Source organism: Butyricicoccus faecihominis (assembly GCF_024462775.1).
GTDB classification, from domain to species: domain Bacteria; phylum Bacillota; class Clostridia; order Oscillospirales; family Butyricicoccaceae; genus Agathobaculum; species Agathobaculum faecihominis_A.
Genome location: NZ_JANGCE010000014.1, coordinates 1 through 56,606, shown reverse-complemented (window position 1 = coordinate 56,606; position 56,606 = coordinate 1). Strand labels below are relative to the sequence as shown.

Sequence of the window (56,606 nt, the reverse complement as noted above, 5' to 3'; positions counted from 1 at the left end):
ATTCTCCTCCGTTCGGGCTATTGTATGCGGCGGGGACATGAAACTTGCCAGACCCGCGTAGGATAGAAGCAAAAACGAGGTGAGCCTTATGCGTAATACCGGTGCGGCGCTTTTGACGGCGGCGCTCTTTTTTGCTTTTCTCCTGTGCCCCGCCGCCTGCGCCGACGGCGTGCGCGACGGCTTGCGGCTGGCCGCCGGTCAGGCGCTGCCCGCGCTGTTCCCCTTTTTCGTGGCCAGCGGCCTGCTGATCCGCACCGGCGCGGGCGCCGCCGCCGCCCGCCTTTTACGCCGCCCGCTCGGCGCGCTGTACGGGCTGCCCCCCGCGGCGGCCCCGGCAGTCGCTCTCGGCCTAATAGGCGGCTATCCGGTCGGCGCGGCCACGGTCGCCGACCTGCTCGGGCGCGGCGCACTGACAAGGGACGAGGCCGAGCGCGCCGTATCCTTCTGCAACTGCGCCAGCCCCGCCTTTTGCATCGGTCTGGCAGGGCTGGCGCTCACCGGCAGCGCGCAGACCGGGGCGGCGCTGTACCTGATCCATCTGGCCGCCGCCCTTCTGGCCGGATTGGTCGCGGCGCACGGCGGCGCGCCGCGCGAAACCGGCGGCGCCCTTCGCCCCACCGCGCCGGAAGCCTTTGCCCCCGCCTTTTGCGGCGCGGTGCAGAGCGCCGCGCAGACCGCGCTGACCGTCACCGCGTTTTTGGTCGTTTTCTCCATTTTGCTGCGGCTATTGCTGCCGGTGCGCGCGCTTTTATCCGGCGTTCCCGGCGTAGAGGGTATTCTGGAATTGACCTGCGGCCTTGACCGGTTGGCGGGCTGCGGCATCCCCGCGGGGGTGCTGCTGCCGCTCACCTCGTTCCTTTTGGGCTTTGGGGGGCTCAGCGTGCACTTTCAGGTGCGCGCGCTGTTGGACCCGTTCGACCTGCGCCTGCGCCGCTTTACGCTTGGCAAAACGCTGCACGGCGTGTTTGCAGCGGCCATCACCACGCTTGTTTGGCGGCTCTTCCCCGCGTCGCTCGCGGTGTTCGCGCCCGTACCGGGAGCGCTCACGCCCTCTGCCGCGTACTGGGCCGCGCCCGCGCTTGCCGTACTTTTTGTCGTTTTGTTTCCGTTTAGGGGTGGTAAAAAAGAGCGCGATACAGTATAATGGGTATATTCACACATTTTAAGGAGTGACCCGCATGTCGCTGAAAAAGCTGATGCGTAAGGATATCGAACCACGCTGTACATACTGCCAATACGGCACGCCGCTTTCGGGCGGCGACAAGCTCACCTGCCGCCGCCATGGCGTGGTCGCGGCTGATTTTCACTGCCGCTCGTTCCGCTATGACCCTTTGCGCCGCACGCCGCCGCGCCCCGCGGCCATTCGCGGCCATTTCACCCACGCTGATTTTTCTCTGGGAGACGACTCATGAACCGTAATTTGTTGAAACGCGCGGGCGCTTTTCTGCTGCTCGCCTTGTTGCTTTGCGCCTATTTACCGCCCGCCTTCGCCGCGCCGGACGACGAGGACGAATTCGCCCCCGTATCCGACACCTCGGACAGCGGCGAAGAGGGCGATACGGCTCCCGTTTCCGGCTCGACGGACGACGGAGAAAATGAGCCGGACGCGGTTCTGGAAGACCCCAAGATCGACGCGACCGCGGCCCTTCTGGTCAACCCGAACACCGGCATGGTGCTGTACGAAAAAAACGCGGATGAGAAGCGTTACCCCGCTTCCACCACCAAGATTATGACCGCGCTGCTCGTTTTGGAAAACGCGAAGCTGGACGATGTGGTCACGGCGGAAAAAGTCGATTTTGAAAACGTGTCGTGGGACGCCTCCAACGCCGATATCAAAGAGGGCGAGCAGGTAAAGGTGCTCGATCTGCTGTATTGCCTGATGCTGCCCTCCGCGAACGAGGCCGCGAATATGCTGGCCCGCCATGTCGGCGGCTCGATCGAGGGCTTTGCCGACATGATGAACGCCAAAGCGGAGGAGCTCGGCTGCACGGGCACGCACTTTGTCAATCCCAACGGCCTGCACGATCCCAACCACTACACCACCGCGCGCGACCTGTACACCATCGCGCACGCCGCCATGCAGGACGAGACCTTTGCAGAGATCGCCAAGACCGCGGTAAAGACCATCTCCAAAACCAACATGCACGATTCACGCAAGGTCTTTACCACCAACCAGCTGATCTTCAGTTCCTATCAGCCCTGGTTCTATGGCTGGTGCAACGGCATCAAGACCGGCCACACCGCCGAAGCGGGCAACTGTCTGGTCGCTTACGCGGACCAGCGCGACAGCGAGCTTTACTCCGTCGTCCTCGGCTGCGCCGACGCGCCGGACAGTTCCACGGTAGCCAAAAGCTTTACCGAGACCAAGCGGCTGTTCGAGTGGGGCTATGATAACTTTAAAAGCAAAACGCTCGCCAAGCAGGGCAACAGCATCACCTCTACCAAGGTGCGCCTTTCCACCGACACGGACGAGCTGGTGCTCACCGCCAAGCGGGATCTGGTCGCTTCGGTGCCGAAGAACCTAGACGTGGAGGACATGGAGGCTACGCCAACCGTGCCGAAAAGCGTGGACGCGCCGATCAAGGCGGGCGACGTGATCGGCAGCATGACCTACTCCTACGCCGGTACGGTTTACGGCACCGTGGAACTGATCGCTCTGCACGATGTGGAGCTTTCCAAGGTACTTTACTATGCGGACAAGCTTGAAAATTTCTTCAAAGGCTCGGTCTTTAAAATTTTGCTTGTCGTTTTGCTGGTTTTCGTTATCCTTTATATCCTATTTAACCTTACCTTCGGCCGGATGCGCCGCCGCAAACAGCGACGCATGATGCGTTCGCGCGGCTCGCGTTACAACAGAAGACGATAACGACTTTTTAGGGCGGACAGCTTTGGGCTGTCCGCCCTATTTCTTCTTACAGTTTTGTAAGCTTGCGCACGAATGCATGACGGGAACGCGCGCAACTGATATAATAAAGCAAAACCATGCTGCCGGGGAGGCGCTGAAATGAACCGAATTTTACTGCTCGAAGATGATATCAGTTTGGTGGAGGGCTTACAGTATTTGCTCGAAACCAACGGGTTTGCGGTCGCCGTCGTCCGGACCGTGCAAGCGGCCTTCGCCGCGCTTGCCGAAAACCGGTTCGATCTGCTGCTGCTCGACGTGACGCTGCCGGATGGCACCGGCTTTTCGGTATGCCAAAGGCTGCGCGAACAAGGCGATACGACGCCCATCATCTTTTTGACCGCTTCGGATGAAGAGGTAAACGTGATCCGCGGACTGGACAGCGGCGGGGACGACTATATCACAAAGCCCTTTAAGATCGGCGAGCTGCTCTCCCGCATCCGCGCGCTGTTACGCCGCGCGGGACGACCGGGCCGCGATCCGGCCGTGATCCGCTGCGGCGATACCGCCATCGATCTGCTGCAAAGCCAGATTGTTTTGCGCGGCAAGCCGCTCGAACTGACCATCGGCGAATATAAGCTGCTCTGTCTGTTGGTGCGCAACGCGGGCCGCGTGGTCACCCGCGCGCGCATTTTGGAAGCCCTGTGGGATCAAAACGGCAGCTTTGTCGATGATAACACGCTATCCGTCTATATCCGCCGGCTGCGTGAAAAGGTAGAGGACGATCCCTCCGCCCCGACGCACCTGACCACGGTGCGCGGCTTTGGCTATCAATGGAACGAGGTGCCGCTATGAATATTTGGCGCGACCGGGACAACCGGCGCTATTTGCTGCTGCTTTTCTTGCTCTGCGTTATGCTGGCGGCCACCGCTTTGCTTTTCTGCCGGGTACAGACGCAGCGCATGCAGGCGCAGCTGGTTTTTCATGATCAGGCCGTGGCCGGCGCGCTGCTGGAACGGAATGTGCCGCCCGAAACGGTGGCTGCCGCGCTTACCGGCGAAGGGGACGCGGGACAGGGCCGCGCTTTGCTGCGGCAGCTGGGTCTTAGCGAAAAAACGCCGCCTTGGCTGCTTGCGCCGGTACGGGATTTTTCCGCGGGGCTATACCGTACCGCCCTGACCGGCACGCTGCTTGCCGCGGCGGCGCTTTGGTCGCTCGCGCTGCTGTTTTTGCGGCGGCAAGCGCGCTCGCTTCACAACGCGACCCGCGTCGTGCGGCACTTTTCCCATGGCGATTTTGATACGCACCTGCCCCGCAGCGATGAAGGGGCGCTTTCACGGCTTTACGCCGCGGTCGATCAGTTGGCGACAGCCTTGCAGGCGCAGAACACCCGCGCGCACCAGTCCAAGGAGTTTTTAAAGGATACGATCTCCGATATCTCGCACCAGTTAAAAACACCGCTGGCGGCGCTCTGCATGTACAACGAGATCATTGCGGGCGAACCCGGCAACATCGCGGCCGTAGAGACCTTTTCCGGCAAGTCCGCGCTGGCGCTTGGCCGCATTGAGCAGCTGATCGACGCGCTTTTGAAGATTACCCGGCTGGACGCGGGCAGCATTGTCTTTGAAAAAGCGCCGCACACGGCGCTTTCGCTATACCGGCTTGCCACGGAGGAGCTGACCACGAGGGCCGCGCTTGAGCAAAAAGAACTCACATGGCAGGGCGATCCTGAGCAGCCGATCTGCTGCGACCTGATCTGGACGGCCGAAGCCCTTGGCAATCTGATCAAAAACGCGTTGGATCACACGGCGGCGGGCGGCCATATTCGCGTTGCGTGGGAGCGCTCGACCCTGATGCTGCGCCTTTCCGTCGCGGACGACGGCGGCGGCGTCGCCCCCGAGGACCTGCACCATATTTTCAAGCGGTTTTACCGCAGCGCGCATGCGTCGGACCGGCCGGGCGTGGGCCTCGGCCTGCCGCTGGCCAAAACAATTTTTGAGCGGCAGGGCGGCGTTCTTTCCGTTCACAGCACGCCCGGCGAGGGAACGGTCTTTTCCGTTTCGTTTCTTACGGAACCGTAAGCCGCCATTCATCTGTTTGTAAGCTGCACCTGTTATGCTTTTCCCAGAAAAGGAGGCTAACGAGCCTATGAATACCTTACAAGTTGAAAACCTATGCAAAACCTACGGCAAAGGAGAAGCAAGGGTGGATGCCCTGCAAAACGTTACCTTTTCCTTAGAGAAGGGTGAGTTCGCCACGGTGATCGGCGAATCCGGTTCCGGCAAAAGCACGCTGCTCAACTGTATCGGCGGGCTGGACACGCCGACCTCCGGCACGATCCGATTGGACGGCGAAGAGCTGTTCGCCATGAAAGAGCAGGAACGAACGATCTTCCGGCGGCGCAATATCGGCTTTGTCTTTCAGTCCTTCCAGCTGGTCAGCGAGCTGACCGTGGAGCAGAACATCGCCTTTCCGCTGTTGCTGGACTACCAAAAGCCGGATCAGGATCGGATCGACGAGCTTTTGCAGGTTCTGGGGCTGACCGACCGGCGGCGGCATTTGCCAAGCCAGCTTTCCGGCGGCCAACAGCAGCGGGTAGCCATCGGCCGCGCGCTGGTGATGCAGCCCATGCTGATCCTCGCGGACGAGCCAACCGGCAATCTGGACAGCAAAAACAGTCAGGATGTGATCGAGCTGCTCGTGCAGGCTTCGCGCCGCTACCAGCAAACCATTTTGATGATCACGCACAACGTGGGGCTGACCTCGTCCGCCGACCGGGTGCTGCGGGTGACGGACGGCGTGCTGACCGATCTCGGCGGGGTGCGGGCATGAAAAGCTATCTATCTCTGGTGCCCATTGCCGCAAAGGTGCACCAGAAAGCGAACCGCATGTCGCTTCTGTGTATCGCGCTGGCGGTGCTGCTCGTCACGGCCATTTTTGGCATGGCCGACATGTTCCTGCGCAGCCAGCTCATTCAGACCCGCCAAAGCGACGGCAACTGGCATGTGGCGTTTAAAAACCTGAACGACGAGCAGGCCGCCATCATTGCCGCGCGGCCCGACGTCGCGAGCAGCTCGTGGTACGATATTCTGAATTATCAGGCGGAAACAGATTATTCGATCGGCGGCAAGGCTGCCGCCATCTGCGGGCTGGACGAAAGTTTTTTGACCGATCTTTACCCGGACGCGAGCATCATCGAAGGGCGATTCCCCTCGGACGACGCGGAGGCGGTGCTGACCCAAAACGCGAAAAAAGCGCTGCGCCTGCAAATCGGGGATACGGTGCGCGTACAAACGCCGAACGGCCCGCTTTTGCTCACCGTCTCCGGCTTCGCGGACGATACCGCCATGATGCTGCGATACGACGCCTACGGCGTGTTTGTTTCCACAGCGCAGTTCCGCGCGATCCGCCCGGCGGCGGACACCGGCGAAGGGCTGTTTTACGTGCAGCTTTCGGGCCGGTGCAATATGCAAAAGGCCATTGCCGATATTCAAGCGCAGCTGAGCATTCCCGATGCGGACGCGCCGCAAAACACCCGGCTGCTCGGCCTGCTCGGCCAAAGCAGCGATCCCTTTATGCTGCAAATTTACCTGACGGCCGCGGCGCTTTTCGTCTTGGTGCTGATCGCGGGCGTGATGATGATCGCGAGCAGCCTGAACAGCAACGTGGCGCAGCGCACCCAGTTTTTCGGCATGCTGCGCTGCGTCGGCGCGACGCCGAAGCAGGTGATCCGTCTGGTGCGCGCAGAAGCGCTCGCTTGGTGCCGGCTGGCCATACCCGCCGGCATTGCCACCGGCGTGGTCCTCATTTGGCTTCTGTGCGCGCTTTTGCGCGGGCTCAGTCCCTACTTTTTCGCGGGCATGCCGGTCTTTGCCGTAAGCCTGCCCAGCATCTTGGCGGGCATCGTGGTCGGACTGCTGACGGTTTTGCTGGCCGCCCGCTCACCGGCCAAACGCGCGGCGCGCGTGTCCCCGCTGACGGCGGTCTCCGGCAACGCCGACACGGCCGCGCCCGTTCGCAAGGCCGCGGGCACCCGGCGGCTCCGCGTGGATATGGCGCTGGGCGTGCACCATGCCGGGTCCAATCGAAAAAACTTCATCCTCATGGGCGGGTCCTTCGCGCTCAGCATCATTTTGTTCCTGTCGTTTTCAGTTTTGATCGCGTTTATGAACCACGCCGTCACGCCGCTTGCTCCCTCCACGCCCGACCTCTCCATCGTCAGCCGAGATCAGACCCGCGCGGTGAGCGAAACGGTTTTGACAAAACTGTCGCAAAATCCCGCGGTGGAGCGCGTGTATGGCCGCATGTTTGCTTTTGACCTGCCCGCGACCGTGGGCGGGACCGACAGTACCATCGACCTGATCTCCTACGAGCAGCACCAGTTCCAATGGGCGGAGGACGTGCTGCTGGAAGGCTCCGTGCGGCAAGCGGTGGAACGGCGTGACGCCGCGCTGACGGTATATACCCCGACCAATCCGCTCCGGGTGGGCGATGTGCTCACAGTGGAGAGCGGCGGCCGGACCCGAACGCTCGAGATCACCGGCGTGCTGTCCACCAGCCCCTTTAACGGCGCAGGAGGCTTTGGCAGTGTGCTCTGTTCCGAACAGACCTTTCAGGAACTGATCGGCGGGTCAGGCTACACGGTGATCGATATGCAGCTTGCCAAGAACGCGCAAGAGGGCGACGTCGCCGCTATCCGCGCCCTCGCGGGGGATGATCTTATGTTTTCCGACCGGCGCGCGAACAACGCGGAGGTAAAGGGCGCTTATTATGCCTTCGCCCTTTTTGTGTTCGGTTTTCTCGCGCTGATCGCGCTTATCACCGTTTTGCACATCGTCAACAGCGTTTCCATGAGCGTTTCGGCGCGGATGAAGCAGTACGGCGCCATGCGCGCCATCGGTATGGACGCCCGGCAGTTGGTGCGCATGGTTGCCGCCGAAGCCGCGACCTATGCCCTGTTCGGTATCACCGCCGGCTGCATCATCGGGCTACCGGTGCACAAGCTGCTGTTCGAGCGGCTGGTCAGCTTCCGCTGGGGCGACGTCTGGCAGCTGCCGCTCGGCACGCTGGGTATCATCGCAGCGATCGTCCTTTTCACTTCGCTGCTCGCGGTGCGCGGACCGGCTAAGCGCATTCGTCAAATGTCCATCGTCGACACGATCAGCGCGTTATAAAGTCGCTATCCCTTGGTTTGATCCGCATGGCAATCAGGCAGCATGAAAACCCAAACCACCTTAACGACTGACACACGCAATAAAAAAACGGGCGTATCGTCTCACGACGATGCGCCCGTTTTGTCACGCGGCAGCGCAGTGTTTGAAAGCTCCTGCAGGCCGCGTCAATAAGAAGGTTTTGCCCCCTATTCCCGTGAACCAAGTGTATCAGTTTTCATTGCCAGACGGCAAACTTTGCATCAGGGCAAAGAAATGCTTTGGCTCGCCGGTACGAAAGTATGCGTACCAAGCCTCTAAAGTTTCCGCTCCAAAAACACCCAAACGCTCAATTATTTGTTTCGCCCACAGCAAAGCTCCGGTGGAACTTGCAGTAATCAGGTTGCCATCCGCTACGGACGGCTCGTCTATATAAAAACTTTGCCCTTGGTAACCGGGAGAAACCATTTCGAGAAAACCCGGCCCATTACTGGTATGCGGGCGATGATCCAGTAGGCCAATGTTCGCAAGTGCAGCGGTAGCCCCGCAGATTGCACACACCGTAGCGCCTAGCGATAGAAATTCGCTCGCTTTTTGAATGATCGCGCCATGCTTTGGGGCGTTCCATGTGTTCGCGCCCGGCAACAGCAACACGCTTGTTTCACGCACAACCATATCGTCGATTAGGCAGTCGGGCACGATTGTCAGGCCGCCCATGGTTTGAATCGGCTTTTTTGAGTCACCGACCGTTTTAAGCGATACACACGGCGCGCCCTCTTTGAAAAACCGACCGGAATTCAGCTCGGCCATAACATACCCGAGCTCCCAGTCGGCTAAGGTATCAAGAACATAAACATAGATTGTAAACATTTAACTTCCTCCATTTTCATTGTTTCATTGATTTGTTTGCATTTTTATAGTACCATGTAATCGTTGACAACAGCATGGCAACAATTAAAAAGAATATTGAAAGGAGGCGGTCGGATGAAAGTGAACAGGCTTGTTAGCATGATTATGATACTACTTGACAAGGAGCGCATTAGCGCGCAGGAATTAGCCGATCTGTTTGAAGTTTCACCCCGCACAATCTACCGCGACATCGACGCTATTAACATGGCGGGAATTCCTATTCGTTCCATATCGGGCGTGGGCGGCGGCTTTGAGATCATGCAGCAATACAAAATTGATCAAAAGGTTTTTTCGACTGCCGACCTTTCCGCTATCATGATGGGGCTTTCCAGCCTTGCGGGCATGGTACGAGGTGATGAGCTGGTACACGCCCTTGCGAAAGTAAAGAGTTTTATCCCTGCCGAAAGAGCGAAGGACATTGCACTGAAAGCGAATCAAATTAACATAGATTTAAGCTCGTGGATGGGCAATGGGAACATACAGCCTTACTTAGAAATGATCAAAACAGCTTTACAGCAAAGCAAGCTGCTTTCGTTTGAATATATCGCCCACCATGGGAAAAAAACCGCGAGGACCGCCGAGCCGTATCAGCTTGTATTAAAAAGTAATCATTGGTATTTGCAAGGGTATTGCCATAAAAGAAATGACTTCCGCTTATTCAGACTGTCTCGCATGTCCAATCTACAAATACAAGAAGAGACTTTTACACCACGAGATTATCCAAAACCGACTTTAGACAGTGCGGATATTTTTGAAACGATGCAAACTAAAATCAAAATCCGTATTCATCAATCCGTGTTGGATCGGGTGCTTGATTTTTGCTCTTATGAAGATCTTTCGCCAGACGGCGATGCGTATTATATCGTTCGTTTTCCTTTCATAGAGAACGAATACCACTATGATATTCTTCTTGGTTTTGGGGATAAATGCGAGTGCTTGGAGCCGTTACATATCCGTGCGGAAATGAAGCGCAAAATCCATGCAATCGCGGCCCTATACGAAGCCTAAACGCAAAAGGCAGAAGCGCATTGCAAAAAAGACGGGACAGCCCTATTCAGTGGCTGCCCCGTCTTTTACAATTTTTTTGACCGTGAACGCTTCACTGGAGCATTCCGTCCCTTTCAGCAAGCGGCCATTTCCGCGCTCACCGTGTCCTCGCATGCGCGCATGGCGTCCAGCGTGACGGCAAGCAGCTCGTCCAGCGTCATGCCGCACGTTTCCGCGCCGCGCTCGATCACGTCGCGCGAGCAGCCGGCGGCAAATTTCTTATCCTTAAATTTCTTTTTCAGACTTTTCAGCTCCATGTCCTTCGTGCTTTTGGAGGGACGCATGAGCGCCGCCGCGCCGATCAGGCCGGTCAGCTCGTCCGAAGCAAAAAGCAGCTTTTCCATTTCGTGCGTGGGCTCGACATCGCAGCAAAGCCCCCAGCCGTGGCTGCACACCGCATGGATAAGCGCTTCATCCGCCCCGCCCTCGCGCAGCAGCTCGGGGGCCTTTTTACAGTGCTCATCGGGCCACTGCTCAAAATCAATATCGTGCAAAAGACCTACAACGCCCCAAAAATCCACGTCTTCGCCCTTCTGCCCGGCAAAATAACGCATCACGCCCTCCACCGTCAGCGCGTGCTGCAGGTGAAACGGTTCCTTGTTATACTGCCGCAGCAGTTCCCAAGCTTTGCTTCTTTCCATTTTGAAAAAACCTCCTTGCAAGTCTATACAAAACAAGTGATTACGGAAAAGCCTTTACTGTAGCCAGCTTGGCTTTTCCCGCATACGCACGCCCGCCGCAATGCCGAGCGCCGCATACATCGTCATGACCGAGGTGCCGCCGTAAGAAAAGAACGGCAGCGTCAGGCCCATGACCGGCAGTAGGCCAAGCACCATGAACAGGTTCATGAACGTTTGGAACATAAACATGCCCGCGATACCCACCGCCATGAGTGAGGAAAAACCTGTGCTGCCGCGAAAACTGACGTAAAACAAGCGCAGGATCAGCAGAAACAGCAGTGCGACGATCAACATGGAACCGATAAAACCGAGTTCCTCCCCCGCGACCGAGAAGATCAAATCGGTCCGGCTTTCGGGCACCAGTCCCATCTGGGTCATAGCGCCGTTGGTCAATCCCTGCCCGGAAAACTGACCGGCGCCGATCGCGGTCATGCCGCGCGTAGTCTGCATGGCGGTATCCGGGTCGATTGATGGATCGAACAGCACGAGGATACGGTTTTTTTGATAATCCTCCATCACAAAATTCCACAGGATGGGGATGCTTGCCACGCCAAGGCCAAGGCCAAGGCCGAGCCACTTAAAGCTCAGGCCCGCCGCGAACATCATGACCAGCGCGATCATAAAATATTGGATCGCCATGCCGGTATCCTTGGAGCTTAAAACGATCGCGCCCATCAGGATCAGCGTGTGCAGCGCCAGTATGATAATGCCGCGCCATTCGTTGATGTGTTCGCGTATCTCGGATAAATTCGCCGCAAAGGTGAAAATGAACAACAGCTTGCCGAGCTCCGCCGGTTGTAGGCTCATGGGTCCAAAATTGATCCAGCTGCGCTGGCCGTTTGCTTCGGTGCCAAAGGGGATCAGCGTCAACTGTAAAATAACGTTGAGCACCACGAATATCTTCCACCAGTTGCTCATGGCCTCCAGATCGATCAGCGACATGATCACAAAAGCCGCAAGGCCGATCATGGTCGCGATAAACTGGATGCCCACATAGCGCATCGACCCGGAACCCCGTGTGGCGCTGTAAATCAGCACCATGCCGTACGCCGAACAAATCAGCGCAAGGAACATCAGATACAGGTCGGTATTTTTTAAATAATGCTTGACCGCCTTGAGCGCGTCCATCCATGTACCTCCATATTATCTCTGAAAATATATCTGCCTTTCATCATACCACAGTTGCCGCCCGTTGGCGAGGAGCAATTTCAGCAAATTTTTTGCTTTTCCTTTTGGAAACCTGTGCATTCTGCGCCACTTTCCGGATCAGATCGCACTTTCCAAGCGCGTGCCCCTGTGTTATAATAAAAAACGTGAAAGCGGCGCGCATTTTCCGCATACCTGTTTCGCCGCTTGATAATCCATATAAAGAAGGGTGTTTTCCTATGTTATCCGATATCGAGATCGCGCAGTCCTGCACGATGAAACCGATCACCGAGGTGGCCGAGGCCGCCGGACTCAACGCGGACGATCTGGAGCTGTACGGCAAGTACAAGGCCAAGCTTGGCGCAAACGTGTGGAAAAAGCTTCAGGATAAAAAACCGGGCAAGCTTGTGCTCGTCACCGCAATCAACCCCACGCCCGCGGGCGAAGGTAAGACCACCACGACCGTCGGTCTGGGGCAAGCGCTCGCAAAGCTGGGCAAAAACGCGGTGATCGCGCTGCGCGAGCCTTCGCTCGGCCCGGTGTTCGGCGTAAAGGGCGGCGCGGCGGGCGGCGGCTACGCGCAGGTCGTCCCGATGGAGGATATCAACCTCCACTTTACCGGCGATATGCACGCCATCACCGCGGCCAACAACCTGCTTTGCGCCATGATCGACAACCACATGCAGCAGGGCAACCTCTTAAACATCGATCCCCGCCGCGTGATCTTCACTCGCGTGATGGATATGAACGACCGCAGCCTGCGCAATATCACCATCGGCCTTGGCGGCAAGTTAAACGGCGTGCCGCGCGAGGATCACTTTATGATCACGGTCGCGAGCGAGATCATGGCGATTCTTTGCCTTGCCTCCGACCTTGCCGATCTGAAGGAGCGCTTCGGCAACATTCTGGTGGCCTACAGCTACGCGGGCAAGCCGATCTACGCCAAGGATTTGCGCGCCGAGGGCGCGATGGCCGCGCTGATGCGCGACGCGATTAAGCCCAATCTGGTACAGACGCTCGAAGGCACGCCCTGCCTGATGCACGGCGGCCCCTTTGCCAACATCGCGCATGGCTGCAACAGCGTGCAGGCGACGGGGCTTGCCCTTCGCCTTGCCGATATCGCGGTGACCGAAGCCGGCTTCGGCGCCGACCTTGGCGCGGAAAAGTTTATGGATATCAAGTGCCGCAAGGCGGGCCTCGCGCCGGACTGCATTGTGATCGTCGCGACCGTGCGCGCCCTCAAGTACAACGGCGGCGTGCCCAAGGCCGAGCTAAACGCCCCGAATCCTGCGGCGCTCGAACGCGGCATTTGCAACCTTGACGCACACCTTGATAACATGCAGAAATTCGGCGTGCCGGTCGTCGTCGCGGTCAACGCTTTCCCGACCGATACCGAGGAAGAAATGGACTTTATTCGCGATCACTGCGCGGGTCGGGGCGTGCGCGTGGCCCTTTCCGAAGTATTTGCAAAGGGCGGCGAGGGCGGCCGCGAGCTCGCGGAGCAGGTGCTTGCCGTGTTGGACGAGGGCAAGGCCGATTTCCATATGCTTTACGAGGATTCGCTCCCGCTCGAAGACAAGATCCGCAAGATTGCCAAGGAGATTTACGGCGCGCTCGGCGTGACCATCGCGCCCGCCGCGCATAAGGAACTGCAAAACATCACCGAGATGGGCTACGGCGATCTGCCCGTGTGCATCGCCAAGACTCAGTATTCGCTCTCGGACGACCCCGCCCTGCTTGGCCGTCCCAGCGAATTCGTGGTCAATGTTCGCGCGGTTCGCCTTGCCGCGGGCGCGGGCTTCGTCGTCGTCGAGACCGGCGCGATCATGACCATGCCCGGCCTGCCCAAAATTCCCGCCGCAGAAAAGATCGACGTTTGCGCGGACGGCAAGATCACGGGACTGTTTTAAAAAACGATATAGACATAGAAAAATGCGCGTTGCTTTATTCGGCAACGCGCATTTTTCTATGTCTTCACGCGGCGATGACCTCGGCCGCCATTTGGAAAAAATCGTCCTTCGTCAGGTCGTCGGGCTGGTAGGTATAGATCGCGTAGCTGTTACCATCCTGCACCCACGACACACGGTAAAAGGTCGATTCTTCACGCGCCGTGTCCTCTGCGTCCCAGCCAATATTGATCTCACCGCTGTCAAATAAGGCCTGCTCCTCTTCCGTCGGCTTCGTACCGGACGGCAGCGTGATCGATCGCATGGCGCGGTACCCAACCGGTATCCCATCAATTTCGCGCGTTTCTTCAAACGGATTTTCTCCATACTGCATATCCGCCTGTACAGGGTCTACATCAAAAGAGACTTTGACCCCCGCATCATTTTGATAGCCCAAAATGATGCCCGGATAGGATTCCAGCGTCTGATCCGCCTCATCCCGCTTGTCCGTCCAGTTTTCCCAGCCTTTATAAAAGGTAAAGCCTGTGGAAAACGATTCGACGTATTTCATGCCCGGTACATTGCTCTCCGCGTATTGCTCGGTCTTATCAAAATCTGTCCACGAGGCATTCCAGCGCAAGCTGCTGGCCAAATACGCCACCTTGCCGCTCCCGATCACGCCCGCCACCGCGCCGGTGACGGCGATTGCCAGCACCGCGCAAAGCACGATAGCCGTGCGCCGCCATGTCCGCGCGCGGCCGTGACCCGCCGTTCGGGCGCGCACCGTGCTTTTCATCGTTTCGTCAAACGTTACGCCTTCCAGCGCGCCGTCGCACTCTTTTTTAAACCGGTTCATCATAATACCACTCCTTCAGCATCAGTCCCAGCTGTTCCCGCGCACGCGCCAACTGGCTCACCACGGTGTTCGTGCGCATATGCAGCAGTTCCGCGATCTCGCGCGCTTTGTAGCCCTCGTAATAGTGCAGCAGGATCACCGCGCGGTACTTGGGCGCAAGGGATAAGACCGCGCGAATCAGCGTGTCGTCCGTTCCATCCGGCGTATCGGCAAGCAGCGTGTCGAGCGCCGCCGCGTCCACGCGGCGTTTGTGCCACGGCGCGGCCAGATAGCTTTTGCATACGTTGATCGCAATGCGCGTCAGCCATGTTTTTTCCGACGCTTCGCCCCGGAAACCGCCCGCGCGCCATGCGCGGAAGAACGCTTCCTGCACCGCGTCCTCGGCCAGCGCGCGGTCGCCGAGATAGAGCGTGCACAGCCGTAAAAGCGCCGTGCCGTGCTCGTCCATCGCCCGGTCCAGATCGAACGCGCCGTCCCGCGCGGCGGCCATTGTCATTTCCTGCATCCGTTCCCCTCCTTTCTGCCTATTAGACCAATGCAAAAGGTTTTTTATTGCAGCCTCCATGTCAAAATATAAAAAAAGGGCTGTAAAAAAACTGTTGCAAAATAGAAGAGTACCCAAATGTCATTCTGAACGAAGTGAAGAATCTCGCGCAAGTGCGCGTTCCCAGCGTAAATTCCGCGCGTTCGCGCGAGATTCGTCGCTTCGCTCCTCAGAATGACAGAATTGGTAGCATTCTTCGCTTTGCAACAGTTTTCTATCCTCTTGTGAGAACTTATTTTACAGCCCCTTTTTTGCTTATGCCGTATACGGCAGCGCGGTATCCAGCCCGACCGCGCCGGTCTCCTTGTCATAGGTCACGGCGCAGTCCAGCGCCCCGGCAAGGTCGCGCAGTTTTACGTAGTTCGCACCCTCGATTTCGTAGGCGGTCAGCGTAAGCGCCGCGCCGTCCAGCGTCAAAATCTGGCTGCTTGTTTTGGCCTGCATGGCGGCCACGTCGGCGGGGCCGGCGAGCTCGCCGCCAATTGGCGTATACGCCGTCCCGCTCGTCAGCGTCACGGTTTCAGCCGCCTTGTCATAGTCTACGGAAAACTGCTTGTCCGTGCCGCTCAGCGCCTGCGCGGCGTCGCGCAGCTTCACATAGTTGTTCCCGCCGATCAGGTACGCGCGAAAAGCGGCGGGCGTATCGTCCACCGTGAAAGACGCGCTTCCCGGCACGGCGGTAACCGTCGGATTCGGCAGGCCGGGCAGCGCGGAAAGGGCGGCAAATTCATACCCTTCGGCCTTCCATTTGCCGATCAGCTCGTCCAGCACATCCGCGTCGGTTTTGGAAATAACGTGCAGCAGCACGATCGCGCCGTTATGCACGCGCGTGGAAAGGGTCTGCATGGCGTCGCCGTAGGCGGGCTGGTTGTTTTCGTCCCAATCGTGATAGGCGACGCTCCACAAAATCGTGTGATAACCGAGCGACTGCGCCCATGAAAGGCTGTTATAATTGTACGATCCCTCCGGCGGGCGGAAAAACGGATCGAGCCGCCGTCCGGTCACGGCTTGATACTGGGTCTCCAGATCGCGCAGTTCCTTCACCATGCGTTCCTGCGATACCTTCGTCATGTTCGGATGGTTGACCGAGTGGTTGCCGACCAGATGGCCCTCGTCCCCCATGCGGCGGGCGAGCGTGGGCTCGGCGTCCAAATAATGGCCCACCACAAAGAAGGTGGCCGGCACATGCCGTCGCTTTAAGGTATCCAAAATGCGGCCGGTATTGCCGTTTTCATAACCGCAGTCAAAGGTGAGATAGATGGTTTTCCGGTCCGCGTCGCCCATGTAATACGCGCCGTACTGGCGCAGCTTATCGGCGGTGTCCTCGCCATAGGGCGGCCGGTTCGCGCCGTCCCGATAGGAAAGGCCCCAGTCGGTCGCGCCCGCCGGATACAGCGTAAGCCCCAGCGCCAGCGCCGCGCCAAGCAGGCGTTTTCCCAAATCACGTGTCATGATCGTTCCCTCCCGTTTCTTTTCTTTCAGTATACTGCATGGAAACAAGCTTGACAACCTTTGACGGGTACGCTATACTGTGCTTATTCAAAATGATTTGAGGTGGAAAGATGAAGTAAGCATTCTTGTGAGGTTGTTTGGCGGGCAAACCGTTTGGTTTGTCATGCCTACCTGCAAGAAAGCTTCTTTCATCCGCCCACTGCTTCAGCGCTTCCATGCGCCGGACAGGGCTTTGCTTTCTTGCACCCGTTTGGTAATTGGAGGTGCATTTTTTATGTCTATGATTCAAATATCCGACCTGACCTTTGGCTATGAAGGCAGCGCGGAAACCATTTTCGACCATGTTTCACTCCGTCTCGACTCGGACTGGCGACTCGGCCTGATCGGCCGCAACGGCCGCGGCAAAACCACGTTTTTGAACCTTTTGCGCGGCCAATTTGAATATCAGGGATGCATTACCGCGTCTGTTTCGTTTGAGTACTTCCCGTTTCCCATCGCGAGTCCCGAACGGCCCGCGCGCGAAGCCGTGCTGCCCCTGTGCCCGGAGGAGGAAAGCTGGCGGCTTGCCCTCGAGATGAACCGGCTGGCGCTGTCCGAAGAACTGCTGGGCCGCCCCTTTTCCACGCTTTCCGGCGGGGAACAGGTGCGGCTGCTGCTTGCCGCCCTGTTCTGCCGGGAAGACCGTTTTCTGCTCATTGACGAACCGACCAACCACCTCGATCAGGCGGGCCGCGCGCTGGTGGCGGATTATTTACGCGGTAAATCCGGCTTTCTGCTGGTCTCGCACGACCGCACTTTTCTGGACGGCTGCATCGACCATGTGCTGTCCATCAACCGGGCGAACATCGAACTGACGCAGGGCGACTTTTCCACGTGGTGGGAAAACAAGCGGCGGCGGGATGAATGGGAACAAGCGGAAAACGAACGGCTGAAGGGCGATATCCGCCGCCTTGACGCGGCCGCGCGACGCGCTTCGCAATGGTCGGATAAGACTGAAAAGGAAAAGCATGTGCGGAATTCCGGCCTGCGGCCCGATCGCGGCTATATCGGCCACAAGGCGGCCAAAATGATGCAGCGCTCCAAATCCATAGAAGCGCGCAAGCACGCCGCGGCGGAGGAAAAGGCGGGACTGCTGCACAACATTGAAAGCGCCGACGCCTTGAAGCTTTCTCCCCTTTCCTACCGCGCCGAACGGCTGGCCGAGCTGCGGCAGGTAGCCGTTCGCTTTGGGGAAAAAACCGTTTGCAGCGATATCACATTTTCGGTTACGCGCGGCGCGCGCATAGCCCTTATGGGGGCCAACGGTTCGGGCAAATCCTGCCTTTTAAAGCTGCTTTGCGGCGAGGATATCCCGCACGCCGGCGTTTGCAGCCGAGGCAGCGGTCTTACGATCTCCTACGTGCCGCAGGACGCTTCCTTCCTCTCCGGCGGCTTGACCGAATACGCCGCGCGCTGCGGCGTCGACCGGACGCTGTTTCTCGCGATCCTGCGCAAGCTGGATTTTTCCCGCGCGCAGTTTGAAACGGATATGGCGCTTTACAGCGAGGGGCAGAAAAAGAAGGTGCTGCTCGCACGCAGCCTGTGCGAACGCGCCCACCTTTATATCTGGGATGAGCCTCTCAATTATATCGACCTTTTCTCCCGCATTCAGTTGGAAGAGCTGATCGCCGCGTACCGGCCCACGCTGCTTTTTGTCGAGCACGACCGCAGCTTCTGCGACCACATCGCGACCGCAAACGTACAGCTGTGAATACTTGTCTTTTTATGCGACTCGTGATATGATAAGGGAAGAAATTTTGTCAAGACTTCGGAAAGGTTCCCGTTTATGGAATATCATACGCATTCGCCCGAGCAAACAGAGCAGTTGGGCGCGGATTTTGCAAAAACGCTGTCCCCCGGCGACATCGTCGCCTTTTCCGGCGATTTGGGCGCGGGCAAGACCGCTTTTTCGCGCGGTGTGCTGCGCGGCCTTGGCTACGAAGGACGCGTCACCAGCCCCACCTTCGCTATTGCAAACGAATACCAAACGCCCGGCGGGCCGGTCGTCCATCTGGACCTGTACCGCCTGACTGATCCCGATTCCCTGTACGAGATCGGCTTTGACGAGTATCTGGACGGCAGCCGTATCGTGCTGATCGAGTGGAGCGAAAACGCAGGCGATTCACTGCCAGATTTCTACAAAACCGTGCATATTTCGTATGGAAACGACAATAATGAACGCACAGTCACGATTGGAGAGCACACCGCATGAAGCTGCTTAGTTTTGAATCCTCCGCAAAATCCGCTTCGGTTGCCTTGACGGAGGGCGGCCGCCTGATCGCGCAGGTCTTCCAGAATTGCGGGCTGACGCACTCGCGCACGCTTCTGCCGATGGCGGAAAACCTGCTGGCCGGATGCGGCGTGGCCTTAAGCGAAATAGACGGCTTCGCGGTCGCCGCCGGTCCCGGCTCTTTCACCGGCATCCGCATCGGCGTGGCGACGGTGAAGGGACTTGCCTTTGGGTTGGACCGGCCCTGCGTCGGCGTGTCCACGCTGGAAGCGATGGCCCACGGCGCACGTGCGCTTTGCGGCGATCTGTGCTGCGTGATGGACGCGCGCGCCGGGCAAGTGTACAACGCGCTTTTCCGGTGCGAAAACGGCGCGCTCACGCGTCTTTGCGACGACCGCGCGGTAAAGCTTTCCGCGCTTGCGGAAGAAATCGCTTCCTCCCCGCAAATTCTGGTTGGAGATGGCGCGGAAATGTGTTATAATACTCTCAAAGAACAGTGCGCGGGCTTGGCCCTCGCACCGGAAGAACTGCGCTGGCCGCGCGGTACCGGCGTGGCCGCCGCCGCCCTGCCCTACTTTGAAAGGGGCGAAATCCTCTCGGCCCAGCAGCTGGACGCTGTCTATCTGCGCCGTCCCCAAGCCGAACGCGAACGTTTGGCAAGGCTCGGCGCGGCACAATCGAAATAAAGGAGAGAACCGATATGGCAACCGTTCATGAAATGGATCATCCGCTCATCATGCATAAGCTCAGCCTGATGCGCGACAAAACCACCGGCGTTAAGGAATTCCGCGAGGCGACCGCTGAGATCGCCATGCTCATGTGCTATGAGGCGACGCGCGACCTCCCCCTCAAGGAAATCACGATCGAGACCCCGCTGAGCGAAGCCCGCGTCAAAGTCATTTCGGGCAAGAAAATCGCGCTGGTGCCCATCCTGCGCGCCGGTCTCGGCATGGTCGAGGGTATGCTCGAACTGATTCCCGCCGCCAAGGTCGGCCACATCGGCCTGTACCGCGACCCGCAGACCCTGCACCCGGTGGAATATTACTGCAAGCTCCCGAACGACATTCAGGATCGCGACGTACTGCTGCTCGATCCCATGCTGGCCACCGGCGGCTCCGCTGTTGCCGCGATTGACGGCCTCAAGCGCCGCGGCGTGCAGCACATCAAGCTTCTCAACCTGATTGCCGCGCCGGAAGGCGTTGCAGCGGTACAGAAGGCCCATCCGGACGTTGAAATCTTTGTCGGCGCAATCGATGAAAAGCTCAACGATCACGGTTATATTCTGCCCGGTCTGGGCGACGCGGGCGACCGCATTTTCGGCACCAAGTAAGTTTCGATTCAACACGCAAACGGTGCGGCCAAAAGCCGCACCGTTTTTATGGAGAAAACCGCTATGGAAGATATACCGCACTGGATCATGCAAACCGAGCGCCTGCGCTTTCGCCGCCTGCGGGCGGACGATTTCGCGCTGATCGCGCCGATCTTGCAGGATGAACAAATCATGTACGCATGGGAGCACGGCTTTGATTACAACGAGGTATGCGACTGGCTCGCGGACGAGCTGCGCCGCTACCGAGAGGACGGCTGCGGCCACTGCGCCGGCTTCGACCGCCAAACGGGCGAGTTGGTCGCCCTCGCGGGCGCGTTGGTAGAGCAGCTTCCCGAAGGCCCGGCATACGGCGTCGCCTATATCGTCGACCGCCGCCATTGGGGCAAGGGGTACGGCGTCGAGTGTGCGACAGCCTCGCTCCGCCGCGCCTTTTTGGAGCTTGGCGCCGATCGCGCCGTCGCGGTCATACGGCCGGAAAACCGCCCCTCCCGCCGCGTGGCCGAAGCCTGCGGCATGAAGCCCGCCGGGGAATTCATCCGCCACTATCGCGGCAAGGACATGCCGCATATCATCTACGAACTGCGTAGGCCGGAGTAAGCGGCACACGCCACCCCCCGCGTGGATCACCGAAAAAGTAGGGCCGAGTGACCTCACTCGGCCGACCAAAGACACCCAAAAGGGGCTGTAAAATAAGTTCTCACAAATGAATAGAAAACTGTTGCAAAGCGAAGAATGCTACCAATTTTGTCATTCTGAGAAGCGAAGCGACGAGACCGTAGTCTGCTATCCTTAATCTGCCGCTTAGCGGCATTTTAATGAGCGCGAATCTCGCGCGAATGCGCGGAATTTACGCTGGGAACGCGCGTTCGCGCGAGATTCTTCACTTCGTTCAGAATGACATTTGGGTACTCTTCTATTTTGCAACAGTTTTTTTACAGCCCTATTTTACGTTTGAAGAATGGCATTAAATGGTTAGAACTGGCAGGCTTGACAGCCGGAGGGAAATGTGATATATTAATATTAGAATAGTACTTCATAAGGAGCATTGTATATGAGCGGCAGGCGACAGCAAAATAGAATGGATGTATACCAATATTTGAAGGACGCGATCCAGTACTTCGACCTGATGCCGGGCGCGGTCATCCGCGAGACCGAGTTGGCCGAGCAGCTGGATGTCAGCCGCACGCCGATTCGTGAAGCGCTGATCCGGCTTTCCAACGAGTATCTGGTCAATATCTATCCGCAGCGGGGCACCTATGTGGCGCGGATCGATTTTCAAATGGCGCGCGAGATCGCGTATATGCGCCATTTGCTGGATACGGAGATCTGCCTTGATCTGTGCCGCCGCAGGCAGTCGGTTCAGGCGGAGACCGAGCAGGCAATTTACTTCATGACGCAGGCGGTCAAAAAGCATCTTCCGGTGGAGTATATCAAAAATGACAACGCGTTCCACCGCGCGATCTTCGAGCGGGCCGGGCATGAGCAGATCTGGGATATTATTTCAAATTCCCGCGCGCATTATAACCGTGTGCTGGTGCTAGATATGCAGCGCCCGGGTATTTTGGAAAAGTCGCTGGAGGAGCATCTGAATATCATGCGCTGCATCGAAGACGGCGATGAAGCCGCGCTTACCAGAATTCTCGATGTGCACCACGACCATAAGAACGATCAAACGTGGGAAATCCTCATCCGCGAGCAGTTCCCCCAGTACTTCGTGGAAACGTAATAAAAAATACCGATCGATTCCGCATTGGCGCATACGCGCTGATGCGGAATTTTTTGTCAGCTGAGCGGCTTGGTCCGCCGCCCAAGCGGCAGCTCATGCAGCACCACGGTGCCCAGCACGACCACGCCGCCCATCAGCGCGAGCGGGCCGGGCCGCTCGCCGGTGGAAAGGAATACCCATACGGGATTCATGATCGGCTCCAACACCGTGATTAGCGTGATCTCCAGCGCGGTCACGCCGTGGATGGCCTTGGAATACAGCAGATAGGGCAGGGCAAGCTGGAACGCGCCCATCAGTACGATTAGGGTGAGGTTTGTTGGCGTCCATACCGGTTTGCCGATCAGCGGCAGCATGATCAAAACAGCCAGCAGGTTGCCCCAGAACACATTGTCGAGCGGGCGGCCGCTCGGGTCCTTGCGCATGAATACGCCCATCAACCCATAGAACACGCCCGAAAGCAGCGCGATCAGATTGCCCGACATCGCGCCGCCCGCCAGCCCGTCGGAAAGAAACAGCGCCATGCCCAAAAACAGCGCGCCGATAGAAACGATATCGCGCCGCCGGATACGCTCGCGCAGCAGCAGGTGACCGGCCAGCAGCGAATAAATAGGCGCGGTATATTGCAGCAAAATTGCGTTTGCGGCGGTTGTCCGCTTGGTTGCCATGATACAGGTGCAGATCAGGCCGGTGTAGCATAGCATGGCTAAAACGCCGTACCAGCTGCGCGGCAGACGGGGACGGCCGACAAACGGAAGCAGCACGATCAGCGCGACAAGACTGCGAAAGCACGTGATCGCATAGCTGTTCCAGCCGATCGACTTAACGAACAGCCCGCCAAAGCTCCATAAAATAGAGGTGACGACGAGCAGAAGCACAGAGCGGCGATGAGACACGGCATAGGCCCCCTTCTAAAGGCATTATTAACATATTAATATATAAGTTATCGTTTGTCAAGAGTGGATTGCCGGATATAAATGAACGAAAGGGGGATTGACAACAAGCATCTTATGAATTAATATATTAGTATGCATAAGGAAGCGAACAAATACCATAGAGAGAGGTGTGCCCGCAACCAATACCACGAAGCAAGGGCGCGTTGCAAAATAAAAGGATCTCCGTATGTCATTCTGAACGAAGTGAAGAATCTCGCGCGAACGCGCGGAATAAACGTGGAAACCACGCGTTCGCGCGAGATTCTGCGTCGCTTCGCTCCTCAGAATGACAAGAATTTGGAACATTTTTTTGTTTTGCAACGCGCCCTTGCTGTATAGGTACGAAAAATCCAAAAGACGGTTTGATCGATGCAGGATCACTCTCTTTCCTCAAATACCATCCACTTTTCATTCATATAAATTTCAATTTGGCCTTCTCCGGTATATTGGTACCCATAGCCGGTGCCAAAGTTGGACTGATCGTCTGTTGCCGGGATTTCGGAGGCGCTCACAGCCGAGGTGATCTCGCCGTCCATCACGCCGCAGCGGCCGTCTATGGTGCTTTCCTCGCCTGTATCGTAGTAGAGCGCGCCGTCTACCATGACCATGGGGGCAAGATCGGATTGCCCGGCCGCCGCGTCGTCGGCAAAGGCTATCGCAAAGGCGGAGTCGATCCCGGCGGGATAGGTTTCCGTGATACCGCCATGATAGCCGATGCGGATCGTGTCGCCGGGCCGCAAGGCCGCTAAGGTTCCGACCGAGCTTTCTTCGCTGATACTGTCCGTGCCAACGCTGATCTGGTCGGCGGTGTTTCCCTCCTCCGCGCCTTCGAGCGGCTCGACCAAAACGGAATGCTCCCGCACCTCTAAAACAGTGGCGTCAAAATACAGTTTAGGGTCGGTGACCTCGCTGGTTTTATCGCCGGGCGCGCTGCCGCAGCCCGATAGTGCCAGCGCGGCTAGCGCGGCGGCGATCCTTGCGACCATTCGTTTCATAGCCATTCCTCCCACGATCGTTTGTTTGATATCTTAATAGACGAAACCGCCGCCCAAAAGTTTCCTGATTTCACGCGGCGGGTAAAAAATACCGGGCCGCAGAGAAGCAGCGTGTGCTTTTCTCTGCGGCCCGGCTGCCGTTTCCGGCTGGGAGGGTGGAAGCTTGATCAGGCGGTCTGCGCGGCTGCTTCATTTTTTGCGGCAGCGGCGACAGACCATTGACGTTCGAGAAGGGACCAATCGCGCGCGGGCTGCATGGCGGTCCAAGTTTCGTAGGCCGTCGGGTTTTCGCGTTCATAATCGTGGCCGTTGGTGGCTTCCTGCACCGCTTCGTAGTACCAAGCGTCCGGCGCGTTATCCGGCCAGTGGTTCATCTCATTCAGCATATTCTCCGCATGGGTGCGTCGGCCCAAAACGGCGTTGATCAGCGTCATGGCTTCCGCGCGGGTGATCGGCTGGTCGGGGCGGAAGGTACCGTCCGGATAGCCGTTGACCCAGCCCTTCTGGGCCGCGCGGTCGATATATTCCGCCGCCCAGTGGCCGCCGATATCGGAAAATTGATGTTCGCCAACGTAAAGCGAGGAATCGAAGCGGGCCGCGATCGCGGCGAACTCGGCGCGGGTGATCGCCTGTTCAGGGCGGAAGGTGCCGTCCTCATAGCCGTTCAGAATGCCCGCGTTCGTCATGGTCGAAATCGCGTTGTTCGACCAGCGGGACGCCGCCACATCGGGGAAAGAATTGGTTTGCGACCAGTTTTCTATGCGGGAGTCCGAAGTCAGCAGGCGGAAGAAGATGGTCGCCACCTCCTGCCGATCGATGTTTTGCTCGGGCCGGACGGGCCACAGGGTCTTATCCTCTGTTTTCTCGCCGGTGCGATAGTCCACCGGGTAACCGATGATGTATGCAAAGTGATCGTCCGAATCGAGCGCCGCGGCGAGCGGGGTTTGTTCGTCTTCAATGTTTACGGTGTTGTTATTATTGTTACCATGGTTGCTGTTGTTACCGCCGCCATTACCGCCGCCGTTACCGCCGCCGTTGCTGCCGCCGGTGGCGGTGTTTACAACGGTCAGCGTGGGCGCGCCGTCCTCGCCAAAGGAGACCGCGCCATAGCGCACCTGCACGGCGTAGCTCGCTTCGCTGCGGTCGTAGCCCGCCGGGGCGGCGGTCTCGGTCAGCGTATAGGAATAGCCCGAAGGGAGCTTTTCAAATTTGACCGCGCCGGTCTCATCCGATACGGCGGTGCGGGTCTTGCCACCGGCATCGGTCAGAGCAAAGGTCGCGCCAGAGAGCGGCGCGCCGGTACCTGTCGCTTTTTGAATGGTCACATCCGCGAGATAGCCCTGCACCCGCGGGATATCGAAACGGGCCGTGCGCTTTTCATAGTCGTTTACCGCGCCGTCGGTCATGCTGGTCACGGTGTAGGTCAGTACGGTCTCGCCGTTGGTATCGAGAGCCGCGCGGCTGACAAAGCCGTCCGCGCGGTTATCAAGCGCGATGAAATAGGTGAGCCGGTAGTGCGAGAGGGTACGGCTGCCGTTCTCGATCTCCATTTCGGTCGTATCAACCGGCGTGCACTGGGTTAAATCCCAGACAAGCGCGCCGTTTTTCTCCGTGACCGCGCGCTGCGGTACGCCGTCCTGCTCCGGCGCGCCGGTAAATTCAATATACTCGCCCATGGGATCGCTGACCGACCACGGATAAGCGATCGACTCGATGGAAGCCAGCTCGCGGAAAATGCCGCTCATGCCAAGCTGGGACAGGTCTTCATCCTCAGTGCCCTGAAAGGAATCCGCAAAACGCTCGGGATCGTCCTTATAAATGGAATTGCCCAGCGTTGCTTCGCCGTACCAAACAACGTCCAGCGAAAAATCGTCGCTTTGGGCGATCTCAGCCATGGACTCCAACTGGTCCTCGGCATAAGCCTGCCCGTAGGTGGTTTTATCTCCCTTGATCTTGCCGGTGTCCGACCAGTCGCTGTTCGCCGCATCTCTTGCATCGGCCGAGCAGCTCCAGCTCGGCTCGCCGTCGGAAACAATGATTACGTGGCGGTTTGCCGCGGGCACATTGGCGCTTGCCAGCTCGCCGCTTTGTTCGTTAAACGCTTTGTACATCATATTACGGGCCAGCAGGTAAGCGGCTTCAAGGTTGCTGCCGCTGCCCCTTGTATAGGTCAGGGGGGAGGGATCGTTTTGAAAATTCTTCTGCGTATTCGTGTTCCACGGCTCTTCGTTCTTGGTATAGTCGGTCACGGTGGTATAGAGGCTGTCGTCGTCCTGCCAATCGGAATCGACCTTCTGCCAATCCGCTTTTACCGAAGCGTCCTGATGAAAAACGCCAAGCGCAAAATAACGGTCCGCAGAATCATCCGCTGTATATTCATCCAAAAAGTCGATTACCGCTTTGCGCTCGAACCAAGCGCGGCGATGGTAGCAGTTGTAAACCGCTTGCTTGACCGCGGACAAATGAAGAGAAGTATCGGCGCGCACCGCGTATTCATCAGTAGGATCGGTCTCTTCGGATGCGAAATTGGCGTTCAACATATCATCCACATCGGTGAGAGCGCCGGTTTCTTTGGCATAGTCCGTACGGGCAGGGAAATCCTCCGCGCTTACCGACAGATCAAATTGCGCTACAACGTCGCGCAGCTCCTCCAAATCAGGGATGATCTCTGAACTGCCGTTCAGGCTCGACGATTTATCCACCAGAACAAATACCGCCGCGTTTGCAGGCAGCTCCATTTGCCGCAGATCCTCGGCCGTGGTTACATCCAACTGGATCTGAAACCGGTTTTCCTCTTCTGTGGCAAGAACCTGCTTATTGATGGAGAGCAGGCCGTTTTCCAGCGTTTCTTCCGCGGTCTGCGCGGCGCTGCTCTTAACAATCTGGCCGTTGGTCAAAGTCTCTTCGGCCGCCAGCGCATAAGCCGGCGCAAATGCCAGAAGCATTTGAAGAGATAGCAGCCCTGCCAGTAAACGATTTTGTTTCATGGTATGCCCCCCACCCTCGATGAGATGTCGCCGATACGGCGCCGAGATTTCCTTTATCATAAAATCATCTTACACCGGGGCGGTTACATATCGGTTTCTTTTTAGGCGACGCGCGTAACTTTTGTAATGAATTAGAAAAAATTCGGAGATATATAAGGGAAGCGTGCAAAAGAACCCTTCGCGCCGCTTCCCTTATATATGGTTATGGTGTGTTTATTTAAGCATGGCCTCCACGCTGGCGCGGGGACGCGCGCCCACGGCGGAGGATACGACCTCGCCGTCCTTTAGGTAGAACAGGGCGGGGATGCCCATCACGCCGAACCGGGCGGCGAGCGCGGGCTCTTCATCCACGTTCACCTTGCCCACCTTGACTTCGGGATGCGTCTGGGCGATTTCCTCCACCACGGGGCCGAGCATGCGGCAGGGTCCGCACCACGGCGCCCAGAAATCGAGCAGCACGGGCTGACCGGCACGTAATACCTCGGCTTCAAAATTACCTTCATGAACAGAAAAAACAGACATCTTGTTTCGCTCCTTTATCGCATTTGTTTTTGTTGAGATAAGGATACCGCAAAACGCCCGCCCTTTCCGTGACTTAGTCACAGTTCAGCGCAGACTGTCCGCCGCCAGCGCCGCAAGGCGCGCGCGATCGAGTATTTCGATCGTGCCCCGGGTCAGCCGGACAAGCCCTTCGCCTTGCAGGTATTTCAGCACCCGCGTCACGACTTCGCGCGCGCTGCCGAGATGATGCGCGAGCTGTTCGTGGGTGATGTGCAGCGCGTCGCTCCCGGCGAGCGCTTGCTCCTCGATCAGCAGGGCGGATAAGCGGGAATCCAGTTTTTTGTTCATCACCTGATCCATCAGCCACATCACATCGGAAAAGCGCGAAGCCATGAGTTCGTTGGTGTAAGCCGCTACGGCGAGCGATTGGTCCATCAGCCGCTTATAGGTTTCCGGCGGGATATGCCAGACCACGGTGTCGCGCTCGGCCTCCACCGTGATGTCAAAATCGATACCGCGCAGCATACACGAGGCGGAAAGCAGGCATATATCCCGCTCAAACAGGCGGTAAAGCGTCAGCTCCTTGCCGTCCTCGCTGAGCAGGTAGGCGCGCAGTTGTCCGCTCGTTACCAAGAGAAAGCCGATGCAGTCCGCCGATCCGTTGTGCAGGACCGCGCGCGCGGGGTAACGCTCCTCCCGCGCGGCGTTTTGCAGCAAACGCTGCTGCGCCTCTGTAAGCCGGTTCCAAAACGGCAAATAAGTATCAAGCGCCATGGTATCCCTCCTTGGTTTCAGAAGTGCTCCTATTCTACACCCATTGTTTACGCCGCGCAAGCGCCTTAGGCGAGGGAGAACAAACGAGATCATGCATCACGATCCCTGCATCGCGCGGAACAGATGCAAAAGCGTATGGAAACACATGGAAAAGATGAGGGTAAAAGTGCACAGAAAACCGGCCCCTAAATTGTGTTTTTCAAACAGAGTGCTTACAAATGATAATGAAATCGGCCCCATTTGTACGCATTTTTACATATGTTCAGCACTGAAACTATTGCAAAAAAGATGCATGGGTACTATACTCAAATCAGATCAAGGGAAAACGGAAAAGAACACCAAAAAGTGATAAAAAGAGGGGGATACCATGAGAAAAGTAGTCGATGATCCCCGTTTAATTTACAAATGCTGCAAGCTGTATTATGAGGAGCATATCGGGCAGCAGGAAATCGCCGACCGGCTTGGGATATCCCGCGTTTCGGTTTCCCGGATGCTGGCGGCGGGCCGGGAAATGGGCATGGTCGTGGTGCAGGTGCTCAGTCCGAACAGCCTGGAGTACAGCCGCCTCGAACAGGAGCTGGAACAGCTTTACGGCCTGAAGGAGGCCGTGGTCGTTGAAAACAGCCCGCTATCCACCCGGTTCGATCATATGACGGAGCTTGGCTCCGCCACCATCCGGCTGCTTGAAACCTACCTGCGCGACGGCGACGTCGTCGGCGTGTCCATGGGCATGACGCTGCACAACGTATGCTGTAGCCCGCGCCAATCGGCGGACAGCATCGCCTGCACCTTTGTGCCGATCCTAGGCGGTATCAGCTCGGGCCGCAGTTCGACGGTCAACATCCATTCCAACCAGATCGCGCTCGAATTTGCCCAGCTGTTCGGCGCTGAATATGTGGAATTTTTCGCGCCCGCGGTTTTTTCCGATCAAAAGATCCTAAAGGGCTTTATGAAGGAAAAAGCGATGCAGCGCATCATCCAGTATTATAAGGAGATCAAAACGGTCATCATGGGCATCGGCATCCCCAACCGCGCGGGCTCTACGATGATCAAGGCGGGCTATATCACCGCCGAACAGATCAACCAGCTGGTCGAGGAGGGCATCGTCGGCGACCTGTCGCTCCAATTCTACGACCGCAACGGTGAAACGGAACAATATCAGGCGTTTAACGACCGCGTCGCGGGCATGCCGCTTTCGCAGCTGCGCACGGTGGAAAACAAAATCGGCATCGGCAGCGGCCTGCACAAGGCCGAAGCCGTATACGGCGCGCTGCAAGGCGGTTATATCAATATATTGGTAACCGATGAGGAATGCGCGCAGCGCCTCGTCGAATTGGGAAAGGAGAAGCACCATGTCGAATGAACTGAAACTGATCTTTCTGGTGGCGCTCGCATTGTTTGTGATGCAGGCGGTCGGCGGCTGGTTCCAGATTCAAAATTATAAGAAAGCCATACGGCGCATGCACAAGCTCGGCAACGTAGGCGTCGGCCAGACCAAGGGCCGGTTTTTATCCGGCAATCTGGTGCTCGTCGCCTGCGATTCGGCAGGCGTGATCACCGGCGTCGAAGTGATGGAAGGCTTGACCTTTCTGACCCATTTCAAACCCCGGAAGGACTTTCTCGGCCATCCCTTTGTGGGCGCGAGCATCGATTCCTTTTTAGCGCTGTTTGAGACCTTTGATAAAAAACAGCGCAAGCGCCATAAGGGCTACATACAAGCGATCGAAGCGCTGGAACTGCGCCTGAAAAAGCCCGAACTGCTCGAGACCGAGCCTGTGGGCGCGGTCGAACCGGAACCCGCCCCCAGCGTTTGATATAGGAAGCGGCCGGGCTAAGTCCCGCCGCCGTCGGATATGGGGCCCCGCTCCGACGGCGGCAGGACAACGCGTGGTTACGTGTGAAAGGGTATCTCCCGCTGCCCCAAAACGCGGCCAAAGCGCCCGGACCGATTCTATATAGAATCCCGCATAGATACCAGATATAAAGAGGATGATTTTAGAAAGGGGTAACAACATGCAATTTATCACTTGGCTCGCCAACGGCTTTATGTCGTTGTTCCAAGCCGGCGGAGAGACGTTTATGGGATGGGTCACCGGTATCATTCCGATGGTCATCTGCCTGATGACGGCTGTCAACTCTATCATTAAGCTGATCGGCGAGGAGCGCGTCGAGCGCTTCGTCAAGAAGATCACGAACGTCATGGTCCTGCGCTATACACTGCTCCCGATCCTCGCGGTACTGTTCCTCGGCAACCCGATGTGCTATACCTTCGGCCGTTTCGTCGACCAGAAGTATAAGCCCGCTTATTACGATTCTTGCGTATCCTTCCTGCACCCGGTCACCGGCCTGTTCCCGCACGCCAACGCGGGCGAGTTGTTTGTGTACATGGGCATTGCCGCCGGTATCACGACGCTGGGCCTGTCGCTGGGCGATCTGGCTGTGCGCTATTTCATCGTGGGCGTGATCGTCATTTTGATTCGCGGTATCCTGACGGAGAAGATTTACCTGAACATGATCAAAAAGGCCGGACGCGGAGGTGACAACTAATGAAAGCTGTAACGATTCGTCACGGACAAGGCGGCTGGGGCGGCCCGATCACGGCGGTGCCCACCGAGAAGAAAAATAAGATCCTGTGCCTGACCATCGGCGGTATCCACCCGGTCGCGATCAAGCTGGCTGAAATGACCGGCGGCACCGTTGTGGACGGCTTCAAGGGCGGCGCGCCCGACGACGAGGTTCTGATCGCGGTCATCGACTGCGGCGGCACCGCGCGCTGCGGCGTTTACCCTAAGAAAAAAATCCTGACCGTCAACCTCATGCCCTCCGGCGCGACCGGCCCTCTGGCCAAGTTTATCACCGAGGAACTGTATGTGTCCGATGTAAAAGAAACCGACATCAGCTACGCGGACGAAGGCGCGGTCGCGGCCGCTTCCTCGGCTGCCCCCGCCGCTCCCGCCGCGCCCAAGGCCGGCGAGCCCAAGAGCAAGGATCAGGCTAAGGCTGAGATCGCCGCGATGCGCGAGCAGAAGAAGCCCGGCATCATCACCCGGATCGGCATCGGCGTCGGCAAGGTGGTCGGCAAGCTGTTTCAGGCGGGCCGCGATTCGATCGATATGGTCATTCGCAACATCCTGCCGTTCATGGCCTTCACCTCGATGCTGCTCGGCATCATTCAGGCCTCCGGTCTGGGCGATGTGATCGCCAACACCATTTCGCCCCTGTGCTCCACGCTGCCCGGCATGCTCGTGATTTCGCTGATCTGCGCGCTGCCCTTCCTCAGCCCGGTGCTTGGCCCCGGCGCGGTCATCGCGCAGGTCGTCGGCACGCTGCTCGGCGCGGAGATCGGCCTTGGCAATATCCCGGCGCAGTTCGCCCTGCCCGCACTGTTCGCGATCAACGCGCAGGTCGGCGGCGACTTCGTACCGGTGGGCCTGTCCCTCGGCGAAGCGGATGAAGAGACCATCGAACTCGGCGTGCCCGCCGTTCTGTACTCCCGCGTCATCACCGGCCCGCTGTCCGTTATCATCGCGTTCGTATTCAGCATCGGCTTGTACGCTGCATAACAATTTCCTTATCATTCAGCCGCGCCGCGGCGCATCATTACGAAGGAGGCAATCCGCATGAAGTACTGTTCCACCATCACCGGTTGGGGACCGGACGCGCTCGGCTTTCTCGAAGACGAAGAGTGCAACTTCCTCATTCTCTTTAACGAAAACGCTCCCGAGGAGCTGGCCGAGATCGCCGTTCTGCATACGGAGGCCGAATTGCACACCGATCCCGCGCCCGGCGATACCCTGATGATCTGCGGCAAGGTGTACGATGTGACCGCGGTAGGCGACGAAGCCAAGGAGACCCTGCGCGCGCTGGGCCACTGCACGCTCAGCTTTAAGGGCGGGGCGGAGCCCGAGCGCCCCGGCTGCATCATGCTGGAGGGCGAAAAGCTCACGGCGGCCGATCTTGCGGTCGGCGGTACCATCGAGATCTATTGATCCCACTGCGGCACGCCTCCAAAAGACGTACCGGTAAAAAGAAAATAGCCTGATTCGCTTGTGACGGCGCGTTTTGCCGCGCCGCCAGTAGGGGGGTACGGCTTTTTTCACCAACGAAAGCTATTTAATTACATAAATGGAGGAAATAACTATGCTTAACATGAACAACAAACTCATCAAGCGTGAGCAGGAAGGCAAAACGATCCGCACCGGTATTGTCGGCGCAGGCCAGATGGGCCGCGGCATGGTCACCCAGATGGTGCTGATGCACGGTATCACCCCGGCGATCGTATCCGATATTCAGGTACAGAACGCGGTAAACGCGTTCAAGTATGCCGGCGTGGACGACAGCGACATCGTGGTAGCCAAGACCATCGAAGAGGCCAACCGCTATATGGAAGCCGGCAAGTATATTGCCTGTGAGGACGCAAACTTCATTTCGCAGGCCAATCTGGTCGAGTGCGCGATCGACGCGACCGGCGTGCCCGACGTCGGCGCCCGCGTGGCGACCGAGTCGATCAAGAACGGCAAGCACGTGGTCATGCTCAACGTTGAGACCGACGTTGTCATTGGGCCTTACCTGAAAAAACTGGCCGAGGACAACGGCGTGCTGTATACCGGTTCCGCCGGCGACGAGCCGGGCGCCGTTATGGAGCTGTACTGCTTCGCCAAGGCCATGGGTATGGACGTTAAGGTCATGGGCAAGGGCAAGAACAACCGTCTGGCCCGCGACTGCAACCCGGATACCGTGCTGGAAGAGGCCACCCGCCGCAAGATGAGCCCCAAGATGCTCTGCGCGTTCAAGGACGGCACCAAGACCATGGTGGAAATGACCGCCATGTCCAACGCGACCGGTCTGGTACCCGATGTGATCGGCGGCCACGGCATTGCGTGCGACGTGAAGGGCCTGAACGATATGTACCGCCTCAAGGAAGACGGCGGCATCCTGAACAAGCACGGCGTCGTTGAGTTTGTCAACGGTATCGCCCCCGGCGTGTTCGTCACCATCTCCACCGACAACGAAGAGATCGCTTACCAGATGCAGTACCACTCCATGGGCCCCGGCCCGCTGTGGACGCTGTACCGCCCGTACCACCTGTGCAACCTCGAGACCCCGCTGACCGTTGCCAAGTGCGTGATCGACGGCGAGACCACCATCGTGCCCAAGGCCGGTCTGGTATCCGAGTGCATCACGGTCGCCAAGACCGATCTGAAGGCGGGCCAGACGATCGACGGCATCGGCGGCTACACCACCTATGGCTCGATCGCGACCAAGGAAGAATCCGACGCCAAGGGCTATGTGCCTTACGGCCTTGTGACCAAGGGCGCCAAGATGCTCAAGGACGCCAAGAAGGGCCAGCTGCTCACGCTCGATATGCTCGAGCTGGACACCTCCACCCTCATCTATAAGCTCCGCAAGGAACAGGATGCCATGACATTCTAAATCCCTTTCTAGTTTTGCCCACACATCAATTTCCACTCTCTCTGCGGGGCCGCGGCCGGGTGCGCTTTGCCCGGCGCGGCCCCGCGCCCTATCGATATGAAAGGCGGCGGTTTTTGCATGAACGAAAAGCAGGCGATCCGGGCGGTGTTCGTCGATCTGGACGGCACGCTGTTGCAGGGCGTCGATACGGTAACGCCCCGCACGGTGGCGGCGTTCGATAAGCTGCGCGCGTCGGGCGTTACCCCGGTCGTCGCGACCGGACGGCTGGCCTATGAGGCGGATTTCGCCATGCGCGCCATCGAGGCGGACGGCTATATGATCGCCATGAACGGCCTCGCGGTATATGATGATTACCGCACCGGCCACTTGCTGTACGAGGCGTATATGAGCGACAAGGCGGTCTCGTTCATCTTAGAGCGTCTTATGCGCGAAAAGGTATTCTTTCAGGCGTACGCGGGCAACCGCGCCTACTGTCAGGAGGACCGCGCGGGGCTGATATGCTCCTGCGGGATGGATGAAGAGCATGTCCGTTTCTTTTCCGGCACGCAAAAGACCGTTGCCGATCTGCGCGCCTATCTCTCCGCGCACCGGCTGAAGGTGAACAAGTTTTTCGTCAGCGTGGGGGATGTGTCGCAGATCCCGTTTCTGCGCGTCGCCCTGAACGCGATCGAAGGCGTGGTCACGCTGTCCTCGGGCGAGCACTATATCGAGGTCATCCCGGAAGGGGCGGACAAGCGCCGCGCGGTGCGCGCCGTGCGCGAAGCCATGGGCCTTGCCCCGGAAGAGATCATGGTCATCGGCGACAGCGAAAACGACCTTGGCATGTTCGATGAAGCGGTCACCCGCGTGGCGATGGGAAACGCCTGCGACGCGCTTAAGGCCAAGGCGAACTATATCGCGCCCAGCAACCAAAAAGACGGCGTGGCGTGGGCGCTGGAAACCCTGCTGCTCGGCGAGCAGCCCAGCCGGTTCTCCGGCCGTATCGAGATTTTGCGCGCGGAGGAGATCGAGGCTTCGCTCGAATTCAGCACCAGACAGTATCTGGCGGGTGATCTGCGGCTGCCCCAGCACCTGAATTTCCTACTCGATAAAAACGTGGAGATCGGCATCAGCGATTACGACCATTACCACTGGGAACAAGCGCATTACCACACGATCACAAGTGAATACTGCTACCTGCTGTCCGGCGAAACCAAGTATATCGATCTGTCGGACGGAACCGAGTACCATTTCTCCGCCGGGGATTTTTACATCCTCCGGCAGGATACGCCATATGTGCAAAAGTGCCGGGAAGGCTGCCGGCTGCTTTTTGCCAAGGTGCCCGGTCTGAACGACAAGGTGACCATCCGCATGGCGGAGCCGCTCCAGCAGTGGTGCGCGGACTGGGAGGCCGCGTGGTCGCCCGAACAGCAGGCGCAGCAGGACGCATTACAACAGGAGGAATGAATATGACAACACTACGCTATACCGTGACCGATCCGCTGGGGCTGCACGCGCGCCCGGCGGGCATGCTGGTCAAAAAGGCCAAGGAGTTTGGTTGCAAGGTGATGCTTGCCAAGGGTGAAAAAACAGCGGACGCGGCTAAAATGTTCGCCGTTATGGGGCTGTCCGTCAAGGGCGGCGACGAGATCGTCTTTACGCTGGAGGGCGATAACGAAGCAGAGGCCGCGCAAACGCTGGAAGCGTTTTTGAAGGAAAACCTATAATTCATGCATACACCGACGGGTGGGCCGAATTGGTCCGCCCGCCGCTTTTTTTACAAAAAAGCTTGACAAGAGGGCCGTATGCGCGGAGGATATAAGGGTAGGGAACTTTCCCGGCATGAGAAGACTGGAAAGGATGGGAACACAATGATTATTGGATTGGTCAAAGAAATCAAGAACAACGAATTTCGCGTGGGCATGACGCCGGACTGCGTCAGGGCCTATGTGGAGGCCGGCCACTCGGTGGTGGCGGAGCGCGGCGCGGGCCTTGGCTCGGGCTATACGGATGAGGAATATGAGCGGGCGGGCGCTTCGTTCCGCGCGGACGCCGCCGCCGTTTGGCACGAAGCCGGCATGATCGTTAAGGTCAAGGAGCCGATCGAAAGCGAATACCGGTATTTAAGGGAAGGGCAGCTTCTTTATACATATCTGCATCTGGCGGCTGACCGGCCGCTGACCGACGCGCTGCTGAAGGCGGGCACAACGGCGGTCGCCTACGAGACCATCACGGATGCGCGCGGCGGCCTGCCGTGCCTGATTCCGATGAGCGAGATCGCGGGCCGCATGGCGGTGCAGGAAGGCGCGAAGTATCTGGAAACGCCGTTCGGCGGGCGGGGCATCCTGCTTTCCGGCGTGCCGGGCGTGCAAAAGGCGGAGGTCGTCATCATCGGCGGCGGCGGCGTTGGCACCAACGCCTGCAAGATCGCCACCGGCATGGGCGCGAACGTCACCATTCTGGACGTCAGCGCGGCGCGTCTGGCCGAGCTGGACGATCAGTTCAGCGGCCGCGTGCAGACGCTGTACAGCAGCCGCGCCAATATCCTCGCTTCAATCGAGAAGGCCGATCTGGTGATCGGCGCGGTGCTGCTGCCGGGCCGCCGCACGCCCAAGCTGGTGCTGCGCGAGGATCTAAAGCGCATGAAGCCGGGCGCGGTCATCGTCGATGTTGCGGTCGATCAGGGCGGCTGTATCGAGACCACGCACCCCACCACCCATCAGGACCCCGTGTTCACGGTGGACGGCGTGGTGCATTACTGCGTGGCCAATATGCCGGGCGCGGTAAGCCGCACCTCGACCATCGCGCTGACGAACACCACGCTCGGACACGGTCTGGCGCTCGCCACCAAGGGCTTTGCGCAGGCGGTCCGCGACGACGCCGGGCTTGCAAACGGCGTTAACTGTTTTAAGGGCCGCTGCACCTGCCCCGGCGCCGCCGAAGCGTTCGGCCTGACGTGCAGCAATATCATGGAATTGATATAAAATGGTAAGTCGCCGCAGCGCAAAGTTGCGGCGACTTTTTTGCACATCTTTTTAAGGATAAAACCTCCAATTCGTCTTTTTATAGCTTGTGTAGTTTGTATAAAAATGTCTCACATATACACCTGTGGATTGACATGAAAGTGCAAAAACGATACACTAAAAACAATTCAAGGTATCGGAATACCGGAACGGAAAGGGGGTTGCGCGCGCCGGTCGAAAATGACGGCATATGTTCCGCCTGCTGCTGTGAAAATAAATCAGTCCCGTATAAAAAGAGAAGGGACGATAGGAGGAATTTCATATGAAAAACTCCAAATGGCGCGCTTGGGCTATGTGCCTAGCGCTTTTTTGTGGCCTTGCCGCGCCGGCCTCCGCCGGCGCTGTCGGCACGGGCGAGACCGGTACGCCGGATAACCTGCTGCATATCGCCGCGGTCAGCGGTTCGAGCGGGCAACGCAAAGATACCGGTCCGGACAAGGCGGTGGACGGAGACCGCTCCACTTACTTTTTTGCAAACGCAGATGATGCGGAGCGCTATTTATTGCTTGATTTAGGAAAGATCGTTTCGATCGAGCAGTTGGCGCTCTTCTTTTTTCGTGAATCGCCCGCGTACAGCATCCTGCTCTCAGAGGACGGCACGCATTTTGAGGAAGCGGTGACCGTATCGGATGGCAATGGCAGCAAAAAAGCGGAACGCTTCTTTTCTCTTGCCTCTCTTCCGTCCGCGCGCTATGTGAAGTTGCTTGAGCGGCAAGGCTATCAGGTCAACAGCAAGCCTTACAGCTTTGCGATCTATGAATTGGAAGTATACGGCGCGGATTCCACCACGGCGGAGGCGGTATTGGAGCGGCTCGGCGCCCCGTCCCTGTCGGATGACGGAACGATGCTGCGCCTTCCGGACTCGCCCGACCCGCGCTATCAGGTGACGCTGTACGGCTGCGAGCCCCGTCAGTTGATCGCGGCGGACGGCACGGTCAGTCAGCCGCTCCGCGATACCGAGGTGAGCGTGTTGTATCAGGTGAGCAGCCTTGCCGACCCGTCCGATACGGCCAAATCGACGCGGGCCCATACCGTGACGGTGCCCGGCGCTTATGCGCCTGGCGGCAATCAGCAGCCGAACGTGGTGCCCGGCTTGCGGGAGTGGCAAGGGGGCGAAGGCGATTTCTGCCTGAACGGCAATAGCGCTTTGGTGCTGTCCCCACAGGATGCCGTGGCGCTTGACGGCACCGCGGGGCAAATCGCGTCCTTTTTCTCGGATATGCTGAATCGTCCCATTGCCACACGCGTGGGATCGCCCGCGCCGGGCGATGTGCTGCTTCGGCTCGATCCTTCGCTTTCGCCGCTCGGTGAGGAAGGCTACACGCTGAACAGCGGCGATGTCTTTACCATATCGGCCGCCGCGCCGCAGGGCGTATTATACGGCGGCGTTTCGCTCGTACAGGTGCTGTGGCAGGATGCGGCGCATACCCGGTTCCCGCGCGGGCAGGCGCGTGATTATCCGCGTTACGACGTGCGCGGCGGCCTGCTCGATATCGCGTCGGCCTATCTTACGCCGAACGAGCTGGCGCAGCTTTCCCGCTATATGGCGTGGTTCAAGCTTAACGAGCTGCACCTTCACATCAACGACAGCAGCGCCGCTTCCGGAAAATCCGCCTTTCGGCTGGCCTGTGAGGACTTTCCCTTGCTGCCCGCTGCGGACGGCTTCTACACCGAGGAAACCTATCAGGCGTTGCAGACACAGGCCAAAGCCTATGGAATCGAAGTGGTGACCGAAATCGTCGGCCCCGCACGCGGCGCGTGCTTTGCAAACGCCGCCGAACTTCCCTTGGATGAGACCGGCGCGTTCGATATATCTTTTCCCGAAGCCTTTGATCTGACCGCCTGCTTCTTACAGCGATTGACCGATGCGTATCTGACCGGAGACGACCCGTTTTTGCAGGGCGCGTATTACGACGTCGGCGCGGGGATCTACGGCGAAGCGAACGGACCGGCGCTGGCACAGCTTGCGGATGCGCTGGCAGACCGTGCGGGGGCAGCCGGGAAGCAAGCGCGAGTCTGGTATATGAACGGAATCAAAGATATGCGGTCCGCCGCGGATATCCTGTTGTGGCCGGACGACCCGGCGGCGGCGCGAACCGCGTTTCAAACCGGCCGGGGCGTTATCGACGTTCGCCGCTCCCTGACCCAGCTTTCGACCGGCGGAAGAAACGGTTTGCCGGATCATTTCGACCTTGCCGCGCAGGTTGACCGGTATGCGGTCGAAGACCTTGCCGTGTCCGCCGGTATCTCGCCCGCCGATCCGCAAACGCGGGGCGCGATTTTCTGCCTTTGGAACGAACAGGCCTCTTTTGGCGGCGGCTATGCAGCCGTCGACCTATTTGACCGGATGAAAAACGCCGTGGCGCTGATCGCGGAAAAAACATGGTGCGGCGATGGGGACAAACAGACGGGCGCGCGGTTCGCCAGCCGCTTTGAAAAAGTCGGCGCGCGGGCGGGCAACGCCGATCCGGGCCGTTTTGTCGCCTCTCAAACAGATATGCTGGTTGATCTGGACTTTGCATCGAACGGCGCCGACCGCACGGAGAACGGCCGCGACGGCGTGGCCGAGGGGGGCGCGACGTTTGACACGCTGGAAGGTAGGCCCGCCCTCTGTCTCGATGGAACCGGCGCGTTAACGCTCCCGGTCGCTGCGATCGGTTATCCCTATACCGCCCGCATCGATATATTTTGTGATACGGAAATGTCGCCCGACACCCTGCTTTACACAGGCGCGGACGGCTCTTTTTATTGGAATGTGGAAGAGACGGGCTGTCCCGGCTATCGGCGCGGCGACTACACCTTTTGCTTTGACGGCGCCCACCTGCCCGCCGGTCGCTGGTGCACACTGGTGCTGACCGGCGACCGGAACGGTACGGCCCTTTACATAGACGGCAAAAAGCAGGGCGGCCCCATGCTGTATGACACGTCCATGCCGGGCGTGATGCGCCTGCCGGATTGTTCCACCTTTCTATTGCCAACCGCCTATCTTGGGAAAGGCATGACCGGCGGTATCGGCGCGCTTACCTTATATAATAGAGTTTTGACGGAGCAAGAGATCGCGGCGCTCACCCCAGCCTTGCCGCCGACCAACGTACCGGATACGCCGACCGAGCCCGAGCAACCGGAGCCGCCCGGCCCATCCGAACCTCCGGCCGATCCGAGCCGACCGGGCGGCGGTTCTGGCGGAGGAACCGGCGGCGGCACCGGGAACGGCCCGTCCGGCGGTATCGGCGCGGCGGCCCAAGAAACGCCGCCGGCCGAGCATACCGTGACGCTGCAAAACGGTACCAAGCGAACCGAAACCACTGAAACGGACGGCACCCGGCGCATCAGCGACCTTACGCCCTCCGGCGTGCGTATCGATACGCTGATCTCGCCCGAAGGGGCGACGAGCGCGGCCGTTACCGTGCCGGACGGCGCGCCGCCGCTTACCGTGACCATCCCGGTCGATTCGCCGCGTTCCGGGTTGGTGCCGCTGGCGCATCTGCCGGACGGCGGCGAGCGCGTGATTCCAAAATCCGCCGTATCGGAGGAAGGCGTGGCTTTTTTGTGCCACGCGACCTGCTCGCTGCGCATTGTCGATCAAGACAAAACGTTCAGCGATATGGACGGCCGAAGCTGGGCGAAGGACGCGGTCACCTTTGTCGCGGCGCGCGGCCTGTTCGGCGGCATGACGGAAACCACCTTTTGGCCGGACGGCGGAATGAGCCGGGGCATGCTTGCAACCGTGCTGCACCGATTGGAAAGCTGCCCCGCCGCCCAAGGAGACGGCGGATTTGACGATCTGGCTGCAAACCGCTATTATTCCGAGGCCGCCGCATGGGCGGCCGAAAACGAACTGATCCGCGGGATCGGTCCGGATTTTGCGGCAGACCGACCGGTATCGCGCGAACAGCTCGTCACCATCTTGCACCGCTACGCCGGAAGCCCAAGTGTGGCGGGCCAATCCTTCCTTCCCAGTAACGCGGAACCCTCTGATTGGGCGCTTCCCGCGGTGCGGTGGGCGCGGGAGAAGGGGCTGTTCACCGGGCGGCCCGACGGCTCGCTCGATCTAAAAAGCCCGGTTACCCGCGCCGAAGCAGCCGTGATGCTGGAACGGCTGGTCGTCCAGCTGCTCGCCGCGTAAAATTCCCAAAAGTATACTTTTTACGGTATGATTCGGCAGCGTTCGCGCGCGGCGGCCGTTCAGTATTTATTCACAAATCGACCGTTACACTTCACCACAATTTACCCATTGTGCGCAAATTTTTTTTGCATTGAGGCAAGTTTTTTGAGTTTCGGGGTTGCTTATTGGGGGTAAACAACAGTATAATCTACTATGTAAGGCTGTGTGAAGGCGCTGCCTAACCATATCGTTTGAAGATGGAGCCGAAGGGGCTCCCTTCGGTTCTTCTTGCGCAAAAAAATAGAGAGGTGAAAAACATGGTGTATTCGTTCCGTGGCGGCATTCATCCCGGTACCCACAGCGATCCGGGATACAAGGCCGCGACAAACACCAAGCCGATCGAGAAGCTGGCGTTGCCTGAGAAGGTAATACTTCCGGTTTCTATGCACATCGGCGCTCCGGCGAAGCCGATCGTTTCGGTCGGCGACATCGTGGATCTGGGCCAGACGGTCGCCGAGGCGGGCGGTTTTGTCTCGGCGCCGATCCACGCGACCGTGTCCGGCAAGGTCACGGCAGTAGCTCCCATGCTGCATCCAAGCGGCAACAAGATCCTTTCCATCGTGATCGAAAACGACGGCGAGGACCGGCTCCACGAATCTGTGCATCCGTATGACTTTACGGCAATGACGAACGAGGAGCGCATCGAACATATCCGCAAGAGCGGCATCGTCGGCCACGGCGGCGCGACGTTCCCGACTCACGTCAAAATCCAATCCGGCATCGGCAAGTGCGATACCATCATCGTAAACGGCGCCGAATGCGAACCCTACATCACGTCCGACCACCGTCTGCTGCTCGAGCGCCCCGAAGAGGTCGTTGAAGGCCTGAAAATGCTGGCCGATCTCATGGGCGTGCAGACTGCGATCATCGCGATCGAGGAAAACAAGTCCGATACCTTCCCGAAGCTGCAGGAACTGATGGCTTCCGACCCGCGGCTAAAGCTCTACCCCTTAAAGTGTAAATACCCGCAGGGCGCGGAAAAGCAGCTCATTAACGCCTGCACCGGCCGCGAGGTTCCCTCCGGCAAGCTGCCGGCGGACGCGGGCTGCGCCGTGTTCAATGTGGATACCACGGGCGCTGTCTACCGCTGCTTCGCGCAGGGCATGCCGGTCATCCGCCGTATCGTTACGGTTTCCGGCTCCGCCGTGGCGGACCCCAAGAACCTTGAAGTCCGCATCGGCACGCAGATCGAAAAGCTGATCGACGCGTGCGGCGGCTTTAAAGAAGCGCCCAATAAGCTTCTGATGGGCGGCCCGATGATGGGCGTGGCACAGTACTCGCTCGAAATCCCGGTGTTTAAGGGCACAAACGCGTTCCTCGCTATGTGCGGCGAAGAGGATAAGCGTGTGGAAAACCCGCAGTGCATCCGCTGCGGCAAGTGCATCGGCGCTTGCCCGATGCATCTGCTGCCCATGTACATGAACGTGTATGGCAAGGCGGATAATCTGGACGAAGCGGCAAAGTGCGGCATGATGGATTGCATCGAGTGCGGCTCGTGCGCCTATGTGTGCCCCGCGCGCATTCCGCTGGTGGCCCAGTTCCGCCTGTCCAAGGGCAAGATACAGGCGCAGCGCATGGCCGCAAAGGCCAAGGCGGACGCTGAAAAGGCAAAGGCCGAGGCCGAAAAGGCCGCCGAAGCCGAAAAGAAGTAAGGAGGGGAAAACGAATATGTATGATTTAAGTAAAGTCGTCGTCACCTCCTCGCCCCACATCAAGGCGGAGGACGACACCCGCAGCCTGATGCTGGACGTGCTGATCGCGCTGATCCCGGCGCTGGCCGTCGCGGTGTTCACCTTCGGGCCCCGTGCGCTCGTGCTCACCATCATTTCGATGGTGTCCTGCGGCGTGTTTGAGGCGCTCTACTGCAAAATAGTGCATCAGCCCGTCACCGTGCGCGATTTGTCCGCCATGGTCACCGGCGTGCTGATCGCCTTCAACATCCCGGTCGCGGCTCCCTGGTGGATGCCCGTGTTCGGCGGCCTGTTCGGCATCATCATCGTGAAGATGCTGTTTGGCGGTCTGGGCAAGAACTTCATGAACCCGGCGCTCGGCGCGCGTGCGTTCATGATGGCTTCCTGGCCGGCGCTGATGACCGCTTGGGTCGCGCCGAAAGCCGCGGTCGACTGGATCAAGAATGTCGCCGTGACCGATGCGATCTCCACCGCCACCCCGCTTGCCAACATGAAGGCCGGCCTGCTGCCGTGGGTGCAGAACGGCGCGAACCCCGCGCCCGTTACCGGCATGATGGACCTGCTGCTCGGCCAGTCCGGCGGCGTCATCGGCGAGACCTCCGCCCTCGCGCTGATCGCGGGCGGCCTGTACTTACTGTACCGCAAGGTCATTACCATCAATATCCCGGCGGCTTACATCCTCACCGTTGCGGTCATTACCTTCCTGTTCCCGATGGGCGGCCAGCCGCGTCTGGAATGGATGCTGGCGCAGGTGCTTTCCGGCGGCTTGATGCTCGGCGCGATCTTTATGGCGACCGATTACGTCACCAGCCCGGTCACCCCCAAGGGTCAGGTCATCTTCGGCATTGGGTGCGGTCTTTTAACCGTGTTCATCCGCTATTTCGGCGGCCTGCCGGAGGGCGTATCGTACTCCATCCTTATCATGAACACGCTGGTTTGGGCGATCGACAAGGCCACCCATCCCCGCAAGTTCGGCTACGCTTTAGAAAAGAAAAAGGAGGCGCAGTAATATGGACAGCAGCAAAAAAGAAGGCGGCATTATCCAGCTCGTCATCGTACTGGGCCTTATCACACTGGTCTGCGCGCTGCTTCTCGGCGTTGCCAACGGCGTGACCGAGCCGCTGATCAAAGACAATCAGGAAAAGACCCGTAACGCCGCCATGGAAGAGATCATTCCGGGCGCGCATTTCACCGATATGGAAGTGACCCTTGCGGCGGAAGACGTCGCGGCGGCCGGCGTATCGCTGCCGGCGGGCCGCTCGGCGGCAGCCATTTCGGGCGTTTACAAAGCGGACGTGGACGGCGCCGACGCGGGCTACTGCCTTGAAGTACAGCCCAAGGGCTTCGGCGGCGCGCTGACCATGATCGTCGGCGTGAACGCGGACGGCACCATCGCCGGCGCGAAGGTGACCGGCCACGCGGAGACCCCGGGTCTTGGCGCGAAGAGCCAGACCGACGACGCATGGATCGCGCAGTACGCCGGCCAGCCGGCGGACGGCCAGCTTCAGGTTACCAAGGACGGCGGCACGATCAACGCCATTACCGGCGCGACGATCACCTCCCGTGCGGTGACCGACGGCGTCAACACCGCCGCGGCGTATGCTGCGACTTTGGGTTAAGGAGGAAGCCATTATGAAATTTAGTGATCAACTGAAGGCCGGCGTCATCCTCGACAACCCGGTATTCATGCAGACCATCGGCCTTTGCCCCGCGCTCGCCACGACGACCTCGCTGAACAACGCGATCGGCATGGGTCTTGCGGCCACCGTCGTTCTGATCTGCTCCAACGTCGTTATTTCCATCCTTCGCAAGATTATTCCGGAAAAGGTTCGTATCGCGTGCTTCATCACCATCATCGCAACGTTCGTTACGCTGATTCAGATGGCGCTGAACGCTTACCTGCCGGATCTGGCCGCTTCTCTCGGCCTGTTCCTGCCGCTTATCGTTGTTAACTGCATTATCCTCGGCCGCGCCGAGGCGTTCGCGTCCAAGAACAAGGTGATGCCCTCCGCGCTGGACGGCGTGGTCATGGGCCTTGGCTTTACGTTCGCGCTGGTCCTCATGGGCTTCTTCCGCGAGCTGCTGGGCGCAGGCACCATCCTGTCCGGCTACGTGAACGGCATCAAGGGTATCGCGGTACCGTTCTTCAATTCCAATCCCATGGTCATGATGATCCTGCCCGCGGGCGGCTTCCTCATGATGGGCTTCATCTTCGCTGTGATCCAGAAGGTCATGGCTGGAAAGGGGGACAAGTAAATGTCTTTCGCATTACCCGCTTCCATGGGGATCACCGATCTCCTGTCCCTCGCTATCGCGGCGATTCTGGTAAACAACTACATTCTGGTCCAGTTCCTCGGCTGCTGCTCGTTCTTCGGCGTATCGAAGAAGACCGACACGGCAGTGGGCATGGGCATGGCGGTTATCTTCGTCATGGCGCTGGCCTCCGCGGTATCGTGGGCGGTTCAGTACTTCATTTTGGAGCCGCTGGGCCTTGGCTACATGCAGACGATCGCGTTCATCCTTGTTATCGCGACGCTGGTGCAGTTCGTTGAAATGTTCATGAAGAAGTCGATGCCCGCGCTTTATTCCGCGCTTGGTATTTTCCTGCCGCTGATCACCACCAACTGCGCCGTGCTTGGCGCCGCTATCTCCAATATCGATAACGGCTATTCCTTCATCGGTTCGGTGGTTTACGGTGTGTGCGCCGGTATCGGCTATACGCTGGCGATCGTGCTGTTCGCGTCCATCCGCGAGCGTCTGGATGCGACCGCAAAATGCCCCAAGTGCTTCGAGGGCTTCCCGATCGCGCTGGTTTCCGCTGCGCTGCTCGCTATGTCCTTCATGGGCTTCTCCGGCTTACAGATCTGGAAGTAAGGGAGGATATGAATTAATATGAATATGCAAAATGTAATCGCGGCGGTCGCGGTGCTGTTTGTCATGGGTGTCGTTTTCGCCATCCTGCTCGGCGTCGCGGCAAAGGTGTTCGCGGTTGAAGTGGATGAGCGCGTGCCGCTCGTGCGCGAGTGTCTGCCCGGCGCCAACTGCGGCGGCTGCGGCTACCCCGGCTGCGACGGCCTTGCCGCCGCCATCGTCGAGGGCACCGCGCCGGTAAACGGCTGCCCGGTGGGCGGCGCCGCCGCCGCTGAAAAGATCGCCGAGGTCATGGGCGTCACGGTGTCGGACGCGGAGCGTCAGGTCGCGCATGTACATTGCGGCGGCGGCTGCAACGCGCTCGACAAGGCCAAGTACGAAGGCTTGCAGGACTGCACCGCCGCCATGCGCGTCGCGGGCGGCCCCAAGGCTTGCGCGTTCGGCTGCATGGGCCTCGGCTCCTGCGTCAAGGCCTGCGCGTTTGACGCGATCCACATCGTGGACGGCGTAGCCAAGGTCGATACGGAAAAGTGCGTGGCCTGCGGCCAGTGCGTTTCCGCCTGCCCGAAGAAGCTGATCGATCTTGCCCCTGAAAGCAAAAAGACCCATGTCAACTGCATGTCGCGCGACAAGGGCCCGGAGGTGACAAAGGTTTGCTCCGTCGGCTGTATCGGCTGCAAGATGTGTGAAAAGACCTGTAAGTTCGATGCGATCCACGTGGAAAACAACGTGGCTAAGATCGACTACGACAAGTGCAAGAATTGCAAGATGTGCGCCAAGGTTTGCCCCAAGGGCTGCATCGAGCCCGTACCGACCGCCGAGGAAAAGGCCAAGTTTGCCGCCATGCAGAAGGCGCAGGCTGAAAAGGCCAAGGCCGCCGCTGCTGAAAAGGCTGCCGCAGCCGCTCCCGCCGCGCCGGAAGGCAAGTAATGGACTACCTCCGCCCCCGGCTGGACGACGCCGCGCTCGCACAGATGTCGAGTTTGGCGCTCGCGCATGTGGGTGACGCGGTGTACGAGATCATGGTGCGCGCCCTGCTCGCTTGCGCGGGCACACAGACCTCTAAAAACCTGCACAACCGCACGACCGAGCTGGTCCGCGCGGCTGCGCAGGCCAAAGCGGCCGCGCGCATCCTGCCGCTCCTCACCGAGGAGGAAGAAGCCGTTTTCCGCCGCGGGCGCAACGCCAAACCGAAAAGCGTGCCCAAATCGGCGTCCATCGCCGAGTACGCGCAGGCCACTGCGCTGGAAGCGCTGTTCGGCTGGCTGTACCTGCGCCAGCAGTACGACCGTGTCAACGAATTGTTTGAAACGATCGCGGAAGGGTTTTCGTAACTGCATAAAACAACGCCGCCGGGTTTGCCCGGCGGCGTTGTTGCGTCTGGTCACAATGAAATGCGCGGCGTGGTGCGGTCACCAATGTCATTCAGATAAGCTGTACTAAATTGTCATTCTGAGGAACGTAGTGACGAAGAATCTCGCGCGAACGCGCGAATTTCGGTAGGAACCGCGCGTTCGCGCGAGATCCTTCGCTACGCTCAGGATGACAAACATATCTGCTACATATTTTGTAGCAGATCCAAAATAATTCTCTGTTGCTTGAAATTCAGAGTAGACCAATTATCCAATAAGGTTCTTTGTTCCATTGTGAGGGGGAATGATTCTTCACCGCCGGCAAAAAATTGTGACAAAGTAATCCCGAATCCGTTGCATACTTTATCCAAAGTCTGTATGGTAGGTGTTTGCTGTTTTCTATACCATGTGGAAATAGTTGATTGTGATAGACCTGAACTTTTTGCTAAGTCATATTCACTCCATCCTCTATTCAAGCGAAGCCTTGTAATTTCATCCAGAACACTTTTCATTTAATCACCTGTTTGGTTCGTTCTTACGTTTATTATACTTCGCTAAAAACTTGAATTTTAGTTATTTAAGACGTATAATTATAACGTCTTAAAATGAAAAGAGGTATATTGACATGACGTTAAATAAAAATAACGACCCGTTGGCTTTAGATAGCATTTATCGCATGGCGATTCACGTCGCGCTTGACGGTGGAAACGGAGAACAATATTTCATCAAAGAAGCATATACACAGGGTGTGGATATTCCCGAAAGGCTTCGCGGCTATTACAAAACGCAATTAAATCGCTATTGGTGGCGCGGCTGGAAAATGCGGGCCCTTCGTGTCGCAACAGTAATTCTGATTGTTATACAGCTTGCATTTTGTACAGGGCTGCTCCTTGCGCAATGGGTACTATGAACTTTTCTGCCGTGCTAAAAACCGGCGCACTGTTTTTATGAACGGTGCGCCGGTTTTTTTCGGCCGTTTCTGTATGAAAAAAATTATTATGTATGCTGGACAGCAGACGGGAAAAATTATACACTAAAGGGGAAGGATACGGAAAGGGGAATGCCGATATGTATACCGTAGTAGTGGCGGACGACGAGGCGGAGCTGCGCCGGTCGCTGATTGAGCGCACGCCTTGGGAGGAGTGCGGCTTTCAGGTCGTGGGCGAGGCCGAAAACGGCATGGACGCGCTGGAACAGGTCGAGCGGCTGGCCCCGGATTTGCTGCTGACCGATATTCGCATGCCGTTTTTGTCCGGGATCGCGTTGGCGCGCGAGGTGCGCGAGATCAGGCCCGCCATGCATATCGCCTTTCTTTCCGGGTATGACGATTTTACCTATGCGCAGCAGGCGATCGAATACAACATCATCAGCTATTTGCTAAAGCCCATTTCCTCGCAGGAACTGGCGCGCGAACTGAAAACCATTTGCGCCAAAATGGACAAGCACTGGGCCGATCTGGCGCAGAGCCGCGCCGAGCGCCTGCATCCGCATGATTTTCTTATGCCGCTGCTTTTGGGCGCGGATACCGCCCTGCCGCCGGAAGCGGCGGAAAAAGATCTCGCGCGGCAGGCCGCAGAATGCGGCCTGATAACGGATGAGGAGGTACCTCCTCATTTCGTTGTTTTGGCCACCGAGATAGAGGACGGCCTTGGCCGCGTCTGTACCGACCGCGCGCATGTACACGCGGTCGAAACGATCACGGAAAAATACCTGCGTTCGGCCAGCTGTCTAATCGGCGGGCGGGTGCTCACCTTGGTCGCCGCCGGGGCGCACGATATCGGGAAGTACCTGCATATCGCGGTGAGCGAGATCACGCAGAGCTTGGAGCGCGTGGTTGGCGGGCGCTGCACGGTCGGCGTAAGCCGCGAGATCGCTTCGCTTTCCGGCTGCCACGCGGCCTACCGCGAAGCCGTCGGCGCGCTGCACTATACGTCGGAGGAAGGCGCGGGCGAAACGCGCTATATCGCCGATCTGGAGCACGCCCGCGCAATCCGTTCGGACTTTACCGAGGCCGCGGCGCAGCTGGAAGGGCTGATCAAGGGCGGTAGCACGGACCAGTTGACCGGATTTCTCGACACGCTGTTCGGCGGCTTCCAGACCGGCGCGCACGACCCGCTGGAGATCGACCTGATGATGGTGCAGCTGCTGGCCGCTGTGTGCCGCTCGATCGGCGCGGTGGTCGACCCGGACGCGGCGGGCGCGCTTTGGAGCGCTTCGCCCCTTTCCGGGCTGTCGTTCTCGTGCCGGTCGCCCGGGGAACTAAAGGAAAAGATGACCGATTTTTGCCTGCGCGCCAAAGAAGCGATCACCGATCAGTGCCGCGAAAGCGGCGAGGTCCTGTGCGAGCAGGCCATCGGCATGATTCAAAGCGGCTACGGCGACGAATCGCTCTCGCTCGGCACCATCAGCGAAAAGCTGCATATCAGCCCCAACTATCTTTCCGCGCTGATCCGTAAAAACGCGGGGGATACCTTTATCAACCTGCTTACCGCCAAGCGGCTGGATACCGCGCGCGAGCTGCTCACCTGCACCTCGCTCAAGGTGATGGAGATCGCGTCGCGCTGCGGTTATTCCGATCAGCACTATTTCAGCTATTGCTTTAAAAAGCGCTTTGGCATTTCCCCGATCACCCTGCGCAGGCAAGGCGGCGCGGAGGAAGGCGGGCAGGGATGAAGCAGAAAAAGGCCCTGTCGCTCTCTCGCTTGATGGTGGTGCTGGTCAGCGGCGTCGCGGCGGTGACCGCGCTGATTTCTATCTTCGTTTTTACTACCTTATATACGGCGGCGCTTCGCTCGAACGCCGCGACCGGCTCCGAGCAGTCCGTCACGCAGGCGGCCAACGCGATCGCCAACTATACGGCGGATACGAATAAGCTGCTGCGCCGGATCATCGGCGAGCTGAACAGCAGTGATGATTCCGAAACGCTCAGCGCGACCTTTGCCACCATGGTGCAGATGCGGGACGATCTGGCCAGTATCGGCGTTTACCGGCAGGACGGCTCGCTCATCGCCTGCTACGCGGATAACCGCCGCCGCAAGGCGTCGGTCGCTTCGCTCGACCTGACCGGGATGGAGGCGGACTCCACCGGCGTTTACATCACGCCGCCGCACGTGCAGAGCCTTTACATGGATTACTACCCGTGGGTGGTATCGGTCGCCCGCCCTGCGGAGCTGACGCGCTACGGCGGCGTGAACGCGTTTGTCACGGTTGATCTGCAATTTTCCACCATTGCCGGGTATATGGACGATGTCGGCATCGGCCAGCGCGGCTACAGCTTCATCATCGATAACGCGGGGCGGTTGGTCTATCACCCGCAGCAGCAGCTGATCTATTCGGGCCTCAAAAGCGAGGATACCCTGCCGCTGGCCGCTTTGCCGGACGGCGTGCACGCGGACGGCTCGCTCATCCGCGTGATCAAAAGCCTGCCGCAGGGGGATTGGCGCATCGTGGGCGTGAGCTATCTGGACGAACTGGTCGCCCAGCCTAGGCAGGCGGCGTTGGGGCGGATTCTGGCCGTCGTGCCGGTTGTGCTGCTGATTCTGCTCGCGATCAGTGTGCTGGTGTCGCGGCTGGTGTCGCGCCCCATCCACGGGCTTGTGGATGAAATGCGCCGTTTTGAGCAGGACGCGGCCCAGTTTGTTTACCAGCCGGTCAGCGGCACGGACGAGATCAACGTGCTTTCCGGCTCGTTCGAGCACATGGTGGTACGTATTCAAAACCTGATGGCCGAGGTAAAGAGCGAGGAGGAAACGCTGCGCAAGACCGAGCTGAAGGCGCTGCAAGCGCAGATCAACCCCCACTTTTTGTACAACACGCTCGATTCCATCCAGTGGATGTGCGAGGTGGGCCGCACGGACGAGGCGGTGCAGATGGTCTCTGCGCTGGCGCGTCTGTTCCGCATCAGCATTTCGCGGGGGGCCGATCTAATTCCCATCCGCCGCGAGCTGGAGCACGCCGAAAGCTATCTGATCATTCAGAAATTTCGCTACAAAGACCAGTTTTCCTATCGGTTTGACGTGGACGAATCGGTGCTTGATTGCCTGTGCAGCAAGATTACGCTACAGCCCATCATTGAAAACGCCATTCTGCACGGCTTTGGCGAACTGGTCGAGGATGGCGAGATCGTCATTTCCGCAAAAGCGGACGGCGCGAACGTGGTGCTCACCGTGACGGACAACGGCATCGGCATGGATGAGGCGCAGTGCCACGCTATTTTGTCGCACGACCAATCCGAGCCGGGCGGTATCGGCATCAAAAACGTGGCCGACCGCATCCGTATCTATTTCGGCGCGCCGTACGGCCTGTCGATCGAAAGCGAGCCAGACAGGGGCACGCGCGTCACGATCCGTCTGCCGCAGACAGGAAGGGAGGAACCATGATTAGGCTGAAACGCTTATGCGCCGCCATGCTGCTGCTATCGCTCGCGCTGTATGCGGGCTGCGCCGCGCCGCGGCAGGGGGTAGGGGCGCAAAAGCCCTTTGTGGCGGTTATCGTCAAATCCACCGGTTCTTCTTTCTGGAAATCGGTCAAAGCGGGGGCAAACGCCGCCGCAAGCGAATACAACTTTGGCTTTTCGTTTGACGGCCCGCTCAGCGAAGAGGATTACGAAGGCCAGAACCGGATGATCGGCGACGCGGTCGCCGCCGGAGCGGACGCGATCGTGCTTTCCGCCATCGACTTCAGCGGTACGGCGGAAGCCGTGGAGCGCGCGGCGGCGGCGGGCGTTAAGATCGTTGTGATCGATTCGGATGTGGATTCCGATCAGGTCGCGGTGCGCATTGGCACGGATAACTACGCCGCCGGCCGGGAAGCAGGATTGGCCGTGCTCGGCGGGGAGGAGAACACGCTCCGCATCGGCGTGATCGGCTTTGACGTGCACACCAAAAACGGACAGGAGCGCGAGCAGGGCTTTGAGGACGCCATCGCGGAGGACAGCCGCGCCGAGATCGTCGAAACGGTCAACACCTCTTCGGATTCCGAAACCGCCCAGAAAGCCACCCGCGATCTGTTGACCCGCCACCCGGAGATCAACGCCGTCGTCACCTTTAACGAGCTGACGACGCTCGGCGTCGGCCACGCGATCGGCGAGCTGGGGCTGGGCGGCACGGTGCGCGCGGTTGGGTTCGATAACAACGTTGTTTCAGTCGGTATGCTGGAAACCGGCGAAATCGACGTGCTAATCGTACAAAACCCGTTTGCCATCGGTTACCTCGGCGTGGAAAACGCCGGATTGCTCGCCTCCGGTAAAACCCCTTCAGCCGACCGGATCGACACCGAAGTGCGCGCGATCGACCGCGAAGGCATGTATTCCGATGAAAACCAGAAGTTTTTGTTCAGCTTTACAGAAAATCAGTAACATTTATATAGGATTTAACCAAAGGTGGTGTAGGAATAAACCAGTCGCTTTTTGTTTTCAGTAAAAATTCTAACCCTTTCAGTAAAGGATTCCATTTCTTTTTTGCCGCCCGGCCGATATAATAAAAACACAGAAAAGCCCGAGAGGCCTTTGAGAAGAAGAGAAGATTCCGTTAATTTTGAGGAGGGTTATCACATGAACACAAAAAGATGGCTGGCAGCCGGTTTGACGGCAACGATGCTGTTTACGCTCACCGCGTGCGGCGGCGACAAGAAGCCCGCTGAGGGCGGCGGCACGGAAGCCGGCGGCGACCAGCCCGCGGCAAACGATCTGTCGATCGGCGTACTGTATTACAACTACGCGGATACTTACATCGCTTCCGTTCGCGGCGCGCTTTCCGCTAAGCTCGACGAAATGGGCATCAAGCACTCCGATCAGGACGGCAACAACAACCAGACAACCCAGTCCGAGCAGGTGCAGAACGAAATCACCAAGGGCACCGAGATGCTGGTCGTCAACGTGGTCAACACCTCGTCCGACGACGCCGCCACCGGTATCGTAGACAAGGCCAAGGCCGGCGATCTGCCGCTCCTGTTCTTCAACCGCGAGGTTTCGGACGATGTGATCAAGAGCTATGACAAGTCCGCTTTCGTCGGCACCAACGCACCGGAAGCCGGCCACATGCAGGGCGAGATGATCGGCGATTATCTGCTGGCTGATTATGAAAAGTACGACCTGAACGGCGACGGCAAGATTTCCTACGTCATGTTCAAGGGCGAGCAGGGCAACGCGGAAGCGGAAGCCCGCACCCAGTACGGCGTTGAGGACGCGAATAAGAAACTGGTCGAGGCCGGCAAGCCCGAACTCGAATTCTATGACGCGAACAACTCCGATAAGTATTTGGTTGACAAGAACGGTTCTTGGTCCTCCGCTGCTTCGCAGGAATACATGACCACGATCCTTTCCGAGTACAACGATCAGAACAACAACATGGTCGAACTCGTTATCTGCAACAACGACGGCATGGCGGAAGGCGCGGTCACCGCGCTGAACACCGCGGGCTACAACAACGGCGACGCCGCCAAGACCATTCCGGTATTCGGCGTTGACGCGACGGACGCCGCCAAGGCCCTGATCGCGGACGGCAAGATGGCTGGTACCATCAAGCAGGACGCGGACGGCATGGCGCAGTGCATCTCTGATCTGGTAGCCAACGTGGCCGCCGGCAAGGACCTGATGGACGGCATCGCCGACAAGTACACGGTCGACGAAGGCGTTAACAAGATCCGTATCCCCTACCAGATTTATCTGGGCGAGTAAGCCGTCTTCCACCCGGACGCATTTGAAGCAATGACAAAAACGGCCGCTACCGCGCACGCGGCGGCGGCCGTTTTTATCCGAAAATAGGGGAGGAGCAAAAGTATGGCTAACGACGTTTTGCTGCAGATGACGAAAATCTGCAAGCAATTTCCCGGCGTCAAAGCGCTGGACGGCGTATCGCTCACCGTGAAGCGCGGCACCGTGCACGCGCTGATGGGCGAGAACGGCGCGGGAAAATCCACACTGATGAAATGCCTGTTCGGCATTTATGAAAAGAATAGCGGCACCATCGAACTGGAGGGAAAAGAGGTCAACTTCAAAACCTCCAAGGAAGCGCTGGAAAACGGCGTTGCCATGGTGCATCAGGAACTGAATCAGGCGCTTAAGCGCACGGTCATGGAAAACATGTGGCTGGGCCGTATCCCGCTCAAATTTGGCAACTGTATCGATGAAAAGAAGATGTATAAGGACTCGGTCGCCCTGTTTGAAAAGCTGGGCGTTAAGGTCAATCCGCACACGGTGATGAGCAAAATGCCGGTTTCCCAGCGCCAGATGGTGGAGATCGCCAAGGCGGTCTCGTACGACGCCAAGATCATCGTGTTTGACGAGCCGACTTCCTCGCTAACCGAGGTAGAGGTCGAGCACCTGTTCCGCATCATCAATATGCTGCGCGATCAGGGCTGCGGAATCATTTACATTTCTCATAAAATGGAGGAAATCCTCCGCATTTCGGACGAGGTCACCATCATGCGCGACGGGCAGTGGATCGCCACCGAGCCCGCGAGCGAGCTGACGATGGATAAGATCATCAAGCTGATGGTCGGCCGCGAGCTGACCAACCGTTTCCCGCCCAAGACCAACGAGCCCGGCGAGGTCGCGCTGGAGGTCGAAGGGCTGACCGCCATGTATTCCCACGTGAAGGATGTTTCCTTCCAGCTTAAAAAGGGCGAAATCCTCGGCATCGCGGGTCTGGACGGCTCGGGCCGGACCGAGGTTCTGGAAAACATATTCGGCGTTGCAACCCGCAAGGGCGGCACGATACGCTTGGATGGCAAGCAGGTACATAACCGCCGCGCCACCGAATCGATCAAGAACGGTTTTGCCCTGTTGACGGAGGAGCGCCGCGCCACCGGTATTTTCGGTATTTTGAACATTCGCGACAACACCGTTATTTCGAGCCTGAAAAAATACATGAAGGGGCCGATGCTGAGCAACGGCGCCATGCGTAAGGACACCGATTGGTCGATTAAAGCCATGCGCATCAAGACCCCGACGCAGGAGACAAAAATCCGCTCGCTTTCGGGCGGCAACCAGCAAAAGGTAATCCTTGGCCGTTGGCTGCTGACCGATCCCGAGGTTCTGCTGCTTGACGAGCCGACCCGCGGTATCGACGTGGGCGCAAAATACGAGATTTATCAGCTGATCATCGATCTGGCTGGCCGCGGCAAGGCGGTCATCATGGTATCGAGTGAAATGCCCGAGCTGCTTGGTGTGTGCGACCGCATCCTCGTCATGTCGGGCGGACGGCTCGCGGGCGAGGTGGATGCGAAGAACACCTCGCAGGAGGAAATCATGACGCTCGCGGCCAAGTACGCTTAAGGGGGAGGAAAAACCATGGGCAAACTCAATATCAAAGGAAAATATGAAGATTTCAAGGCGCTCAGCGCCGCGGATAAACGCAACTTCTGGAAGGAATGGTTCATCAGCAATTCGCTGTACATCTTCCTGATCGTCGCCGCGATCGGCATCGGCATTTATAACAACCGCTTTTTCGGCATTCCGTCCATCGTCAACATGCTGTCGCTGACGGCGGCCAACCTGCCGATTGCAATGGGTATCGCGGGCACCATCGTGCTGACCGGTACCGACCTGTCCGCGGGCCGTGTCGTCGGCCTGACGGCCTGTATCTCGGCGGCGCTGTTACAGGCCGCGAACTATCCGAATAGAATGTTCCCGGATCTGCCGCAGTTCCACCCGGCTGTTATGATCATCTGCACGCTGCTGATCGTCATGGTCGTCGGCGCGATCGTCGGCTTTGTCAACGGTTTCTCGGTTGCAAAGTTCGGCCTGCATCCCTTTATCGTTACGCTGGCCACGCAGCTGATCGTTTACGGCTTCCTGCTTCTGTTCACCAATCTGAACGGCAACTCCGGCGCGCCGATCTCCGGCCTGTCCGAACCGTACAAGAAGGTGGTAAACGGTTCGTTCCTTTCCATTGGCAAAACGCCGATTCCGAACTTTGTTTGGTACGCGCTCGCTATTGCCATTATCATGTGGTTCATCTGGAACAAGACCCGCTTTGGCAAGAACATGTTTGCCTGCGGCTCCAACCCGGAAGCGGCCAATGTTTCCGGCGTTAACGTAGCCAAGAATACGATGATGGTCTTCATCCTCGCGGGCGTCATGTACTCGATCACCGGCTTTATCGAAGCCGCCCGTATCGGTTCCAACAGCCCGTCCACCGGCCTGAACTACGAGCTGGACGCGATCGCGGCCTGTGTTATCGGCGGCGTATCGTTCGTCGGCGGCATTGGCTCGATCAGCGGTATCATCGTTGGCGTGCTGCTGCTTCGCATCATCTTCGTCGGCCTGACCTTCCTTTCGGTCAGCGCAAACTTGCAGTATATCATCAAGGGTCTTATTATCCTGATCGCCTGCGCGATCGATATGCGCAAATATTTAGTCCGCAAGTAAGGCTTAAAAAAGCAGCCCCGGAGCATACGCTTCGGGGCTGCTTTGCGGTTATAGGAGGTTCGCTGGCGCTCACAATTATATGCGCGGCAGTAGCCGCGAGGGCGGTGCGGCGCCCGCCGCGGGGGCAAGAAGGAAGGGACAACCACAATGTCATTATGATAAGGTCAGGCAAGAGAAAAAGGTAACGCAAGCACAGAAAATGTAGGGCGCGACGCCCTCGGCGCGCCGAGAGCGAAGCACCGGGATAAGTGAGAGCATCAAACAGGCTGGTACGGCCGAGCGAAGGGACATGGTTTCTCAGCAAGTGTTACGTCCCTTCGAGACGGCGCGCCGAGGGCGTCGCGCCCTACTAGCTCGGTGAATCCCTTGTTTTTCTCATGCGTTTCCCTCTTGACATCCATCCTTTTCGCTGCTCCTGTCAGGGGAAGAGCGTGCCGCCCTTTTGTTATCATTAACAAGTTGGGGAGAGCCGTACCGGGTGCCTAGGGATTCCGTGGAAGGGAGCCTTCGCACGGCCGGACCGGCCTGATTGGCGCGCCCATTTTCCACATCCCCGTCATTCTGAGCAGAGCGAAGAATCCCGCGCGAACGCGCGTTTCCGATGAGTGAGGCCTTCGCCTCAATAGGAGGTTCGCTGGCGCTCACAATTATATGCGCGGCGGTAGCCGCGGGCGGGCCGGGGAGGGGCCCCCGCCC

Annotated in this window: 52 protein-coding genes; 39 read left to right on the top strand and 13 right to left on the bottom strand. The window is 58.5% G+C overall.

What is annotated here, in order from left to right:
• The first annotated feature begins 88 nt into the window (after positions 1-88).
• The 7 genes from NE562_RS09010 to NE562_RS08980 all read left to right on the top strand — a co-directional run bounded on the left by NE562_RS09010 (position 89) and on the right by NE562_RS08980 (position 8,016).
• Entirely contained in the window at positions 89-1,144 is a 1,056-nt protein-coding gene (locus NE562_RS09010) for a hypothetical protein (RefSeq protein WP_280962079.1), read from the top strand.
• Positions 1,145-1,178: 34 nt separating this feature from the next.
• The gene (locus tag NE562_RS09005; RefSeq protein ID WP_280962078.1) at positions 1,179-1,412 is read left to right on the top strand and encodes a hypothetical protein; all 234 of its coding nucleotides are present in this window, start codon (positions 1,179-1,181) and stop codon (positions 1,410-1,412) included.
• Positions 1,409-2,866 carry a D-alanyl-D-alanine carboxypeptidase family protein gene (locus tag NE562_RS09000; RefSeq protein ID WP_280962077.1) on the top strand — a complete coding sequence of 486 codons (1,458 nt, stop codon included), beginning with the start codon at positions 1,409-1,411 and terminating at the stop codon, positions 2,864-2,866. Before NE562_RS09005 ends, NE562_RS09000 begins: the two co-directional genes overlap by 4 nt.
• Before the next feature lie 138 nt (positions 2,867-3,004).
• Positions 3,005-3,697 (top strand): response regulator transcription factor, encoded by a 693-nt coding sequence (locus NE562_RS08995; protein ID WP_280962076.1) that lies wholly within the window; start codon positions 3,005-3,007, stop codon positions 3,695-3,697.
• A complete protein-coding gene (locus NE562_RS08990) occupies positions 3,694-4,923 on the top strand; it encodes a sensor histidine kinase (protein ID WP_280962075.1) in 1,230 nt (409 codons plus the stop codon). Before NE562_RS08995 ends, NE562_RS08990 begins: the two co-directional genes overlap by 4 nt.
• 67 nt (positions 4,924-4,990) lie before the next feature.
• Positions 4,991-5,674 carry an ABC transporter ATP-binding protein gene (locus NE562_RS08985; RefSeq protein ID WP_280962074.1) on the top strand — a complete coding sequence of 228 codons (684 nt, stop codon included), beginning with the start codon at positions 4,991-4,993 and terminating at the stop codon, positions 5,672-5,674.
• Complete coding sequence (locus NE562_RS08980) at positions 5,671-8,016, top strand: ABC transporter permease (protein ID WP_280962073.1); 2,346 nt, start codon at positions 5,671-5,673, stop codon at positions 8,014-8,016. The genes NE562_RS08985 and NE562_RS08980 overlap by 4 nt, the downstream gene beginning before the upstream one ends.
• Positions 8,017-8,223: 207 nt before the next feature.
• Here the strand turns inward: NE562_RS08980 and NE562_RS08975 are convergent, their stop codons facing one another.
• Positions 8,224-8,862, bottom strand: a complete 639-nt coding sequence (locus tag NE562_RS08975; RefSeq protein WP_280962072.1) for a type 1 glutamine amidotransferase family protein — start codon at positions 8,860-8,862, stop codon at positions 8,224-8,226.
• Between the two features lie 114 nt (positions 8,863-8,976).
• Between NE562_RS08975 and NE562_RS08970 the strand changes: the two genes are divergently transcribed.
• Positions 8,977-9,909 carry a helix-turn-helix transcriptional regulator gene (locus NE562_RS08970; protein WP_280962071.1) on the top strand — a complete coding sequence of 311 codons (933 nt, stop codon included), beginning with the start codon at positions 8,977-8,979 and terminating at the stop codon, positions 9,907-9,909.
• 113 nt (positions 9,910-10,022) lie between these two features.
• Here NE562_RS08970 and NE562_RS08965 read toward each other — a convergent pair whose 3' ends face one another.
• Both NE562_RS08965 and NE562_RS08960 read right to left on the bottom strand, forming a co-directional pair.
• The gene (locus tag NE562_RS08965) at positions 10,023-10,589 is read right to left on the bottom strand and encodes a hydrolase (protein ID WP_280962070.1); all 567 of its coding nucleotides are present in this window, start codon (positions 10,587-10,589) and stop codon (positions 10,023-10,025) included.
• A gap of 54 nt (positions 10,590-10,643) precedes the next feature.
• Positions 10,644-11,756, bottom strand: a complete 1,113-nt coding sequence (locus tag NE562_RS08960; protein WP_280962069.1) for an FtsW/RodA/SpoVE family cell cycle protein — start codon at positions 11,754-11,756, stop codon at positions 10,644-10,646.
• Between the two features lie 257 nt (positions 11,757-12,013).
• Between NE562_RS08960 and NE562_RS08955 the strand changes: the two genes are divergently transcribed.
• Positions 12,014-13,684, top strand: coding sequence for a formate--tetrahydrofolate ligase (locus NE562_RS08955; protein WP_280962068.1), 1,671 nt, complete (start codon positions 12,014-12,016; stop codon positions 13,682-13,684).
• Positions 13,685-13,748: 64 nt separating this feature from the next.
• On the opposite strand, the gene NE562_RS08950 is transcribed toward NE562_RS08955, so the two are convergent.
• The 4 genes from NE562_RS08950 to NE562_RS08935 all read right to left on the bottom strand — a co-directional run bounded on the left by NE562_RS08950 (position 13,749) and on the right by NE562_RS08935 (position 16,729).
• Complete coding sequence (locus tag NE562_RS08950) at positions 13,749-14,519, bottom strand: hypothetical protein (RefSeq protein WP_280962067.1); 771 nt, start codon at positions 14,517-14,519, stop codon at positions 13,749-13,751.
• Positions 14,503-15,021 (bottom strand): sigma-70 family RNA polymerase sigma factor, encoded by a 519-nt coding sequence (locus tag NE562_RS08945; RefSeq protein ID WP_280962066.1) that lies wholly within the window; start codon positions 15,019-15,021, stop codon positions 14,503-14,505. The genes NE562_RS08950 and NE562_RS08945 overlap by 17 nt, the downstream gene beginning before the upstream one ends.
• 294 nt (positions 15,022-15,315) lie before the next feature.
• A complete protein-coding gene (locus NE562_RS08940) occupies positions 15,316-16,512 on the bottom strand; it encodes a polysaccharide deacetylase family protein (protein ID WP_280962065.1) in 1,197 nt (398 codons plus the stop codon).
• Complete coding sequence (locus tag NE562_RS08935; protein WP_280962064.1) at positions 16,502-16,729, bottom strand: hypothetical protein; 228 nt, start codon at positions 16,727-16,729, stop codon at positions 16,502-16,504. The genes NE562_RS08940 and NE562_RS08935 overlap by 11 nt, the downstream gene beginning before the upstream one ends.
• 57 nt (positions 16,730-16,786) lie before the next feature.
• On the opposite strand from NE562_RS08935, the gene abc-f reads away from it, so the two are divergent.
• From abc-f to NE562_RS08905, 6 genes are all read left to right on the top strand, one after another.
• A complete protein-coding gene (abc-f, locus tag NE562_RS08930) occupies positions 16,787-18,262 on the top strand; it encodes a ribosomal protection-like ABC-F family protein (protein WP_280962063.1) in 1,476 nt (491 codons plus the stop codon).
• Between the two features lie 75 nt (positions 18,263-18,337).
• A complete protein-coding gene (tsaE, locus tag NE562_RS08925; RefSeq protein WP_280962062.1) occupies positions 18,338-18,763 on the top strand; it encodes a tRNA (adenosine(37)-N6)-threonylcarbamoyltransferase complex ATPase subunit type 1 TsaE in 426 nt (141 codons plus the stop codon).
• Complete coding sequence (gene tsaB, locus NE562_RS08920; protein WP_280962061.1) at positions 18,760-19,467, top strand: tRNA (adenosine(37)-N6)-threonylcarbamoyltransferase complex dimerization subunit type 1 TsaB; 708 nt, start codon at positions 18,760-18,762, stop codon at positions 19,465-19,467. The genes tsaE and tsaB overlap by 4 nt, the downstream gene beginning before the upstream one ends.
• A 14-nt stretch (positions 19,468-19,481) precedes the next feature.
• Positions 19,482-20,111 (top strand): uracil phosphoribosyltransferase, encoded by a 630-nt coding sequence (upp, locus tag NE562_RS08915; RefSeq protein WP_280962060.1) that lies wholly within the window; start codon positions 19,482-19,484, stop codon positions 20,109-20,111.
• 63 nt (positions 20,112-20,174) lie between these two features.
• Positions 20,175-20,708: a GNAT family N-acetyltransferase gene (locus tag NE562_RS08910; protein WP_280962059.1), complete on the top strand. Its 534-nt coding sequence runs from the start codon at positions 20,175-20,177 to the stop codon at positions 20,706-20,708.
• Between the two features lie 481 nt (positions 20,709-21,189).
• Positions 21,190-21,837, top strand: a complete 648-nt coding sequence (locus tag NE562_RS08905) for a GntR family transcriptional regulator (protein WP_280962058.1) — start codon at positions 21,190-21,192, stop codon at positions 21,835-21,837.
• Between the two features lie 56 nt (positions 21,838-21,893).
• Here the strand turns inward: NE562_RS08905 and NE562_RS08900 are convergent, their stop codons facing one another.
• From NE562_RS08900 to NE562_RS08880, 5 genes are all read right to left on the bottom strand, one after another.
• Positions 21,894-22,730: a DMT family transporter gene (locus NE562_RS08900; RefSeq protein ID WP_280962057.1), complete on the bottom strand. Its 837-nt coding sequence runs from the start codon at positions 22,728-22,730 to the stop codon at positions 21,894-21,896.
• Positions 22,731-23,146: 416 nt separating this feature from the next.
• Positions 23,147-23,764 (bottom strand): YobA family protein, encoded by a 618-nt coding sequence (locus NE562_RS08895; protein WP_280962056.1) that lies wholly within the window; start codon positions 23,762-23,764, stop codon positions 23,147-23,149.
• Between the two features lie 167 nt (positions 23,765-23,931).
• The gene (locus tag NE562_RS08890) at positions 23,932-26,751 is read right to left on the bottom strand and encodes an S-layer homology domain-containing protein (protein ID WP_280962055.1); all 2,820 of its coding nucleotides are present in this window, start codon (positions 26,749-26,751) and stop codon (positions 23,932-23,934) included.
• 213 nt (positions 26,752-26,964) lie between these two features.
• Positions 26,965-27,273 carry a thioredoxin gene (gene trxA, locus NE562_RS08885; protein WP_280962054.1) on the bottom strand — a complete coding sequence of 103 codons (309 nt, stop codon included), beginning with the start codon at positions 27,271-27,273 and terminating at the stop codon, positions 26,965-26,967.
• Between the two features lie 84 nt (positions 27,274-27,357).
• A complete protein-coding gene (locus tag NE562_RS08880) occupies positions 27,358-28,026 on the bottom strand; it encodes a Crp/Fnr family transcriptional regulator (protein WP_280962053.1) in 669 nt (222 codons plus the stop codon).
• Positions 28,027-28,393: 367 nt separating this feature from the next.
• Between NE562_RS08880 and NE562_RS08875 the strand changes: the two genes are divergently transcribed.
• From NE562_RS08875 to NE562_RS08795, 17 genes are all read left to right on the top strand, one after another.
• Entirely contained in the window at positions 28,394-29,389 is a 996-nt protein-coding gene (locus NE562_RS08875; protein ID WP_280962052.1) for a sugar-binding transcriptional regulator, read from the top strand.
• The gene (locus NE562_RS08870; RefSeq protein WP_280962051.1) at positions 29,379-29,840 is read left to right on the top strand and encodes a transcriptional regulator GutM; all 462 of its coding nucleotides are present in this window, start codon (positions 29,379-29,381) and stop codon (positions 29,838-29,840) included. Before NE562_RS08875 ends, NE562_RS08870 begins: the two co-directional genes overlap by 11 nt.
• A 199-nt stretch (positions 29,841-30,039) precedes the next feature.
• The gene (locus NE562_RS08865; protein ID WP_280962050.1) at positions 30,040-30,573 is read left to right on the top strand and encodes a PTS glucitol/sorbitol transporter subunit IIC; all 534 of its coding nucleotides are present in this window, start codon (positions 30,040-30,042) and stop codon (positions 30,571-30,573) included.
• Complete coding sequence (locus NE562_RS08860) at positions 30,573-31,589, top strand: PTS glucitol/sorbitol transporter subunit IIB (protein ID WP_280962049.1); 1,017 nt, start codon at positions 30,573-30,575, stop codon at positions 31,587-31,589. The genes NE562_RS08865 and NE562_RS08860 overlap by 1 nt, the downstream gene beginning before the upstream one ends.
• Before the next feature lie 57 nt (positions 31,590-31,646).
• Positions 31,647-32,015 (top strand): PTS glucitol/sorbitol transporter subunit IIA, encoded by a 369-nt coding sequence (locus NE562_RS08855; protein ID WP_280962048.1) that lies wholly within the window; start codon positions 31,647-31,649, stop codon positions 32,013-32,015.
• 151 nt (positions 32,016-32,166) lie between these two features.
• Positions 32,167-33,459 carry an NAD(P)H-dependent oxidoreductase gene (locus NE562_RS08850; RefSeq protein ID WP_280962047.1) on the top strand — a complete coding sequence of 431 codons (1,293 nt, stop codon included), beginning with the start codon at positions 32,167-32,169 and terminating at the stop codon, positions 33,457-33,459.
• A gap of 117 nt (positions 33,460-33,576) precedes the next feature.
• On the top strand, positions 33,577-34,905 hold the full coding sequence (locus tag NE562_RS08845; protein ID WP_280962046.1) for a Cof-type HAD-IIB family hydrolase: 1,329 nt from the start codon (positions 33,577-33,579) through the stop codon (positions 34,903-34,905).
• Between the two features lie 2 nt (positions 34,906-34,907).
• The gene (locus NE562_RS08840; RefSeq protein WP_280962045.1) at positions 34,908-35,165 is read left to right on the top strand and encodes an HPr family phosphocarrier protein; all 258 of its coding nucleotides are present in this window, start codon (positions 34,908-34,910) and stop codon (positions 35,163-35,165) included.
• 144 nt (positions 35,166-35,309) lie between these two features.
• Positions 35,310-36,422, top strand: a complete 1,113-nt coding sequence (ald, locus tag NE562_RS08835) for an alanine dehydrogenase (protein WP_280962044.1) — start codon at positions 35,310-35,312, stop codon at positions 36,420-36,422.
• Between the two features lie 301 nt (positions 36,423-36,723).
• A complete protein-coding gene (locus NE562_RS08830) occupies positions 36,724-40,587 on the top strand; it encodes an S-layer homology domain-containing protein (RefSeq protein ID WP_280962043.1) in 3,864 nt (1,287 codons plus the stop codon).
• Between the two features lie 296 nt (positions 40,588-40,883).
• Complete coding sequence (gene rsxC / locus NE562_RS08825) at positions 40,884-42,278, top strand: electron transport complex subunit RsxC (protein WP_280962042.1); 1,395 nt, start codon at positions 40,884-40,886, stop codon at positions 42,276-42,278.
• 16 nt (positions 42,279-42,294) lie between these two features.
• Positions 42,295-43,326: an RnfABCDGE type electron transport complex subunit D gene (locus NE562_RS08820; RefSeq protein ID WP_280962041.1), complete on the top strand. Its 1,032-nt coding sequence runs from the start codon at positions 42,295-42,297 to the stop codon at positions 43,324-43,326.
• A gap of 1 nt (position 43,327) precedes the next feature.
• The gene (locus NE562_RS08815; protein WP_280962040.1) at positions 43,328-43,936 is read left to right on the top strand and encodes an RnfABCDGE type electron transport complex subunit G; all 609 of its coding nucleotides are present in this window, start codon (positions 43,328-43,330) and stop codon (positions 43,934-43,936) included.
• 13 nt (positions 43,937-43,949) lie between these two features.
• Entirely contained in the window at positions 43,950-44,573 is a 624-nt protein-coding gene (gene rsxE / locus NE562_RS08810) for an electron transport complex subunit RsxE (RefSeq protein WP_280962039.1), read from the top strand.
• Positions 44,574-45,191, top strand: coding sequence for an electron transport complex subunit RsxA (rsxA, locus tag NE562_RS08805; protein WP_280962038.1), 618 nt, complete (start codon positions 44,574-44,576; stop codon positions 45,189-45,191).
• 24 nt (positions 45,192-45,215) lie between these two features.
• Complete coding sequence (locus tag NE562_RS08800; protein WP_419196001.1) at positions 45,216-46,118, top strand: RnfABCDGE type electron transport complex subunit B; 903 nt, start codon at positions 45,216-45,218, stop codon at positions 46,116-46,118.
• Positions 46,118-46,522 carry a Mini-ribonuclease 3 gene (locus tag NE562_RS08795; protein ID WP_280962036.1) on the top strand — a complete coding sequence of 135 codons (405 nt, stop codon included), beginning with the start codon at positions 46,118-46,120 and terminating at the stop codon, positions 46,520-46,522. Before NE562_RS08800 ends, NE562_RS08795 begins: the two co-directional genes overlap by 1 nt.
• A 224-nt stretch (positions 46,523-46,746) precedes the next feature.
• Here NE562_RS08795 and NE562_RS08790 read toward each other — a convergent pair whose 3' ends face one another.
• The gene (locus NE562_RS08790) at positions 46,747-47,052 is read right to left on the bottom strand and encodes a helix-turn-helix domain-containing protein (protein ID WP_280962035.1); all 306 of its coding nucleotides are present in this window, start codon (positions 47,050-47,052) and stop codon (positions 46,747-46,749) included.
• Between the two features lie 113 nt (positions 47,053-47,165).
• Here NE562_RS08790 and NE562_RS08785 point away from each other — a divergent pair, with 113 nt between their 5' ends.
• The 7 genes from NE562_RS08785 to NE562_RS08755 all read left to right on the top strand — a co-directional run bounded on the left by NE562_RS08785 (position 47,166) and on the right by NE562_RS08755 (position 55,910).
• Entirely contained in the window at positions 47,166-47,450 is a 285-nt protein-coding gene (locus tag NE562_RS08785; protein WP_280962034.1) for a hypothetical protein, read from the top strand.
• A 158-nt stretch (positions 47,451-47,608) separates the two neighbouring features.
• Positions 47,609-49,213, top strand: coding sequence for a response regulator (locus NE562_RS08780; RefSeq protein ID WP_280962033.1), 1,605 nt, complete (start codon positions 47,609-47,611; stop codon positions 49,211-49,213).
• On the top strand, positions 49,210-50,919 hold the full coding sequence (locus NE562_RS08775) for a sensor histidine kinase (RefSeq protein WP_280962032.1): 1,710 nt from the start codon (positions 49,210-49,212) through the stop codon (positions 50,917-50,919). The genes NE562_RS08780 and NE562_RS08775 overlap by 4 nt, the downstream gene beginning before the upstream one ends.
• Entirely contained in the window at positions 50,916-51,896 is a 981-nt protein-coding gene (locus NE562_RS08770; RefSeq protein WP_280962031.1) for a substrate-binding domain-containing protein, read from the top strand. Before NE562_RS08775 ends, NE562_RS08770 begins: the two co-directional genes overlap by 4 nt.
• Before the next feature lie 195 nt (positions 51,897-52,091).
• A complete protein-coding gene (locus NE562_RS08765; protein ID WP_280962030.1) occupies positions 52,092-53,216 on the top strand; it encodes a galactose ABC transporter substrate-binding protein in 1,125 nt (374 codons plus the stop codon).
• Between the two features lie 102 nt (positions 53,217-53,318).
• Positions 53,319-54,815, top strand: a complete 1,497-nt coding sequence (locus NE562_RS08760; protein WP_280962029.1) for a sugar ABC transporter ATP-binding protein — start codon at positions 53,319-53,321, stop codon at positions 54,813-54,815.
• 15 nt (positions 54,816-54,830) lie between these two features.
• Complete coding sequence (locus NE562_RS08755; protein ID WP_280962028.1) at positions 54,831-55,910, top strand: galactose/methyl galactoside ABC transporter permease MglC; 1,080 nt, start codon at positions 54,831-54,833, stop codon at positions 55,908-55,910.
• Positions 55,911-56,606: the final 696 nt, after the last annotated feature.

What these genes read in the sequence shown, in the direction of transcription:
- NE562_RS08870 (WP_280962051.1), top strand. Translation starts at nt 29,379, where the DNA reads ATGTCGAATGAACTGAAACTGATCTTTCTGGTGGCGCTCGCATTGTTT.
- NE562_RS08955 (WP_280962068.1), top strand. Translation starts at nt 12,014, where the DNA reads ATGTTATCCGATATCGAGATCGCGCAGTCCTGCACGATGAAACCGATC.
- NE562_RS08865 (WP_280962050.1), top strand. Translation starts at nt 30,040, where the DNA reads ATGCAATTTATCACTTGGCTCGCCAACGGCTTTATGTCGTTGTTCCAA.
- NE562_RS08820 (WP_280962041.1), top strand. Translation starts at nt 42,295, where the DNA reads ATGTATGATTTAAGTAAAGTCGTCGTCACCTCCTCGCCCCACATCAAG.
- NE562_RS08800 (WP_419196001.1), top strand. Translation starts at nt 45,216, where the DNA reads ATGCAAAATGTAATCGCGGCGGTCGCGGTGCTGTTTGTCATGGGTGTC.
- NE562_RS08840 (WP_280962045.1), top strand. Translation starts at nt 34,908, where the DNA reads ATGACAACACTACGCTATACCGTGACCGATCCGCTGGGGCTGCACGCG.
- NE562_RS08975 (WP_280962072.1), bottom strand. Translation starts at nt 8,862, where the DNA reads ATGTTTACAATCTATGTTTATGTTCTTGATACCTTAGCCGACTGGGAG.
- NE562_RS08985 (WP_280962074.1), top strand. Translation starts at nt 4,991, where the DNA reads ATGAATACCTTACAAGTTGAAAACCTATGCAAAACCTACGGCAAAGGA.
- NE562_RS08795 (WP_280962036.1), top strand. Translation starts at nt 46,118, where the DNA reads ATGGACTACCTCCGCCCCCGGCTGGACGACGCCGCGCTCGCACAGATG.
- NE562_RS08875 (WP_280962052.1), top strand. Translation starts at nt 28,394, where the DNA reads ATGAGAAAAGTAGTCGATGATCCCCGTTTAATTTACAAATGCTGCAAG.
- NE562_RS08830 (WP_280962043.1), top strand. Translation starts at nt 36,724, where the DNA reads ATGAAAAACTCCAAATGGCGCGCTTGGGCTATGTGCCTAGCGCTTTTT.
- abc-f (WP_280962063.1), top strand. Translation starts at nt 16,787, where the DNA reads ATGTCTATGATTCAAATATCCGACCTGACCTTTGGCTATGAAGGCAGC.
- NE562_RS08860 (WP_280962049.1), top strand. Translation starts at nt 30,573, where the DNA reads ATGAAAGCTGTAACGATTCGTCACGGACAAGGCGGCTGGGGCGGCCCG.
- NE562_RS08780 (WP_280962033.1), top strand. Translation starts at nt 47,609, where the DNA reads ATGTATACCGTAGTAGTGGCGGACGACGAGGCGGAGCTGCGCCGGTCG.
- NE562_RS08815 (WP_280962040.1), top strand. Translation starts at nt 43,328, where the DNA reads ATGGACAGCAGCAAAAAAGAAGGCGGCATTATCCAGCTCGTCATCGTA.
- NE562_RS08960 (WP_280962069.1), bottom strand. Translation starts at nt 11,756, where the DNA reads ATGGACGCGCTCAAGGCGGTCAAGCATTATTTAAAAAATACCGACCTG.
- tsaB (WP_280962061.1), top strand. Translation starts at nt 18,760, where the DNA reads ATGAAGCTGCTTAGTTTTGAATCCTCCGCAAAATCCGCTTCGGTTGCC.
- NE562_RS09010 (WP_280962079.1), top strand. Translation starts at nt 89, where the DNA reads ATGCGTAATACCGGTGCGGCGCTTTTGACGGCGGCGCTCTTTTTTGCT.
- NE562_RS08940 (WP_280962065.1), bottom strand. Translation starts at nt 16,512, where the DNA reads ATGACACGTGATTTGGGAAAACGCCTGCTTGGCGCGGCGCTGGCGCTG.
- NE562_RS09005 (WP_280962078.1), top strand. Translation starts at nt 1,179, where the DNA reads ATGTCGCTGAAAAAGCTGATGCGTAAGGATATCGAACCACGCTGTACA.
- NE562_RS08760 (WP_280962029.1), top strand. Translation starts at nt 53,319, where the DNA reads ATGGCTAACGACGTTTTGCTGCAGATGACGAAAATCTGCAAGCAATTT.
- NE562_RS08895 (WP_280962056.1), bottom strand. Translation starts at nt 23,764, where the DNA reads ATGAAACGAATGGTCGCAAGGATCGCCGCCGCGCTAGCCGCGCTGGCA.
- NE562_RS09000 (WP_280962077.1), top strand. Translation starts at nt 1,409, where the DNA reads ATGAACCGTAATTTGTTGAAACGCGCGGGCGCTTTTCTGCTGCTCGCC.
- NE562_RS08965 (WP_280962070.1), bottom strand. Translation starts at nt 10,589, where the DNA reads ATGGAAAGAAGCAAAGCTTGGGAACTGCTGCGGCAGTATAACAAGGAA.
- NE562_RS08980 (WP_280962073.1), top strand. Translation starts at nt 5,671, where the DNA reads ATGAAAAGCTATCTATCTCTGGTGCCCATTGCCGCAAAGGTGCACCAG.
- NE562_RS08970 (WP_280962071.1), top strand. Translation starts at nt 8,977, where the DNA reads ATGAAAGTGAACAGGCTTGTTAGCATGATTATGATACTACTTGACAAG.
- NE562_RS08910 (WP_280962059.1), top strand. Translation starts at nt 20,175, where the DNA reads ATGGAAGATATACCGCACTGGATCATGCAAACCGAGCGCCTGCGCTTT.
- rsxE (WP_280962039.1), top strand. Translation starts at nt 43,950, where the DNA reads ATGAAATTTAGTGATCAACTGAAGGCCGGCGTCATCCTCGACAACCCG.
- NE562_RS08765 (WP_280962030.1), top strand. Translation starts at nt 52,092, where the DNA reads ATGAACACAAAAAGATGGCTGGCAGCCGGTTTGACGGCAACGATGCTG.
- NE562_RS08775 (WP_280962032.1), top strand. Translation starts at nt 49,210, where the DNA reads ATGAAGCAGAAAAAGGCCCTGTCGCTCTCTCGCTTGATGGTGGTGCTG.
- NE562_RS08845 (WP_280962046.1), top strand. Translation starts at nt 33,577, where the DNA reads ATGAACGAAAAGCAGGCGATCCGGGCGGTGTTCGTCGATCTGGACGGC.
- NE562_RS08905 (WP_280962058.1), top strand. Translation starts at nt 21,190, where the DNA reads ATGGATGTATACCAATATTTGAAGGACGCGATCCAGTACTTCGACCTG.
- ald (WP_280962044.1), top strand. Translation starts at nt 35,310, where the DNA reads ATGATTATTGGATTGGTCAAAGAAATCAAGAACAACGAATTTCGCGTG.
- NE562_RS08850 (WP_280962047.1), top strand. Translation starts at nt 32,167, where the DNA reads ATGCTTAACATGAACAACAAACTCATCAAGCGTGAGCAGGAAGGCAAA.
- rsxC (WP_280962042.1), top strand. Translation starts at nt 40,884, where the DNA reads ATGGTGTATTCGTTCCGTGGCGGCATTCATCCCGGTACCCACAGCGAT.
- NE562_RS08755 (WP_280962028.1), top strand. Translation starts at nt 54,831, where the DNA reads ATGGGCAAACTCAATATCAAAGGAAAATATGAAGATTTCAAGGCGCTC.
- trxA (WP_280962054.1), bottom strand. Translation starts at nt 27,273, where the DNA reads ATGTCTGTTTTTTCTGTTCATGAAGGTAATTTTGAAGCCGAGGTATTA.
- NE562_RS08770 (WP_280962031.1), top strand. Translation starts at nt 50,916, where the DNA reads ATGATTAGGCTGAAACGCTTATGCGCCGCCATGCTGCTGCTATCGCTC.
- NE562_RS08935 (WP_280962064.1), bottom strand. Translation starts at nt 16,729, where the DNA reads ATGGAAGCGCTGAAGCAGTGGGCGGATGAAAGAAGCTTTCTTGCAGGT.
- NE562_RS08785 (WP_280962034.1), top strand. Translation starts at nt 47,166, where the DNA reads ATGACGTTAAATAAAAATAACGACCCGTTGGCTTTAGATAGCATTTAT.
- NE562_RS08790 (WP_280962035.1), bottom strand. Translation starts at nt 47,052, where the DNA reads ATGAAAAGTGTTCTGGATGAAATTACAAGGCTTCGCTTGAATAGAGGA.
- tsaE (WP_280962062.1), top strand. Translation starts at nt 18,338, where the DNA reads ATGGAATATCATACGCATTCGCCCGAGCAAACAGAGCAGTTGGGCGCG.
- NE562_RS08990 (WP_280962075.1), top strand. Translation starts at nt 3,694, where the DNA reads ATGAATATTTGGCGCGACCGGGACAACCGGCGCTATTTGCTGCTGCTT.
- upp (WP_280962060.1), top strand. Translation starts at nt 19,482, where the DNA reads ATGGCAACCGTTCATGAAATGGATCATCCGCTCATCATGCATAAGCTC.
- NE562_RS08945 (WP_280962066.1), bottom strand. Translation starts at nt 15,021, where the DNA reads ATGCAGGAAATGACAATGGCCGCCGCGCGGGACGGCGCGTTCGATCTG.
- NE562_RS08995 (WP_280962076.1), top strand. Translation starts at nt 3,005, where the DNA reads ATGAACCGAATTTTACTGCTCGAAGATGATATCAGTTTGGTGGAGGGC.
- NE562_RS08880 (WP_280962053.1), bottom strand. Translation starts at nt 28,026, where the DNA reads ATGGCGCTTGATACTTATTTGCCGTTTTGGAACCGGCTTACAGAGGCG.
- NE562_RS08855 (WP_280962048.1), top strand. Translation starts at nt 31,647, where the DNA reads ATGAAGTACTGTTCCACCATCACCGGTTGGGGACCGGACGCGCTCGGC.
- NE562_RS08950 (WP_280962067.1), bottom strand. Translation starts at nt 14,519, where the DNA reads ATGATGAACCGGTTTAAAAAAGAGTGCGACGGCGCGCTGGAAGGCGTA.
- NE562_RS08890 (WP_280962055.1), bottom strand. Translation starts at nt 26,751, where the DNA reads ATGAAACAAAATCGTTTACTGGCAGGGCTGCTATCTCTTCAAATGCTT.
- rsxA (WP_280962038.1), top strand. Translation starts at nt 44,574, where the DNA reads ATGTCTTTCGCATTACCCGCTTCCATGGGGATCACCGATCTCCTGTCC.